This is a genomic window from Terrilactibacillus laevilacticus (assembly GCF_006517395.1).
Classification (GTDB): Bacteria; Bacillota; Bacilli; order Bacillales; family Sporolactobacillaceae; genus Terrilactibacillus; species Terrilactibacillus laevilacticus.
This window is the reverse complement of sequence record NZ_VDCY01000012.1, coordinates 1-57,671: the sequence shown is the minus strand read 5'-3', so window position 1 is coordinate 57,671 and position 57,671 is coordinate 1. Positions and strand designations below refer to the sequence as shown.

The 57,671-nt window shown below is 37.1% G+C and carries 56 protein-coding genes and 1 riboswitch (1 of these 57 running past the window's edge); of the genes, 35 read left to right on the top strand and 21 right to left on the bottom strand.

Annotated features, from left to right (window positions below; all coding sequences use genetic code 11):
• The 4 genes from FG390_RS12420 to FG390_RS12410 form a co-directional block, all read left to right on the top strand.
• On the top strand, window positions 1-274 hold the 3' portion of the coding sequence (locus tag FG390_RS12420; RefSeq protein ID WP_141191354.1) for a response regulator aspartate phosphatase. Its footprint begins 842 nt before the window's first position; only the last 274 of its 1,116 coding nucleotides appear in the window; the start codon falls outside the window, past its left edge; its stop codon occupies window positions 272-274.
• Window positions 264-404 (top strand): hypothetical protein, encoded by a 141-nt coding sequence (locus FG390_RS15835; protein WP_155220432.1) that lies wholly within the window; start codon window positions 264-266, stop codon window positions 402-404. Before FG390_RS12420 ends, FG390_RS15835 begins: the two co-directional genes overlap by 11 nt.
• 240 nt (window positions 405-644) lie before the next feature.
• Window positions 645-1,184, top strand: coding sequence for a DUF6241 domain-containing protein (locus FG390_RS12415; RefSeq protein ID WP_141191353.1), 540 nt, complete (start codon window positions 645-647; stop codon window positions 1,182-1,184).
• 156 nt (window positions 1,185-1,340) lie between these two features.
• Window positions 1,341-2,291 carry a phosphoglycerate dehydrogenase gene (locus FG390_RS12410; RefSeq protein ID WP_141191352.1) on the top strand — a complete coding sequence of 317 codons (951 nt, stop codon included), beginning with the start codon at window positions 1,341-1,343 and terminating at the stop codon, window positions 2,289-2,291.
• Between the two features lie 52 nt (window positions 2,292-2,343).
• On the opposite strand, the gene FG390_RS12405 is transcribed toward FG390_RS12410, so the two are convergent.
• From FG390_RS12405 to FG390_RS12395, 3 genes are all read right to left on the bottom strand, one after another.
• Window positions 2,344-2,589, bottom strand: a complete 246-nt coding sequence (locus FG390_RS12405; RefSeq protein WP_141191351.1) for a YkuS family protein — start codon at window positions 2,587-2,589, stop codon at window positions 2,344-2,346.
• 146 nt (window positions 2,590-2,735) lie between these two features.
• Window positions 2,736-3,962 carry a Zn-dependent hydrolase gene (locus tag FG390_RS12400; protein WP_141191350.1) on the bottom strand — a complete coding sequence of 409 codons (1,227 nt, stop codon included), beginning with the start codon at window positions 3,960-3,962 and terminating at the stop codon, window positions 2,736-2,738.
• Between the two features lie 143 nt (window positions 3,963-4,105).
• Window positions 4,106-4,387 (bottom strand): hypothetical protein, encoded by a 282-nt coding sequence (locus tag FG390_RS12395; RefSeq protein WP_141191349.1) that lies wholly within the window; start codon window positions 4,385-4,387, stop codon window positions 4,106-4,108.
• A gap of 236 nt (window positions 4,388-4,623) precedes the next feature.
• Here FG390_RS12395 and FG390_RS12390 point away from each other — a divergent pair, with 236 nt between their 5' ends.
• Entirely contained in the window at window positions 4,624-5,496 is an 873-nt protein-coding gene (locus FG390_RS12390) for a DUF1028 domain-containing protein (protein WP_141191348.1), read from the top strand.
• Between the two features lie 83 nt (window positions 5,497-5,579).
• On the opposite strand, the gene FG390_RS16265 is transcribed toward FG390_RS12390, so the two are convergent.
• Together FG390_RS16265 and FG390_RS12380 are read right to left on the bottom strand one after the other, a co-directional pair.
• Entirely contained in the window at window positions 5,580-5,789 is a 210-nt protein-coding gene (locus FG390_RS16265; protein ID WP_141191372.1) for a DUF2512 family protein, read from the bottom strand.
• Window positions 5,790-5,987: 198 nt separating this feature from the next.
• On the bottom strand, window positions 5,988-6,095 hold the full coding sequence (locus FG390_RS12380) for a DUF2512 family protein (protein WP_141191347.1): 108 nt from the start codon (window positions 6,093-6,095) through the stop codon (window positions 5,988-5,990).
• 335 nt (window positions 6,096-6,430) lie between these two features.
• Here FG390_RS12380 and FG390_RS16080 point away from each other — a divergent pair, with 335 nt between their 5' ends.
• Entirely contained in the window at window positions 6,431-6,616 is a 186-nt protein-coding gene (locus FG390_RS16080; protein WP_230459110.1) for an amidohydrolase family protein, read from the top strand.
• 72 nt (window positions 6,617-6,688) lie between these two features.
• Here FG390_RS16080 and FG390_RS12370 read toward each other — a convergent pair whose 3' ends face one another.
• Together FG390_RS12370 and FG390_RS12365 are read right to left on the bottom strand one after the other, a co-directional pair.
• Window positions 6,689-7,558, bottom strand: a complete 870-nt coding sequence (locus FG390_RS12370) for a carbon-nitrogen hydrolase (protein WP_141191346.1) — start codon at window positions 7,556-7,558, stop codon at window positions 6,689-6,691.
• 188 nt (window positions 7,559-7,746) lie between these two features.
• Window positions 7,747-9,255, bottom strand: coding sequence for a sugar porter family MFS transporter (locus tag FG390_RS12365; RefSeq protein ID WP_141191345.1), 1,509 nt, complete (start codon window positions 9,253-9,255; stop codon window positions 7,747-7,749).
• Window positions 9,256-9,453: 198 nt separating this feature from the next.
• Window positions 9,454-9,544: riboswitch (cyclic di-GMP riboswitch) on the top strand.
• Between the two features lie 89 nt (window positions 9,545-9,633).
• Here FG390_RS12365 and FG390_RS12360 point away from each other — a divergent pair.
• The 9 genes from FG390_RS12360 to FG390_RS12320 all read left to right on the top strand — a co-directional run bounded on the left by FG390_RS12360 (window position 9,634) and on the right by FG390_RS12320 (window position 20,350).
• Window positions 9,634-10,095, top strand: coding sequence for a hypothetical protein (locus FG390_RS12360; protein ID WP_141191344.1), 462 nt, complete (start codon window positions 9,634-9,636; stop codon window positions 10,093-10,095).
• A gap of 52 nt (window positions 10,096-10,147) precedes the next feature.
• Entirely contained in the window at window positions 10,148-10,897 is a 750-nt protein-coding gene (locus tag FG390_RS12355; RefSeq protein WP_141191343.1) for a zinc ribbon domain-containing protein, read from the top strand.
• A gap of 29 nt (window positions 10,898-10,926) precedes the next feature.
• Complete coding sequence (locus FG390_RS12350) at window positions 10,927-12,399, top strand: zinc ribbon domain-containing protein (protein ID WP_181406489.1); 1,473 nt, start codon at window positions 10,927-10,929, stop codon at window positions 12,397-12,399.
• A 188-nt stretch (window positions 12,400-12,587) separates the two neighbouring features.
• Entirely contained in the window at window positions 12,588-13,613 is a 1,026-nt protein-coding gene (locus FG390_RS12345) for a glycoside hydrolase family 5 protein (RefSeq protein WP_141191341.1), read from the top strand.
• A gap of 382 nt (window positions 13,614-13,995) precedes the next feature.
• Window positions 13,996-15,282 (top strand): ABC transporter substrate-binding protein, encoded by a 1,287-nt coding sequence (locus FG390_RS12340; RefSeq protein WP_141191340.1) that lies wholly within the window; start codon window positions 13,996-13,998, stop codon window positions 15,280-15,282.
• A 647-nt stretch (window positions 15,283-15,929) separates the two neighbouring features.
• A complete protein-coding gene (locus FG390_RS12335; RefSeq protein ID WP_141191339.1) occupies window positions 15,930-17,924 on the top strand; it encodes a BglG family transcription antiterminator in 1,995 nt (664 codons plus the stop codon).
• A gap of 17 nt (window positions 17,925-17,941) precedes the next feature.
• Window positions 17,942-18,220, top strand: a complete 279-nt coding sequence (locus tag FG390_RS12330; protein WP_141191338.1) for a PTS sugar transporter subunit IIB — start codon at window positions 17,942-17,944, stop codon at window positions 18,218-18,220.
• Between the two features lie 20 nt (window positions 18,221-18,240).
• Entirely contained in the window at window positions 18,241-19,626 is a 1,386-nt protein-coding gene (gene ulaA, locus FG390_RS12325; protein WP_141191337.1) for a PTS ascorbate transporter subunit IIC, read from the top strand.
• Between the two features lie 13 nt (window positions 19,627-19,639).
• Entirely contained in the window at window positions 19,640-20,350 is a 711-nt protein-coding gene (locus FG390_RS12320) for a transaldolase (RefSeq protein WP_141191336.1), read from the top strand.
• A gap of 196 nt (window positions 20,351-20,546) precedes the next feature.
• Here the strand turns inward: FG390_RS12320 and FG390_RS12315 are convergent, their stop codons facing one another.
• Window positions 20,547-22,004, bottom strand: coding sequence for a glycosyltransferase family 2 protein (locus tag FG390_RS12315; RefSeq protein ID WP_141191371.1), 1,458 nt, complete (start codon window positions 22,002-22,004; stop codon window positions 20,547-20,549).
• 966 nt (window positions 22,005-22,970) lie between these two features.
• On the opposite strand from FG390_RS12315, the gene FG390_RS12310 reads away from it, so the two are divergent.
• Window positions 22,971-23,432 carry an RDD family protein gene (locus FG390_RS12310; protein WP_141191335.1) on the top strand — a complete coding sequence of 154 codons (462 nt, stop codon included), beginning with the start codon at window positions 22,971-22,973 and terminating at the stop codon, window positions 23,430-23,432.
• A 201-nt stretch (window positions 23,433-23,633) separates the two neighbouring features.
• Here FG390_RS12310 and FG390_RS12305 read toward each other — a convergent pair whose 3' ends face one another.
• Entirely contained in the window at window positions 23,634-24,032 is a 399-nt protein-coding gene (locus FG390_RS12305) for a DoxX family protein (protein WP_141191334.1), read from the bottom strand.
• 346 nt (window positions 24,033-24,378) lie between these two features.
• Here FG390_RS12305 and FG390_RS12300 point away from each other — a divergent pair, with 346 nt between their 5' ends.
• The 3 genes from FG390_RS12300 (at window position 24,379) to FG390_RS12290 (ending at window position 26,628) form a co-directional block, all read left to right on the top strand.
• The gene (locus tag FG390_RS12300) at window positions 24,379-25,344 is read left to right on the top strand and encodes a bile acid:sodium symporter family protein (protein ID WP_141191333.1); all 966 of its coding nucleotides are present in this window, start codon (window positions 24,379-24,381) and stop codon (window positions 25,342-25,344) included.
• Between the two features lie 170 nt (window positions 25,345-25,514).
• On the top strand, window positions 25,515-25,763 hold the full coding sequence (locus FG390_RS12295; protein ID WP_141191332.1) for an alpha/beta-type small acid-soluble spore protein: 249 nt from the start codon (window positions 25,515-25,517) through the stop codon (window positions 25,761-25,763).
• A 184-nt stretch (window positions 25,764-25,947) separates the two neighbouring features.
• Window positions 25,948-26,628: a YetF domain-containing protein gene (locus tag FG390_RS12290; protein WP_141191331.1), complete on the top strand. Its 681-nt coding sequence runs from the start codon at window positions 25,948-25,950 to the stop codon at window positions 26,626-26,628.
• 58 nt (window positions 26,629-26,686) lie between these two features.
• Here FG390_RS12290 and FG390_RS12285 read toward each other — a convergent pair whose 3' ends face one another.
• The gene (locus FG390_RS12285; RefSeq protein ID WP_141191330.1) at window positions 26,687-28,240 is read right to left on the bottom strand and encodes an ABC-F family ATP-binding cassette domain-containing protein; all 1,554 of its coding nucleotides are present in this window, start codon (window positions 28,238-28,240) and stop codon (window positions 26,687-26,689) included.
• A gap of 468 nt (window positions 28,241-28,708) precedes the next feature.
• Between FG390_RS12285 and FG390_RS12280 the strand changes: the two genes are divergently transcribed.
• Window positions 28,709-29,839: a DEAD/DEAH box helicase gene (locus FG390_RS12280; protein ID WP_141191329.1), complete on the top strand. Its 1,131-nt coding sequence runs from the start codon at window positions 28,709-28,711 to the stop codon at window positions 29,837-29,839.
• A 266-nt stretch (window positions 29,840-30,105) separates the two neighbouring features.
• On the opposite strand, the gene FG390_RS12275 is transcribed toward FG390_RS12280, so the two are convergent.
• From FG390_RS12275 to FG390_RS12260, 4 genes are all read right to left on the bottom strand, one after another.
• Window positions 30,106-31,032 (bottom strand): LCP family glycopolymer transferase, encoded by a 927-nt coding sequence (locus FG390_RS12275; protein ID WP_141191370.1) that lies wholly within the window; start codon window positions 31,030-31,032, stop codon window positions 30,106-30,108.
• A gap of 521 nt (window positions 31,033-31,553) precedes the next feature.
• Window positions 31,554-32,549, bottom strand: coding sequence for a formamidase (locus FG390_RS12270; protein ID WP_141191328.1), 996 nt, complete (start codon window positions 32,547-32,549; stop codon window positions 31,554-31,556).
• Between the two features lie 193 nt (window positions 32,550-32,742).
• The gene (locus FG390_RS12265) at window positions 32,743-34,434 is read right to left on the bottom strand and encodes a purine-cytosine permease family protein (protein WP_141191327.1); all 1,692 of its coding nucleotides are present in this window, start codon (window positions 34,432-34,434) and stop codon (window positions 32,743-32,745) included.
• A 43-nt stretch (window positions 34,435-34,477) separates the two neighbouring features.
• The gene (locus FG390_RS12260; protein WP_141191326.1) at window positions 34,478-35,473 is read right to left on the bottom strand and encodes an aliphatic amidase; all 996 of its coding nucleotides are present in this window, start codon (window positions 35,471-35,473) and stop codon (window positions 34,478-34,480) included.
• A gap of 285 nt (window positions 35,474-35,758) precedes the next feature.
• Here FG390_RS12260 and FG390_RS12255 point away from each other — a divergent pair, with 285 nt between their 5' ends.
• Window positions 35,759-38,629: a transporter substrate-binding protein gene (locus FG390_RS12255; protein ID WP_141191325.1), complete on the top strand. Its 2,871-nt coding sequence runs from the start codon at window positions 35,759-35,761 to the stop codon at window positions 38,627-38,629.
• A gap of 75 nt (window positions 38,630-38,704) precedes the next feature.
• On the opposite strand, the gene FG390_RS12250 is transcribed toward FG390_RS12255, so the two are convergent.
• Window positions 38,705-39,340: a spore coat protein gene (locus tag FG390_RS12250; RefSeq protein ID WP_141191324.1), complete on the bottom strand. Its 636-nt coding sequence runs from the start codon at window positions 39,338-39,340 to the stop codon at window positions 38,705-38,707.
• 307 nt (window positions 39,341-39,647) lie between these two features.
• On the opposite strand from FG390_RS12250, the gene hmpA reads away from it, so the two are divergent.
• Complete coding sequence (hmpA, locus tag FG390_RS12245; RefSeq protein ID WP_141191323.1) at window positions 39,648-40,868, top strand: NO-inducible flavohemoprotein; 1,221 nt, start codon at window positions 39,648-39,650, stop codon at window positions 40,866-40,868.
• 137 nt (window positions 40,869-41,005) lie between these two features.
• Here hmpA and FG390_RS12240 read toward each other — a convergent pair whose 3' ends face one another.
• A complete protein-coding gene (locus FG390_RS12240; RefSeq protein ID WP_141191322.1) occupies window positions 41,006-41,755 on the bottom strand; it encodes an ABC transporter permease in 750 nt (249 codons plus the stop codon).
• Window positions 41,752-42,405 (bottom strand): ABC transporter ATP-binding protein, encoded by a 654-nt coding sequence (locus tag FG390_RS12235; protein ID WP_141191321.1) that lies wholly within the window; start codon window positions 42,403-42,405, stop codon window positions 41,752-41,754. The genes FG390_RS12240 and FG390_RS12235 overlap by 4 nt, the downstream gene beginning before the upstream one ends.
• Window positions 42,406-42,517: 112 nt before the next feature.
• On the opposite strand from FG390_RS12235, the gene FG390_RS12230 reads away from it, so the two are divergent.
• A complete protein-coding gene (locus FG390_RS12230) occupies window positions 42,518-43,069 on the top strand; it encodes a DUF6944 family repetitive protein (protein ID WP_141191320.1) in 552 nt (183 codons plus the stop codon).
• 277 nt (window positions 43,070-43,346) lie between these two features.
• On the opposite strand, the gene FG390_RS12225 is transcribed toward FG390_RS12230, so the two are convergent.
• The 4 genes from FG390_RS12225 to FG390_RS12210 all read right to left on the bottom strand — a co-directional run bounded on the left by FG390_RS12225 (window position 43,347) and on the right by FG390_RS12210 (window position 46,583).
• Window positions 43,347-44,258: an alpha/beta hydrolase gene (locus FG390_RS12225; RefSeq protein WP_141191319.1), complete on the bottom strand. Its 912-nt coding sequence runs from the start codon at window positions 44,256-44,258 to the stop codon at window positions 43,347-43,349.
• A gap of 87 nt (window positions 44,259-44,345) precedes the next feature.
• On the bottom strand, window positions 44,346-44,840 hold the full coding sequence (gene queF / locus FG390_RS12220; RefSeq protein ID WP_141191318.1) for a preQ(1) synthase: 495 nt from the start codon (window positions 44,838-44,840) through the stop codon (window positions 44,346-44,348).
• Window positions 44,807-45,490, bottom strand: coding sequence for a queuosine precursor transporter (locus FG390_RS12215; protein ID WP_141191317.1), 684 nt, complete (start codon window positions 45,488-45,490; stop codon window positions 44,807-44,809). The genes queF and FG390_RS12215 overlap by 34 nt, the downstream gene beginning before the upstream one ends.
• Before the next feature lie 166 nt (window positions 45,491-45,656).
• Window positions 45,657-46,583, bottom strand: a complete 927-nt coding sequence (locus tag FG390_RS12210; protein WP_141191369.1) for an LCP family glycopolymer transferase — start codon at window positions 46,581-46,583, stop codon at window positions 45,657-45,659.
• 670 nt (window positions 46,584-47,253) lie between these two features.
• On the opposite strand from FG390_RS12210, the gene FG390_RS12205 reads away from it, so the two are divergent.
• From FG390_RS12205 to FG390_RS16075, 12 genes are all read left to right on the top strand, one after another.
• On the top strand, window positions 47,254-47,556 hold the full coding sequence (locus tag FG390_RS12205) for an urease subunit gamma (protein WP_141191316.1): 303 nt from the start codon (window positions 47,254-47,256) through the stop codon (window positions 47,554-47,556).
• Between the two features lie 19 nt (window positions 47,557-47,575).
• Window positions 47,576-47,887, top strand: coding sequence for an urease subunit beta (locus tag FG390_RS12200; protein ID WP_141191315.1), 312 nt, complete (start codon window positions 47,576-47,578; stop codon window positions 47,885-47,887).
• Window positions 47,887-49,599, top strand: coding sequence for an urease subunit alpha (ureC, locus tag FG390_RS12195; protein ID WP_141191314.1), 1,713 nt, complete (start codon window positions 47,887-47,889; stop codon window positions 49,597-49,599). The genes FG390_RS12200 and ureC overlap by 1 nt, the downstream gene beginning before the upstream one ends.
• Window positions 49,600-49,844: 245 nt before the next feature.
• Entirely contained in the window at window positions 49,845-50,300 is a 456-nt protein-coding gene (gene ureE, locus FG390_RS12190; RefSeq protein WP_141191313.1) for an urease accessory protein UreE, read from the top strand.
• Window positions 50,293-50,982, top strand: a complete 690-nt coding sequence (locus FG390_RS12185; RefSeq protein ID WP_141191312.1) for an urease accessory protein UreF — start codon at window positions 50,293-50,295, stop codon at window positions 50,980-50,982. The genes ureE and FG390_RS12185 overlap by 8 nt, the downstream gene beginning before the upstream one ends.
• Window positions 50,983-51,022: 40 nt before the next feature.
• Window positions 51,023-51,643: an urease accessory protein UreG gene (gene ureG, locus FG390_RS12180; RefSeq protein ID WP_141191311.1), complete on the top strand. Its 621-nt coding sequence runs from the start codon at window positions 51,023-51,025 to the stop codon at window positions 51,641-51,643.
• A gap of 20 nt (window positions 51,644-51,663) precedes the next feature.
• Window positions 51,664-52,482 carry an urease accessory protein UreD gene (locus FG390_RS12175; RefSeq protein ID WP_141191310.1) on the top strand — a complete coding sequence of 273 codons (819 nt, stop codon included), beginning with the start codon at window positions 51,664-51,666 and terminating at the stop codon, window positions 52,480-52,482.
• Between the two features lie 108 nt (window positions 52,483-52,590).
• A complete protein-coding gene (locus tag FG390_RS12170; protein ID WP_141191309.1) occupies window positions 52,591-53,631 on the top strand; it encodes a HoxN/HupN/NixA family nickel/cobalt transporter in 1,041 nt (346 codons plus the stop codon).
• Window positions 53,632-54,036: 405 nt separating this feature from the next.
• Window positions 54,037-54,990 carry a nuclease-related domain-containing protein gene (locus tag FG390_RS12165; RefSeq protein WP_141191308.1) on the top strand — a complete coding sequence of 318 codons (954 nt, stop codon included), beginning with the start codon at window positions 54,037-54,039 and terminating at the stop codon, window positions 54,988-54,990.
• Between the two features lie 331 nt (window positions 54,991-55,321).
• A complete protein-coding gene (locus FG390_RS12160) occupies window positions 55,322-56,116 on the top strand; it encodes a histidinol-phosphatase HisJ family protein (RefSeq protein WP_309147204.1) in 795 nt (264 codons plus the stop codon).
• Between the two features lie 116 nt (window positions 56,117-56,232).
• On the top strand, window positions 56,233-57,330 hold the full coding sequence (locus FG390_RS12155) for a response regulator aspartate phosphatase (RefSeq protein WP_141191307.1): 1,098 nt from the start codon (window positions 56,233-56,235) through the stop codon (window positions 57,328-57,330).
• Entirely contained in the window at window positions 57,330-57,464 is a 135-nt protein-coding gene (locus tag FG390_RS16075; protein WP_258311668.1) for a hypothetical protein, read from the top strand. The genes FG390_RS12155 and FG390_RS16075 overlap by 1 nt, the downstream gene beginning before the upstream one ends.
• Window positions 57,465-57,671: the final 207 nt, after the last annotated feature.

Sequence of the window (57,671 nt, the reverse complement as noted above, 5' to 3'; positions counted from 1 at the left end):
GTTATATTCGAAGGAATTGGAAGATCAAGAGTATATGGTTAAATTAAACTTTTTAAAAGGTTTATATTTAGAACCCATAAATCAATTACTTATTAATGAGACATTTACATATTTAGAAAAAGTAAATAAGTTCTCTGATATGAGTGAGTTAGCGTTAGAAGTGGCCGATTTTTATAATGAGAATAAATGTTACGAAAAATCCGTTTTTTATTATGAAATAAGTAGGAAAGCAGAAAATAATATTAAAAAAGGGGAAAATTTCTATGAGAACTAAACTTTCATTATCTATTTTAACGATCATGGGCTTATTGTTATTAAGTGGGTTAATTAGCACAACTCAACCAGCAGCTCAAGCTGAAGATCTCATTGTTGGTCACAGTATTGGAAATAGCTTATTTAAATAATATTTGACTACCTAAATTAAAACAAAACCAAACATCACCTGCTCAGTTTAGCAGGTGATGTTGTTCGCGTTAACTGGTAATAACCCGTTGAGTGTTTGATGTATAAAACTATTTGTATTTTAGTCAAATACATATTTTGTGATATATGTACAAAATTAAGATAATTTTGTTAGAGTCATTGAATGATTACAAGGCATTTGTCATAATTAAAGTAGCGAATAGTTTTAGAGGGGGTATTCTATGAAGTGGTTTTTTTATAGTTTAATGACAGTATGTCTTGTCATTATTGTCGGAGGGTCCATTTATATCTATAACGTAATAAATGCAGATCCATCTCAAATGACTCAAAACCAAGAGGAAACGCAGAGTAAGGAAATAAAATCGAAGCAAGATATTAAATCTGAAGAAGCCCAAACAGAGAAAATTGGTGGGATTAAAACTGATTTAGAGCTTTCTCAAGATCCAACAGAAGATGAAGTCCTTGAGATAATGCATGAAATGACGCACCAAAAGGTGAAAGCAGATGAAAAATGGGGTGCTGTTCAAATGACGCCTGAGCATATTCAAACCCTTTTAGAGCTTGTTGCTAAAAACAACTTTGAAAACAAAGATGAATTATCATCTATTTTAAACAAATGGAAGAAAAAGAATTTTAGTACTGTAGATCAAGATCACAACGATTTATGGTCGCTCCAAGGTGGGAATGTAGGGAAAGCCTACGGAATTTTAAGTGAATCGGAAGAACAAGTTTTTATAAAAAATAATTTCGAAAGTGAATAATGGTTGAGAGGTAAACACATTTGGTCAACTATTTTGTCTGTTCACATGTTTTGAAAATGGAAAGCATATCATATTTTGATGTTAAGTATTTGAAGAGAAAGAGTTTTATTAGAAAACTTGAATAATATCCATAAGGAATAGAAATGAGGAGTAACCGTGAAGGTTCTGTTCTGTGTCGGAAAAGCTTACTACGCCATTCGTGAATCATTCACTCAAAGAATAAAAGAATTTGGATTGGATGTTACATGTTTATTGCACGACAAAGCCAAGCATAAAGAGAACATAATAAAAAATATTCAAGACGTAACGATATACATAACGGCAGTAGCTTTGGCAGATCGAGATGTGATTGATGCAGCGCCTAATTTGAAATACATTATAAAGACAGGCACCGGAGTCGATAATATCGACATTTCCTATGCTAAAGAAAAAGGGATTATCGTCAGTAATGCACCTGGCCAGAATGCCAACGCAGTCGCTGAACTTGTCATTGGCTTAATGATTTCTCTCTCTAGAAATATCCCTCAATTAGATCGTAAAACGAAAGAAGGATATTGGGTTAATAAAACAGGATTCGAATGCCGAGGTAAAACTTTAGGGATTATTGGATTTGGTGCTATTGGAAAGAACGTTGCTGCATATGCCAAAGGGTTTAATATGAACATTCTTGCTTTTAGTCATTATAAAGATGATGAAACAGCGAGGGAACTTGGCGTCAATTATGTAGAATTAAAGAGGCTACTCAAAGACTCTGACTACATCGTTGTCAGTACATCACTAAAAAAATCAAACTATCATTTGATTGATGAACAGGCGATTCATGAGATGAAAAATTCCGCTTATTTAATCAACATTTCTCGAGGGGCTATCTTGGATGAAAAAGTGGTTTTGAGTGCTTTAAGAAAAAGGGAGATTCGAGGAGCAGCACTGGATGTTTTTGAAATCGAGCCGCCAATTGAAAAATTGAATGAATTCGATAATTTGATTGCAACTCCGCATATTGGCGGTGAGTCATTAGAGAGTGCCGAACGTATTGCCGATGTGACTATCGATAATATCCGAAGATTTTTAGAAAATGAACCTATCCAATATATCATCCATGATTAACACAAAGAGCTGATTCTTAATCTAAGATAAGATATCAGCTCTTTGTCCTTGATCAATGTTTAATTCTACTTTCAACTTGCTGGCACACTTCATCTGCTGATAAACCGTTAGCTTCGATAACGGAACCCTGAATGGATGTATCCGCCATTCCCATGACGTTAGAATCTAGTCCGGTCACAACACAGCAATCGCAGCCTTTGGCGTCTGATTCTTGTTTCAATTGAACGACATCGTAACCTTTATTTTGTAACTCTTGCATAACATTGGTTAATGATTCTTCTACTCCAATTTTTGGCACAAAAAACACCTCCTCTGAATGTAAAGTGCCCAAAGAAGTCGCCGTTTATTCATTTTTTATAGCCGATCATCTAAAAAAAACACCCCACCTTCAATTGAAGAAGATACGATGTTCTTAAAGACGATACTTTTTAAATGATACTCTGTTTATTTTAAGTCTAAATTTAAGATGGTCTGGCAAAGGACGTTAGCTCCATTTTTACAATCTTCCATTGAACTCCATTCGGCGGGGTTGTGACTAATCCCATTTTTTGAACGTACAAAGATCATTCCTATCGGGCAAAGTTCAGTTAATTGCATGCCATCATGACCAGCGCCGCTACTTAACGTCATGGTTTCAATATTCAATTTGTCACAGGCTGCTTTTGTACATGTTTGAACGAGGTCTGAACAAGGAGCAGGAGCTACTCTTTGGAGAGGTTCGATGATAAGCTCAACACCGTATTGTTCACAAATTGATTTTGCTTGTGTGGCTATCTCAAGTTCCACATGATCTCTCACTTCTTCACTGATATCACGAAGGTCTAAAGAGAATTCAACGCGTTCAGGAATTACGTTAATACCACCAGGCACCAACTCTAATTGACCCACAGTTCCTACAGTCGTGCCTGTTTTCGATGCTTCTTTATTAATGACTTGAATAATGGCTGAAGCAGCTGTTAAAGGGTCACGGCGCATGGTCATGGGTGTTGTGCCTGCATGTCCAGCTTCCCCATTAATGATAAACTTTTGCCAGATCGGTCCTGCAATACCAGAAACGATCCCTACAGATAGGTTCTTGCTTTCAAGAATTTTTCCTTGTTCAATGTGGAGTTCAAGATAGGCTTTTATTGAATCCTTTTCTCGTCTGGCATGTTGGATTTCTTCAGGATCTAATCCTGATTTTGACATGGCTTCAGCGACTGAGATTCCATTCTTGTCCACTTGTTCAAGATGTTCCTTTGTTAAGGTTCCAGCCATTCCTCTACTTCCAATCATACCTAAACTAAATCTAGATCCTTCTTCATCTGTAAAAGCAACCACTTCAATTGGATGCTGAGTTTCCATTCCTTGCTCATTCATCGCTTGTAAAGCTTCTATACCGGATAAAACACCTAAAGGCCCGTCAAAATTACCGCCATGATAGACAGAATCAATATGTGAACCCACTAAAATAACCGGTAAATGAGGATCAAGTCCTTCTTTACGACCAATGAGATTTCCAACTTCATCTTCTCTAACGGTAAGACCAGCGTCTTTCATCCAAGACGAGACAAGATCTTTTGCTTGTCGTTCTTCTTCCGAAAAAGAAAGTCGGGTGATACCGCCTGTTTCTTGTTTCCCAATCGTACTTAAAGCCTCAAGATGCTCCCATAATCGTTCTTCATTTATCATCGCTATGACTCCTAAAGATTGGATTTTATTGTAAAAATTCTTGAACTTTCTTTTTTAATTTTAACATACGTATTCTTAAAGTAATAAAAGAATTTATCATAAAAAACACCTCCCAAATTAAAGGAGACGTTGACAAAGTACATCTATTCATTTTTTTCTATTTTTCTAGCTACAAAAACGAAATTTAATATACCAAACACAATTGAGATAATTCCCCATATATAGAGATCAGAATAGCTTCCTGCTAATAGTAAGCCAATCAAGCCACCAATAATTAAAAATACGCTTGACGTAATTTGAGCCCCTCTACTTCTTTTGGCTGCAAGGATAATAATTCCTGAGATAAGCATTAATAATGCTAATATAAATCCACCAGATCCACCAGATTCGCCATTTTGAGAAATGGCATTGCCTAAACCAGCCACCTTTAAACTTGGTTAAATGGCTAGAGATATAACAAAAAATGTAGACTTTTGCCAATTTTAAATTGTGAAAATTTCAAGAGTACGAATTTAAAAAAGCAAACGACGATAGGACCATTTCAAATAGAGGCCTTGATACCAATCGTCCTTGTTCTTTCATTATGATCAAGATAAGATAAAGACACAATTATTGTTTGTTGGTGGTTCAAACTAGATAAAATTTACGAGGTGAAATAAAGATGAAGAAGATTCCAAATGATGTGGTCGCCACATTTTCCATTGTAGGTTATGATCCAGAAGCCCAGGAATGGGGCGTAGCAGTACAATCAAAATTTCTTGGAGTCGGTGCCGTAGTCCCCTTTGCTAAGGCAGGTGTAGGAGCTGTTGCGACACAATCCTATGCTAATACGTCGTATGGACCAAAAGGACTAGAATTGATGGAAAAAGGTTACAGTGCCGAAGAAGTTCTTCAGGAGTTGATCAAGCATGATGATGATCGGGAATTGAGACAATTCGGATTGATCGATGCGAAGGGGCGTTCAGCTACCTATACGGGAGCAAAATGTTTCGATTGGGCAGGCGGCATAACGGGTGAACATTTCACGGCACAAGGAAATATTTTAATCAGTGAAAAAACAGTGGAAGCTATGGGAGAAACTTTTTTAAAAACAGAAGGATCTCTTGCTGATCGGTTAATCGAAGCTTTAGATGCTGGTCAGTCATCAGGTGGCGATAGCCGTGGTAAACAATCCGCAGCTCTTCTCGTTGTAAGAGAAAAAGGTGGATATGGAGGCTTTAACGATCGAGCGATTGATCTTCGTGTCGATGATCATCCTGAGCCTATCAAAGAGTTAAAACGAATTTACCAATTGCAGCAATTGTACTTCTCAAAATCAAAAGAGGAGGATATCGTCGAGCTAGATGATACTCTCAAGCAAAACATCATTCAACAGTTGTTTCGATTAAACTATTTATCAGGTGAAGAATCTGTCACAAACCAAATGTTTGAAGAAGCTCTTACATCTTTTATTCATACTGAAAATTTTGAAGAAAGAGAGCAGCCTAAGGGGAAAGTGGATCTAGCCGTGGTGAGATTTATGAGAGAGAAATAGGGATGTTGTGGTCATCTAAATGTCAAAGAACATATCCATTTTCTTGAAATGAAAAAAATTTTCAAATTCAATTGGGCATTTTTTTAATTTGTATGGTCAGGGTCATCAACAACATGTCTAGTTAAATACTTGTGAAACATAAACTCAAATAGACCAACAAAGATTGAAGAGAATAATGAAGCAATAAACGGTGAGTCAATATTTACTAGGCCACTTGTCATTAACCAAATAATAACTAAAGCAATAACAAAGTTTGAAATGGTTGCAACCGAATTGCTTGAATTTGGTAGTATTAGAGGTTGTTCAAAAAGTCACCAAATGATAAGCTACGAATCTCGGTGCCCGCTTGTTTATTCCGGTCCTCATGTAGCAAAAACCTACATTCCGGTCCTCAAAACAGCGCCGCCTTGATCTTCTTGCTTCTAATTTGTCACCTTTTTGAACACGCACTATTAACAAATCACCAACGATATAAGCCGCTATCTCTAAAACTAGATAGTTAGAAATACATCACTAAAGGATGCATTATAAATGAGGCCAAAAATAAGAATAACTAAATTTGCGATAAACTTGATTAATAAAGCTTTAACATGATCCAATTCGATTAGCCTCCTTTGTTTTACATATAAAAAGTAGACTCACAAGACATTTACTCAAACACATTCATGAAGTCTAGGGCAATTAGACTAGTGTCTAATTTTTCGAAAAAAATTATTGATGCTTTTCATTGTGTTTCGGATCAGTCGTATTCATCCATGAATAATTATGTTAAAAGGAATAGGAAATTTTAAAATAACCGAGAATTTGAGCCAACTTGGGCTAATGGAAGGAATCCATGCTCTAACGGGAGAAGACTTTGCGGGGGATCCATGGAAACCGGCTGAACGTGTCACTCTTTCGCAAGCTCTTAAGGCGTATACCTACACCCCGGCCTATGGCAGTTTTAGAAGGCGGATCTCTAGAGGTAGGAAAGTGGGCGGATATCGCTATTTTGGATCGAAATCTTTTTGAGTTTCCAGTTAAAGAAATAAAAGACGTTAAAGTCAAATTAACAATGATGGATGGTAAGATTGTGTTTGATGGTGCTCATGACCGCTCAGAATTTGTTGAATACAAGTAAAGAGATAACTAGTTGACTATTGATATTAAAGACCCGCCATTGAGATCAACTCCAATGACGGGTTTATTCATTTTATAAACTCATATTTAAAATTTCTTTGTAACTATCTGGTCGTCTGTCACGATGAAATTGCAAAAGGTGTCTCGCTTGATTAATTTCGTTCATATCTAAGGTTGCCATAATAATTTCATCATTCTCTGACTCGGCTTGTGAAATCATTTTTCCGAGTGGACCACTTATAAAACTATGTCCATAGAAGGTCATATCTCCTTCACTTGAAACCTCCTTACCAACCCGGTTAACGGCGGCAATAAATATGCCATTATGAATACCATGCGCTTTAATGGCATCAACCCAAGCGCTAGACGTATCTAATTCAGGATAATCTGGTTCTGAACCGATGGCTGATGGATAGAAGATGATCTCCGCTCCTTTTAATGAGAGGATACGAGAAGGCTCTGGAAACCACTCATCCCAACAAATTAACACACCGATTTTACCAAACGTCGTATCAAAAACAGGATAACCACCGTCACCTTGTGCAAAATAGTATTTTTCAATATATTGCGGACCTTCTGGTATATGGTGTTTACGATATTTTCCTAAGTAAGCTCCATCTGCATCTAGTACTGCAACTGTATTGAAATAGAGGCCTCTCATCGCTTCTTCATAGAGGGAGACAAGAATGACCACACCAAGTTCTTTAGCCAATTCTTGCATGACATCTGTCGTGGGACCTGGAACGGGTTCGGCCAGATGATAATAGTCTGCATTTATCGTTTGAGGGAAGTAAATGTTTGTAGATAACTCTTGTAAACAAATCATCTGAGCGCCTTTTTGAGTAGCTTCACGAATCATCCCCGTTACTTTTTGGATATTCTCTTCCTTATTGCTTGTACAGCTATGTTGAAGAAGAGCGATGGTTACTTGTTTGTTTGTCATAATCACATTCTCCTTTTAATCGTTTTTACAACTTTTTATATGCAATTTTCGTGCCAAAAAGAGTACTTGTTTTTATGTAAAAACAGAATCCCCAAGGAAGAAGGGGATTCTGTTTTAATTATATAACAATTTTTTTATCAGTTTTAATAGTTTCTAACGAACGAGACTTCTAGTTTGTTAGTGTTTACCTAAGAATTCATCTTCTGCATGCGTTTTTTTCTTTTAAGCTGTCTTTTTTTTCTTTCAAAATAACGTTCTTCATGTAAGTGAAAGGTATGTTCAATTTCTTCTAACGTTCGTCCTTTTGTCTCAGGTACATACCTTTTAACAAAGATCATGGCAAGGATGCCGAGTCCGACAAATATAAAAAAGGTTGCTGATAAACCAATAGCAGCAAAGAGAACCGGAAATAGCAGGCCAACAAGGAAGTTCATGGTAAATAAACAGAAAATAGACATCCCCATGGCTAATCCTCTTAAATGCATGGGGAATATTTCAGATTGCATTAACCATGTCACCGGAGAAACCGCTCCTTGTTGAAACCCAAGAAATAAGACAGTCAATCCTAATATAATAAACGGAAGTACGGCATTTTCTTTCAGAGTCATTGAAAATATGCCAATTAAAAGAAGGGAGGTACTTGTCCCTAATAATCCCGTGAATAGCATTTTTCTTCGTCCGATTCTATCAAGTAACGCTATCCCGACAAAAGTGGCGAGAACAGAGATGACACCATTGGCAATGTTACCAATTAAAGCGGCACCTGTTGAGAACCCTGAATCCTTTAATATTTCTGTTCCATAATACATGATCGAGTTGACACCCGTAATTTGTTGAATGACAGCAATACCTATTCCAATAAAAATGATTCGGCGTACAAAAGGGAATTTCAAATCTTTAAAAGTGGCCTTTTTGATTTTTGATTCTTCCTCAATGGCTTGTTTGATTTCGTTTAATTCAAGCTCTGCTCTTTCTTCTCTGCGTACTTTGCGTAACACATTTAGAGCTTGCCCCATACGCCCTTTTGCGGCCAACCAACGGGGACTTTCGGGGACGATTAACATTCCTAACCATAAAAAGACGGCAGGGAGTGTCGCAATAAAAAGCATGTATCTCCAAACATAACCTGATTCGCCAAAAGTATGAGCAAGAATGGCATTAAAAACATAAGCAAATAATTGTCCAGAAACAATCATTAATTCATTTTGTGTGACGTGCCGACCCCTTCGTTCAGCGGGGGCCATCTCGGCTAAGAAGGCTGGAACCGTAACAGAAGTAGCTCCTACGGCTAAACCTAGGACCATCCTAGACATGACCATTATTGGTACATTAGGTGCAAATGAACAACCAAGTGTTGCTATTAAAAACACGCATGCGACACTTATGATTGTTTTACGACGTCCTTTTCGGTCAGACAATCTGCCTCCTAAAATAGCGCCAAAAGCAGCTCCAAACAGTAATGAACTCGTGACAAGACCTTGTGTAAACGGTGTCAAATCTAATTGATCTTGTCTTGACATATAGGGGAGAGCCCCATTAACAACACCCGTATCATATCCATACAAGAGCCCGCCAAAAGTCGAAACAAGCGTGATCAAACGTAAAAAGGTTTTCTGAGAAAATGATTTTTTTGATGTAGAACTTTTTTTGTTAATGGTTACAATTTTCCCATCATCTGAATCTTCTTTGCTTTTCATGTTATCGTTTCCTTTCCGTCTAATTTCGTACTTGAATCTGCATGCTTATGAATTTATAGCCAACAGGATAATGGTGTGTATTCACCTCATACCCTTCTCTTTAGCTCATAAACCAAATATTTACAACCTGCTAACTAGGTAATTAATCCTAAATTTAAAATATGATTGATATTAAGTTGAAAGTAATAGTAAGATAGAATTATATCTTAGCAAACTTATCGAAAGGTAAGGACGCAAAGCTACGAGTCTAAAATCTATGTGAGTAGATCAAGATCGTCGGGTTGCACCAAAAATATCATATATATTTTTTGTGTAATCAGCGCTTTCGGTGCTGATTTTTTTAATGTCGTGTCGTGTAAATAATTTAGGGGGAAAAAGATGAAGAAGTTTAGTATGATTTGTTGTTTAGCTATTTTAGTTATTTTAACTGCATGTTCTAATCCAGGAGATAAAGAGGTGGATACGATACACCAATTATATGAAGCTGCCACAAATAGTGATGCCAAAACATTTGTACAAATCGCAGGGCATGCTGAAGGTTTCCCAAATACACAAGAAGAAATTCAAGAATCAATGGACTTTCTAAATGATACAGTTCAGGAAAATGGAGGGATAGAAAAACTTCAACTCAAATACCTTCCATTAAATACATTAAAAGCTTCCGTTAAATCAGAGATTATTGATGAATATGGTGAAAATACTCGTTTAGTGGCTGATAAACAAAATGATGATTATTATGTAATCTGGGTCTTATCAAAAGCTGAAAATCAATATCACGTGTTATATCAAGAAGATTTTAGTAAAGATACAATAAAGGCTATGCTTAAAAATGGTCAATAAATGACCGATATTAAATATTGGACAAATATAATAATTGAAATGAGGGGATTTTGTGTTTTGTCAAAAATGTGGAAGTGAAAATGATGAAGGAGCAAAGTTTTGCGCCACGTGCGGAAATCAATTAAGTAACTTAGAGAGAAGAACCGAACAAAGAACAGAAACGGCATCAACCGTAGAACGAAAAGAAATTACGATTAACTCCGAAGTGTTTTCAAATTATTGGTCATACATAAAAAGTACATTGAAAGCTCCAAGTCAAATTTCAAATGACTTTAATAATGGACTGATTACTTTAATTTTATTTGCTCTTTTCTTACCGATTTCGTTAGTTGTCTTTGTGAACCATACGGTTAAACGATTAAGTTTTGGCTTTTCACCGGTTTCAAACGTGCTTGGTTTTGGTGACGTTTTAAAAGGAGCCATTATTACGGCTGTTATTATCGCCTTATATGCTTTGATTATATTCTTAACTTTGAAAATTGGAAAACTATCAATCTCTTATAAAAATATTGTTGCAACGCTAGGTCATATGAATGTTCCCATCATGCTATTGTCTGCCGTGCTGATTATTGCTCCGTTCGTCGGAATACTTGCCTATGTTTTTATCCTTATCCTTTTATCTATAGGTATGCAGCTAGCCAACATCTTAACCATCTATCGATTTTCCAAGGGTGCGAAGGTGGATTCTCTGTACCTTGCGATTATCTGTCAAGTTATCTTTAATATTGTTGTATTCGTCATACTTAAAGAATTTGCATTAGAAACCATTGAAGAATACAGTAGCTACTTTGATGTTTTTTAATAAAACTTGGAAAGTGAGGACAAATGAAAATGGCCAGACATTGTACAGAGTGTGGGCACACTCTTCCAGATAACGCACAATTTTGTACAAATTGTGGGAAAAAAATAGGTGAAGAGACTCGCCAGGAATCCGCTTCACAAGAAGTCATTCCTCAACCTCCAGCCTCTCGCATATCATCTGAGAGACAAGGGTCCCGAAAGACATTTAGAATTAAAAAAAGAGTCTATATTCCTATTTTAGCTGCGGCTATTGTTCTAATTACATTATTTTATGTAGGTAAGTCGTTGACTAATCCAGAACGTACTGTAGACGCTTTTGAAAAAGCAGTAAGAGATGAAGATGTGGCTTCTTTAGCGAAGTTAATTCATACCAATGAACAATCAAAAGTAAATGAACCGCAAGTGAAAGCGATGCTTGCTTTGTTTAAAAAAGAACCAGAAATATATACAGATGTGATTCATTCTTTAGAGAGTGCTGCTAAAGAAAAAGATAGTCAAGCTGTCGGTTCAAGCCTATATTATCTTAAAGCAAAAGGTAAAAAATTTCTTATATATGATAAATATCAAATCACGACTCAAGCGGTACATCCAAGGGTGAGAACAAACTTAAAAGGGATGGAAGTCGGCATTGAAGGATTGAAGAAGTCTCAGAAAGCCAGTGAAGCTTCTAGTGAATCTCCACAGACTGTGGTATTAAATGCCGTTATTCCGGGATTGTATACAGTCTATGGAAAATCAGATCATTTGAACATGACAAAACAACTTAGTGTTCGTTCTTCTCAAGCTAGTGCTGATTTTTCTGGTGTTTATATTCCCATTCACAGTAACATTATGAATGCTGAGTTGTATGTGAACAATGAAGCGACAGGTAAAAAAATATCTGAAATCGGTGAATGGGGACCTTTTAAAAAGGATGATGAACCTTCTTTTTATGCCGTTTATACGGTAAATGGTAAGTCAATTCAAACCAATCGTGTTGATATTTCGAATGATGATTCAGATTATGATAGTGTTTCACTTGAATCAGCTGAATCTAATGGTATTGATCTTACCTTTTCAGAAAAAGAAGACAGTTCTGAGTTTTACGATCTAGACCCGAATGACAATCAAGCGAATACAGAATTACTTAAGACATACTTTGATGGTTACTTTAGTGATCTGGCATCAGCTGTAAATAGTGGTGAAGCGGATGATTTTGGGGATTACTTTGAGACGGGTTCAGCATTTTATAAAGAACAGACCGATGCAGTTAAGGAATTTTATGATAAAGGTATTGAAGAATCGATAAATAATTATGATATTAATCGTATTAGTGCGGGTGAAGATGGAACTTATACGGTGAATGTATCTGAAAACTGGAGTGAAACCATTCCTAAAGAAGATGATGAATTTTCATATGAAGATAAGGATTTTTCAATTGAAACGAATTACAAAATCAAAGAAGTGGCTCCAGGAGAGTTAAAGATCGTTGGAGGAGAATTAGTCAAACGGACAACAGATTAAATTTTTATGAAAACTGCCGATTCAGTCATACAAACTGATTTAGCAGTTTTTTTAGGTTAAGAAATAGAATTTAACAGAAGAAGAACTTACTGTAGAAGAATAAAGAGACAAAGGTTTAAAATAAGAGACATTAATAGGCTGATTTAGAGATACAGAATTAGATATTTCTTACGAAGGGAAACGATGTCATGACGATTACCTTTATCGTTCTTTTTATTGTTATATTTATAGTATTCTTGTTTTATAAATTCTTTAGAAAGCCACAAGAACAAGTTAAAGCAGCCCCTCTCCTGTTTAAGTCCATCAATATAGGTAATGCCTTAGACGCCCCTCGTGATTTTCCTTGGGATGTTGAAATGAAATTAGACTATTTTAATAAAATTAAAGAAGCTGGATTTGATACGGTCAGACTACCTGTTCGTTTTTCGGATTATGCCAAAAATAATCCAAACTATTGTTTAGATGAGCCATTTATGAAGTATGTAGACGAATGTGTGACTCATGCATTGAATTTGGATTTAACGGTCATTCTCGATTTGCACCATTTTGAAGAAATGATGCAAGAGCCAAAGGCCTATCACGAATGCTTTCTCCGAATTTGGGAGCAGCTTTCTGTTCGTTATCAACATTATTCTTCAAGACTCATTTTTGAAGTGTTAAATGAACCGAAAGATCAACTAGTGGGGGAGTTATGGAATACCTACCTTGCCGAAGCCATCGCGATTATCCGCCAAACAAATCCGATCCGACGTATTATCGTTGGTCCGGATAACTATTATACGCTGTACCGATTAGACGCCCTTCGTTTACCTAAAGACGATCACTTAATTGTTTCTATTCACTATTACGAGCCGATCGAGTTTACTTTTCAAAGCAATCCCTACCTTGGTTACCCCGAGGTACATGATTTAGTGTGGGAAGGTACTAGTAAAGAAATAGCTTATATAAAAGATAGATTTAAGAGTGTGGAAAGATGGGCGGATCAACATCGAGTCCAAATTTATTTAGGTGAGTTTGGCGCTAATAATAGGGCGCCTTATTCCTCACGTTTACGATGGACTAAGGCGATTCGTGAACAAGCTGAAGAATTAGGATTTAGCTGGGGATATTGGGAACTTGCTTCTCATTTTGGAATTTATAATGCTAAAACAGGAGAGTGGGACAAAGAGATGTTGAAAGTCTTGCTAGAAAAAAGGTTCGGTGATCGAAAGTAGGCCAAACTCCGAAAACGATCATTCTCCTGCTTTTTCACCACCTTATAACTCGAAATCTGTCTAACTATTTTGTGTCATGTTCAAAGAATAGTTTATTCTAGCTGTCATATAATTCAATGTGAGCAATCCCACCTTAACGCTAGTAAAGACCCCCACCTCAAGATTTTTGAGTTTTGAAGGAAGGGTGGCGGGGGATTAACTGCCCGTAAAGGTCCGATTGGTTCAGGCTGACCATCAGTGGGGATGACGCAGGCTAAAAACCAGGCGTCCTGTCGCAACGCCTGCACTAGCACATCCTGTGCGTCGAAAAGCCCCCACTGATGGAGTATATTTTTTATAAAAATATGAAAGCGATTCCAATTTCTGAGGGGGAGTAAGATTAATGAGAAGAAAAAAACGGAGTTTACTAGTTCTTTTACTCACTTTTGTCCTTATTCTGACAGGTTGTGGTGCTGGAGGCCAAGATAGTGATCAAAAATCTTCAGATAAAAAGGTCAAAATTGTTTTTTCACAAGGGAAGAATAATTCAAAATATGTGCCAGATTTGATTCGAGCCTTTGAGAAGAAACACCCAAACATTGATGTCGAGTTTCGAGTTTTACCTTCTTCTTCAACTTCGCAGCATGATGCTTATGTAACAGCTTTAAATGCCAAATCCTCTGAGTATGACGTGATCTCAATGGATGTTGTTTGGCCAGCAGAATTTGCTCAAGCGGGATATGTATTGCCTCTCGATCGGTTTATCCAAAAGGACCGTATTGATATGGGTGATTATAACAAAGGTGCGGTGTTGGCCTCTAATTTTAATGGAAAACAATGGGCCATGCCGCGTTTTGGCGACGCCGGTGTCCTGTTTTACAGAAAAGATATCATTCCTCAAAGTGAAGTTCCAAAAACATGGGATCAATTACAAAAAGTGGCTGAAAAATATAAAAATAAAAATGGTTTGCAATATGGTTATTTAATGCAAGCAAAGCAATATGAGGGACTTGTTTGTAATGCGGTTGAATTTATTGCGTCGTATGGAGGCGAATTTATTAACCGAAAAGGAGAAGTGGTGATTAATAGTCCTGAAGCCATCAAAGGGTTACAGAAAATGGTTGATATTGCTCATTCTAATATTGTCCCAGGGAATGTTAACACCTTTACAGAGGTTGAATCACATACGGCCTTTGTAGAAAATGAGTCACCATTTATTCGAGATTGGGCTTATTTATACGCTTTATCAAATGATAAAACACAATCAAAAATTGTAGGTAAAGTGGGCGTTGCTCCCCTTCCTGCAGGTGATAAAGGCTCTGTTTCTGCTTTAGGTGGGTGGCAATTGGGGATATCAAAATTTTCAAAGCATCCAAAAGAAGCCTGGGAATTTGTTAAATTTATGACAGGAAAAGAAGGTCAAAAAATGACAGCCATTAAGATGGGTAATGTCCCAACCTTGACATCCTTATTTCAAGATAAAGAAGTGTTAAAAGCAAACCCATTCTTTGCAGATAAAGGTTTTCAAGCGGGTTATGCTGCTGCTGTTCCAAGGCCAGTAGCCCCGAATTACCAGGAGATTTCAGATATCATTCAAATTGAAATCTCAAAAGCCATTAGTAAAGAAAGAACTCCTAAGCAAGCCGTTGAGGAAATGGAAAAACAAATTAAAGCCAAATTAGTGAAATAGTGATTCTCGAAAAGTATTTGAAAATACATGTTAATAGAGGTTAACATTTTTCTAGAACGTCTAAATGTGGATGATCCCCTATTAGGCGTTCTTTTTTTGTTGGCAAATATTTAAAAATCATGTGTTTCAAGGAAAGGTTTCTTTCTTACACTGTAAGAAAGGCCTCTGTCTGCGTCTTATCGGCAAGTTTTTTTTACCCTATTAAATGTTAATTGGGACAAGATTACCTCCAAAAGATACAGAATCGTTCATTGATAGGGAAATTACACTAAAGAGATGATCACTATTTCATATTAATTAATATTGGTATTTTTCTTTATCGATCCTTGCCAACTTCCCGTAAGTCATATTTTACCTACGCGGATCAGACAAAACCATGTTAGATAAATCCTTGTCTCCATGGATCCCACCTCTCCCGTTGGTATATTTCAGATAATTGTATTTGTTTCAGGAGCAAACTACGGCCTAATGAATGACTTTTGCACATCTCAATGTGCAAAAGTAAAACAGGATGATAGCGTTTACTTTGCTATTTGGTTCATATAATAAAAACATGACAGGGGGGAGCTCCACTGTTAGATCAACGTTCTATTCAGTTATTCGAAGACATTTTATCAGAAAGGCATATCACAATTAAACAGTTGGTATTGCAAACGGGCTATTCACGCAAACAAATTTATTATGATTTAAAGAAGATTAATCAGTGGTTAGATGAGAATCAGTTGCCACCAATTGTCACTCAACGGTCTCATGGTTTGTATATTGAACAGGCAGTAAAGGAAAGAGCTATAAAACTATTATCCTCTATGAAACATGTAGATTATACTTTGTCGCAAGAGGATAAAGTGTCCTTTATACTAGTTAGTTTGTTCATTAAACCAGACTATCTATCGATGCACCATTTTATCCATTCATTGATGCTAAGCAAAAGCACGGTCACTTCTGCTCTAAAAGAAGCGGGAGAGGCTGTGAGAACTAACAATGTAGAAATTGGCTACAACAGACAGGAAGGTTACCATTTTAAGGGACATGAATATGACATTCGAAATGTTGTGATGCAAGTAATAACTAAGATGGTGCAACACCAAAACGGTTATGACTTATTAAAGAAGATTTATGAAGGGAATAGTCCAAGACGATCCTTTGATTCATCTTATGCTCAGGTCCATCGAATCTTAAGGCAAGTTGAAGAGCAACTCGACATTACGTTTGTCGAAGAGAATATGAAAGAGCAAATGATCTTTTTAACTTTTTTATTTTTACGGATTGAAAAAGGGAATACCATACACATTTCATCGGATATTAAGCACGCTTTAGGTCAATCTCCTTTTTCATATACCGCCCAAAAACTTCTTAAGAATGCTGGATTAGAAACGGCAGCCGATGAATGTGTTTATTTAACATTGCTTCTTCAAGGAATAAATATTAAGGAAGATAGTCGGCAATACCAAGAACCTAATCAAACTTTGATTAATCAACTTATCAATGAGATTATCCATGAATTTGAAAGAATGACTTGTCTTCGTATTCCTTATTCAAGCTGGATAAGAGATGCGTTATATACCCATCTTAAGCCGGCCTTTTATCGAATCAAGTATCAGATTCCAATGACGAATCCTTTTGTTGACGAAATAAAAAAAGAGCATCCAGATCTTTTTCATATTGTAAAGAAATCATTAAGATCATTAGAAAAACAGGTCAATCAAAAGGCTTCAGATGATGAAATTGCTTATGTTGCTTTACATTTTGGCGCTTTTATAGAGACGCAAGGTTTTACCATTCATCGCAAAAAAGGCGTTATTATTTGTCCGAATGGCGTAGGTACTTCGAATATGCTTAAATATCAAATTGAAAATTTAGTGCCTCAATGTGATATTGTTCAAGTTTTATCCGTAAAAGAATTTCATCATACGAATCTCACATCGATAGATATTGTGTTTTCTACCCTATTAATTAATACAGACAAACCTTTGATCGTCGTTAATCCGATCTTAACGGTGACGGATAAACTACGAATTATTCAAGAGGTTGATTGGTATATGTACGCAGCATCACCGAGACAAATAGACAGCCGCAGGATCATCGAAGCCATTCGCCCGTTTGTTTCCATTCAAGATGAAGGTGGTTTGTCTCAAGCTTTATCAAAATTATGTTTAGAACCGCTTGTTCAGATGAAAGGGAGGTATCGACCTGTGTTAAATGAATTACTGACAAAAAACCGTATTCAGATTATGCAGAGGGTAGACTCATGGGAATCTGCCATTCGAGAAGCTGCCAATCCATTACTAGATTCAAGGATCATAGAAGATAGTTACATTGATGCGATGATTGATACGGTTAAAGAAATTGGACCCTATATTGTCATTGCCCCTCGAGTTGCTATTCCTCATGCCAGGCCAGAAAAAGGGGTCAACCAATTAGGAATGGCTATGCTAAAACTTGAGGAACCTATTTCTTTTTCAAGTGATCAAGACGACAAACTTGTTAACTTAGTTATTGTTCTTGCAGCGGTTGATAGCGAAACTCATTTAAAAGCCCTTAGTCAGCTTTCAGAACTGCTAGAAGATGAGGAAAACATAGAGAAAATGATAGCGAGTACAACGGTTGAAGAAATGTATCACCTAATTTCAGCATATAGTTAAAAAAAGGAGTGATGGACATGTTAAATATTGTAACTGTTTGCGGAAACGGCATTGGTAGCAGCTTAATGCTAAAAATGAAAATTGAAGAAATTTGCAATGAAAATGGGATCGATGCCAATGTAGAGTCTTGTGACTTTAACTCTGCTAAAGGAAGACCTTGTGACTTAATTGTCACCGTAGCAGAACTCGCCGAACAATTTGATAGTAACCAAAAAGTAGCTGTAACGAGAAGCTATATTAATAAAAAGAAAATTAAAGAAGATGTTCTTGAGACCATAAAATCATTAAATAGTTAGTAGATAAAGGGGGAATCTAGATGAGCATTTTAACTTCAATCCTTAGCTTTTTACGTGATGTTTTCTCTCAACCTGCCCTGCTTATTGGTTTGATGGCATGTATTGGACTTATTGCTTTAAAGAAACCTTTTCATAAAATACTAACGGGAACCTTAGGACCTATTCTCGGTTATATTATGCTCAGTGCGGGTGCGAATGTTATTTCAACGAATCTTACCCCGCTCGGTAAGATGATCGAAAAAGGGTTTCATATTCAAGGTGTCGTTCCAAATAATGAAGCGATTGTCGCCAGTGCCCAGAAAATTTTAGGTGTCGAAACGATGTCCATTCTCGTTTTAGGTCTTGTTTTAAATATTCTTTTTGCTCGATTAACAAAATATAAATATGTTTTTTTAACGGGACATCACAGTTTCTTTATGGCCTGTCTTTTGTCCGCCGTTCTAGGGGCCTCTGGATTCTCCGGTGTTCAATTAGTCATCATTGGTGGTATCTTCCTAGGTGCCTGGAGTGCCATCTCACCAGCCATTGGTCAAAGATACACATTAAAAGTGACTGATGGTGATGATGTCGCCATGGGCCATTTTGGAAGTCTAGGATACTACTTATCGGCTTGGGTTGGCGCTAGATTTGGCGATGCCAATCACAGTACAGAAAAAATCAATATCCCTGAAAAATGGGGATTTTTACGAAATACGACGATTTCTACAGCGATCACCATGGTCTTCTTCTATTTAGTTGCGGCTATTGCGGCTGGTCCCAAATATGTATCAACGCTTTCAAGCGGGATGTCCCCATTTTTATATGCGGCCATGCTCGGTTTAACCTTTGCCATTGGTGTCACGATTGTTTATTCGGGAGTTCGTATGATCTTAGCTGATTTAATTCCAGCCTTTCAAGGGATTGCCACGAAAATCATTCCTAATGCTGTTCCGGCAGTGGATTGTGCGGTCTTCTTTACGTATGCACAAACGGCGGTCATTATCGGTTTCGTGAGCAGTTTTATCGGTGGCATTATCGGTATGTTAGTGCTTGGCCTTGCGGGAGGAGTACTGATTATTCCAGGACTCGTACCACACTTTTTCTGCGGAGCAACAGCAGGTATTTATGGAAACGCAACTGGAGGTAGAAGAGGGGCTGCTTTAGGGGCTTTTGTAAACGGATTAGCGATCACCTTCTTGCCGGCGTTACTCATGCCTGTTCTAGGTGCACTTGGTTTTGCCAATACCACTTTTGGAGACATGGATTTTGCAGTCCTTGGTATATTAATCGGTCAAGTCGGCCATTCATTCACGACCATGGGTATCTATGCCCTTGTCTTGGCAACACTTATTGTTTTGTTCGTGCCAAACTTTATTAAGACGAAGAGTGCGACACTTAATCACATTGTTGAAGATGAAGAAAATTAAAGGAGGCAGTAAAATGAAAGGGTTATCAATTAAAGTGTTTGCAGATGGAGCAGTGATCGAGGACATGGTAAAAGCTTATGAAACAGGGGATATAAAGGGATTTACCACCAATCCCTCTTTAATGAAAAAAGCAGGTATTCAAGACTATGAAACTTTTGCGAAGGACGTCATTCAAAAAATTCCTGATTTACCTATTTCATTTGAAGTGTTTGAAGATGATTTTGATTTAATGGAAAAAGAAGCCCATAAGATAGCGAGTTGGGGAGAAAATGTCTATATAAAAATTCCTATAATCAATACAAAAGGGGAGTCTTCTGCTCCTTTGATTCATAAACTCTCTAAATGTGGCTATTCATTAAATGTTACGGCTATCTTAACTCTTGACCAAGTTAGAGAAACCGTGGATGCCTTTGAATTAGGAACTAAAAATATCGTTTCTGTTTTTGCCGGTCGAATGGCGGATGCTGGCGTTGATCCTATTCCTTACATGAAAGAAGCCGCAACAATTTGTCATGAAAAACCGGGAACCGAACTTCTATGGGCGAGTTCACGCGAATTATATAATATTTTTCAGGCAGAAGAGTGCGGGGCAGATATTATCACGTGCACCCCAGCTATATTAAGTAAACTTCCTAATATCGGGAAAGACCTTTATCAATTATCTTTGGAAACCGTTCAAGGTTTTAATAAAGATGTGAAAGCGTTGGGGTATTCTGTATTGTAGAACACTGTGTGGGTATAGAACTTTTCATTAACTAAAGTTTTTATCCGAAATACTTTTTATAAAACAAGAGACCAGAAGTTTTGATGTGAGCCCCAAAAGTTAGACCTAAAAATCTAACTTTTGGGGTTCAGTACATCTGATGTTTCTGGTCTTTTTAGTATTTAATTAATTTGATATAGGTCGGAGCAAAATTTGATTAAGCCTTATGTTGTCCTCTAAGGGTCCAGATTTGATACAACATGATGAGAGATTCTAAAATAGTGAGATAAGTTAAAACAATCCAACCAGACATGAGATAAGGCTTTATAGCGGCTTGAGTGGTAGGACTTGTTAATGTATCTCTGAAATGGATGCAAGCGAAAGTTGAAGCCGTGACAAACAAGATAAATAAAAGGACACCTTGAGTGAGTTTACTGCGTGTTTTCCCGGATTCTGCTGCATATTGACTGGCCCATCCATCTTTCTTATTTGCAGAGAGCTTCTCTAGCCAAACTTGTATAAAGGTAATCAAATTCACCCAAAGGTAAATTTCAGGACTTATTAATAGTGTCGCTAAAATCACATCTATTGGTCGATGCATCGGCGTTTTTAGGGCTAGTATCATGTTTAGTAAAGAGGCTAATACAACTGGAGTGAGCCAAATCCAATTCCATGTATATTGATCGGTTGCAAGAGAGAGAGCGAGTAAAGTGACAAATAAGACTCGAACGATAAGGTCAATGAACATTTTAGCTTGCGAACGCCAAAGTCGCCCTGTATGCCGAGTTTTGACTTTGAGATCTTTACTTGTTAATAGATTGACTGTTCCAGACTTCCATTTATTCCGTTGCTCTCTATATGAATGGTAGTTTCTCATTGCATCCACAAAACAACGAGCATGGGGGCTAATCAATGTCTTCCAACCTGATTTCTGAAGTTGCCAAGTCAGTAGCATATCTTCAACGTCGCTTTCATTCTGCCAGGGTCCATCAAGTTTATTTTCATCTACAATGTCTTGCAGGGCTTCTGGCCTGAATAAGGTGGCTTGCCCTCCAAGAACATAGGTGCTCCCGCCGTGGTATTGTAAATCGAGCAGCCAGCTTGCCATATCTTGTTTTTGTTGATGTGTCCACCATCGTGCTAAAGGTCCACCATACTCGCCGCTTGCAATTTTCTCTTCGTAGTGTGTATCGTCTTTTGAGAGCAGGCTTTTCTTTTTCGGCATTCTCATGGTATATTTCGCCATAACGCCGCCAATATTTCGTCCACTCATTAAACCATCCCAAAGATAGGCTAGTGCTCCAGGGGCAAGTCGACTATCGGCATCCATGCCTAATATAGCTTTAACCGATTGTTGATACATCATTTGGTATTCCGTGAGTTCTGTATGATATAAATCTAAAATATCCCCATAAATCCCTTTCCAGGCTGAATTTAAAGCGCCTACTTTTCGTTGTTTGTTATTTTTTGTTACGATCACTTCCACATTTAAACCAAATTCCATTCCCGCTAATTCCGCGACATCTTTGGTGCGGTCTGTACAGTTATCGGCAATAACAAATACATCTAGTTCAACGCCGGAAGGGAGACTCTGATCGCCTAAACCAGCTAAACAATCTCGAATCGATTTCTCTTCATTGTGAGCTGGAATAAAGGCCGCAATTCTAGGTTTCATATAGGTTTTTCTAACACTAGGAATTTCATCAAAATGTGGAATTTGAACCATATAAGGACGACTTGTGTAATTGATCATTTATGTTCCCCCAAGTTCTAAATTAGATCATTATTATTTCAATAGACTGAAAATAAGTGAAAGGCTTGCTTGGGATATGTTAACATGTAGTTAACAAAGGATCCCGTTCTCTTAATTAACACTTAAAGTACGTGTTCAAAAAGGTGACAAATTAGAAGCAAGAAGATCAAGGCGGCGCTGTTTTGAGGACCGGAATGTAGGTTTTTGCTACATGAGGACCGGAAAAACAAGCCAACGCCGAGATTCGTAGCTTATCATTTGGTGACTTTTTGAACAACCTCTTAAATACAACAATTCAATATGGTCGTACTAAACATTGCATGGGGATGCTGAGTTTAGTTGCGAACTTGAATCGTGTTGATTGGACGAATTCTTTGATGAAACTTAATTGTGGAGAGATCGGAAGTCTCTTCACAATTAAGTTTTTTAAATTGTTTTTTTTCCTACCTCCTCTTTTTTATTCCTTGTACCTCCTTCAAATTATCTAAGCAATGGAACGGGTTAAGTCATTGTTTAATGACCAGAACTTAAGATATTTGAAAAAAATACAAATGGCGTACTGATGCGTTTCTTATTTTATAATTTAAAGCATTACACGTTCATTACATTGTTCACAATATTGACAAATAATCCGTTATTTCGAATGGTTAGCATTACAGGAAAAACCTTGTTAAATAAAGGATCTTCCGCCTTTTTCTAAAATAGAGAAAAAAGTTTTCGACTAAATCCGTAAACACAAAAGATATATCGAAAACCCTTTCAAGAGTAACAGAGTATGGGGGACCACCTCCTCCATAAAGAGAAATTTTTGTTTTAATATGCTTATTGCGGGAATATGAAAACAAGTGAATTGTCAATTGTTATTAAAGTCTATTGGAGGTGAATGATATGAAGCCAACGCAAACAGCAGGCTTTTGGATTCGCTTAGCCGCTAATATTATTGATGGCATTATTGTCATGGTCATCGATTATTTGCTTGGTGCTTTTATATTTGGTAAAAGTTATTTGGAGAGAGACTCAGGTATTGGGACAGTACAAATATTTGGAGATGTTGTCTCTTTATTATATTTTGTTTTAATTCCTATCGTATGGAGCGGTTATTTACCTGGGAAGAGACTTTGCGGTATACGGATCGTCAAATTAGATGGCCAAAAACCAACGATCGGAACAATGCTGCTTCGGTATATAGTCGGTGGGCTTGTCTATACCGTGTCTTTTGGTATTTGTTTAATTATCAGTATTTTTATGGTCGCCTTTCGTGAGGACAAAAGGGCCATCCATGATTTCATCGCGGGAACCTATGTAACAAAAAACCCGCCAGCGGGTCATAAAAGATTTGAGAGAGGTTAAGAAACTTTAAATCTTATGCGTGTTCAAAAAGGTGACAAATTAGGAGCAAGAAGATCAAGGCGGCGCTGTTTTGAGGACCAGAATGTAGGTTTTTTCTACATGAGGATCGGAAAAACAAGCGGGCGCCGAGATACGCAAGTTATCATTTGGTGACTTTTTGAACAACCTATACAGAAAAAAACACTTGATGCCCTTGTTCTATTAAAAAACAAGGGCATCAAGTGCGTATTCTCCAGGGCCTATCAACGCAACCCCAATGGCAACAGAAGCGATTAACAGATTATATTCAAATCCATTTTTGGCATTCCAATAACCATGAGAAAGATGAGCTTTTACAATGGCAACGAGCATCGTAACAACGATCAAAATAGCTGATACAGGTGTTAGTAAACCTAAGACAAAAAGACCACCTCCGATTAACTCGCCAAGCGCAGCTAATACGGCCATCGGGATTCCAGGCTTAAGCCCCATTGATTCAAATGACTCACCTGTTTTATTGACTCCACTCCCGCCAAATAAGTAAGACACTTTTTGTGCTCCATGTCCCATGAAGGTTAAGCCCATGACGAGGCGAATCAGCAAAAGACCTAGATTCATCATGTTCACTTCCTCCTTAAATTAGAAGTTGTAGACTATAAATCTCTTACCCTTTTTAGATTTCACTTAATCTGTATCTGAACAGTCTAGAATTGTCCATAAGCGTTAAAAGTAGCGCTTTCTCATTAACCCAAGTTTGAATCTATGAAAGAATAATCAATCTGTAAGCTAAATAAGAATATTTAAAGAAATTTTTCAAGAACAATGATATGATTCGAAGTATTGTGATAATATGAAATAAAATACTCTGGTTCGAATAGAAAGATGAATGGTAGAAACTTTAATAGTCTTTATTGAACTCATAAATATTTTTCTATACCACGAAAATAATTTGTAATGGAGACATATCATGATAGAAAACAAAATACAGAAGGTCATATCATTACTGCCTTTTTTAACTCCAGCTTGTTTGCTTGTTGGCGTCATAATAGGAGATCCATTAACAAAACTCATCAGTTTTATCCCTTGGATTTTTGCCATTATGACGTTTACAGGAAGTACGAGTGCTAATTTTAAACAATTAAAAAATGTCTTTGAACATCCACTGCCGATCTTTGTCACATTGATGGTTCTACACGTTCTTGTACCAATGGTTGCTCTTTCTATCGGACATGCTGTATTCGGAGATGACCCGTTAACCATTATTGGTTTTATCTTAGTTGTTGTCATTCCTTGTGGTGTGACAAGCTTTGTTTGGGTTTCTATCTTTAGAGGAAACAATGTCCTTTGCCTAACAACGATTATTATTGACACCATTCTTTCACCCATTATTGTCCCATATAGTTTACTTCTATTTGTCGGACAAAAAGTGGATCTAAATCCATTTTCACTCACGCTCAATTTAGTTACTATGATTGTGATTCCATCTTTACTTGGGATGGTATTCAATCAATTTGCTAAAGAAGGTACCAAAAATATCGTTCGAAAATGGTCATCTCCATTTAAATTAGGTGTTCTTCCAATCGTTTTAATCAATGGGAGTGTTTTATCAACTTATTTGAAACATATTGATCTTAAAGTAATTAAGATTCTCGTTTGCATTTTTATAATTTCATCCTTTGGTTATTTAGTCAGTTGGACAATTGGCAAGTTATTAAAATGGAACCATGAGGAAACGGTGTCCCTTACGTTTAACGGGGGCATGCGAAACATAAGTGCTGGCTCTGTACTGGCTGTGACTTATTTTCCTGCAGCTGTCGTTTTACCAGTTGTACTTGGTCAATTGCTTCAGCAAGTATTAGCCGCATCGTTTGGAAAGATCCTGTTTGGAAAAGAGAAAATTCAAGAAAGAGTACAGGAATCCAAGACAGCCTAATGGCTATTTGGATTTAGAAAGAAGACCTTCTTATCCGTTTAAAAACCTCCATTAGAAGGAGGTTTTTTTGTACCTGTTGATCCCCGTTTATCTTCTTTGAATACTCAGAATCTTTAGGTGGGATAAAGTGATCATCTCGAGAGCATGATATGGGAGAAGGGGGGATTCAAATGCCGAACAGAAATAAGTTGTTAGTTCCTGAAGCAAGAGAAGGTGTAGATCGGTTAAAAGCTAAAATCGCTCATACAGATAAGCCCGAAAATGCAAAATATGAAGTAGCAAAAGAAGTTGGAGTTCCACTAAATGATAAATATAACGGGAACATGACGTCCAAAGAAGCTGGAAAAATCGGTGGACATTTAGGCGGCCAAATGGTTCGTGAAATGATTAAAATGGCCGAGAAAAATTTAAAGAAATGAGATATATCCTTCCTCAAAATGAGGGAGGCTTTTTCCATTATTAATATGGGGCAGTCAATCGGTAATACGTTCGGTATTTATTAGCAGAAACCTATAGTCATGTTTAGTATTTGTCTTAGTGCATACACTAAGATAAACTTCCATCATAGAAATAAATACGAATCTATATTGACAAAGGTGCTCCATGGACAGAATTTTAACGACATCTATTCGAACATTAATTGGCTTTGTTTTATTGCTCATCTTGACACGAATATTAGGTAAAAAACAACTCAGTCAAATGACGATTTTCACCTACATTACAGGTATTGCCTTAGGAAATATAGCGGGTGATATGGTTGTTCACAGAGATATAAAAATAATTGATGGTTTTACAGGTATGACACTTTGGGCATTATTAACACTTCTCATAGAGTATATTAGTTTAAAGTCTTCGAAAGCTAGAGTACTCTTAAATGATGAACCGACGATTATTATAAAAAAGGGAAAAATAATGAAAAAAGCAATGGTTGCAGAAAAATTAAATCTTGATGATTTAACGATGCTTTTAAGAAATAGTAATGTCTTTTCACTAGCGGATGTAGATTATGCGATTCTAGAACCTAATGGAGAGCTTAGTGTGTTAAAAAAAGAAGACAAAGAGCCTTTAACAAAAAAAGATGCTAATGTACAGATCCATTACCGCCGTTATATTCCAACAGAACTAATTGTTGATGGAAAAATAGTAGAGAAGAATTTAAAAGAAGCGCATATTCAAAAGGAATGGATCATTAATCAGTTGAAAATGAACGGGATTCACTCAATTCATGAGGTGAATTATGCAGAATTACAGATGGATGGCAGCTTATTTGTTGATAAAAATTGATGGGTACCATATGCACTAGAATAAGACTAGGAATTCCATAACTCCTAGCCTTGATCTATTACAATACTTTCGTTGTCCAAGATTCACAGTTCCATTTTTCGGTTACAATGTCTTCATAGAACTCCGGTTCGTGAGAGATAAGCAGGATACTGCCTTTGTATGCCTGTAAGGCTCGTTTCAATTCATCTTTTGCATCGACATCTAAATGGTTCGTTGGTTCGTCTAAAACAAGGATGTTTGTTTCATCATTAATTAGTTTACATAAACGTACTTTAGCTTTTTCGCCCCCACTCAAAACGGAGACACGTGATTCGATATGTTTAGTGGTTAAACCACATTTAGCGAGTGCTGCTCTCACTTCATATTGAGTAAAAGAAGGGAAGGCATCCCAAACTTCGTCAATACATGTTTTCGCAGATGGATCTTTTGTTTCCTGCTCAAAGTAGCCGATGTGCTGATGTTCCCCGCGTTCAACAGATCCAGAAATAGGCTCAATTTCACCCAATAAACTTTTTAGAAGGGTTGTTTTCCCGATTCCATTGGCTCCATATAAAGCAATTTTCTGCCCCCGTTCCATCCGTAAATTGAGGGGAGATGATAGCGGTGAATCATAGCCAATGACAAGATCTTTTGTTTCAAAGATCAGTTTTCCAGATGTACGTGCAGGTTTAAAATTAAACTCAGGCTTTGGTTTTTCCGCAGCTAACTCAATCATATCCATTTTATCAAGCTTTTTCTGCCTTGACATCGCCATGTTTCGCGTACTAACTCGAGCTTTATTACGGGCAACGAAGTCTTTTAGCTTCGCAACTTCTTGCTGTTGTCGTTTGTATGCCGCTTCTAACTGTTGTTTTTTGACTTCATAAACCTCTTGGAAGTGATGATAATCCCCAGTATAACGGCTGAGTTCTTGATTTTCCACATGATAAATCACATTAATCACACTGTTTAAAAAGGGGACATCATGCGAAATTAAGATAAAGGCATTCTCATATTCTTGAAGGTAGCGTTTTAACCATTCGATATGTTCTTCATCTAAATAGTTTGTTGGTTCATCAAGTAAAAGGATCTCTGGCTTTTCTAACAAAAGCTTAGCGAGTAAGACCTTTGTTCGTTGTCCACCGGATAGGTCAGTCACATCCCGATCAAGTCCAACATCCATTAGCCCTAGACCTCTGGCTGTCTCTTCAACTTTTGCATCTATCACATAAAAGTCGTTATTCGTTAACATATCTTGAAGAACGCCAACGTCTTCTAATAACTTCTCGAGTTCATCAGGATCTACTTCACCCATTCGGCTATACATCGCATTCATGTCTTCTTCGATTTTAAAAAGATATTCAAAAGCACTTTTTAAAACATCGCGAATTGTTTTTCCTTTTTCAAGAACAGAATGTTGGTCAAGGTAACCGACGCGAACGTTTTTGGCCCAATGGATCTTTCCAGCATCCGGTATTAGCTTTCCGGTAATAATATTCATAAAGGTTGATTTGCCTTCACCATTGGCGCCGACTAAACCAACGTGTTCTCCTTTTAAAAGACGGAAGGAAACATCGTCAAATATCGCACGATCACCAAAACCGTGACTTAATTTTTCTACAGATAATATCAATGTTACACCTCTATGCAGGACCAAATTTGGTCGGATGATTTATGTTACTTAAAAAAGTATAACGTGTGGAAGTAAAAGGGGGCAAGTTGTTTCTTATACAGGGTTAAGTAAAAATTGTAATATGGATCGGGATTTGAGATACTTTAAGTGCGTGTTCAAAAAGGTGACAAATGAAAAGGGTTACTGGCTAAGTACGCTGGCATCCTGCCAGAACGTCAGTACTAGCCCGTCCTGGGCGTCGGAGGCTAAGAGCGGCGCTGTGTTTTGAGGACCGGCATTCCACATGATGTAGTATCGTCAAGCGCCAGCCACAGGACGTGAGCGATTTTAGCCAGCGATCCTCTTGTGTATCCACTACATGAGGACCGGAAAAACGAGTGGGCGTCGAGGATTCGTAGCGTATCATTTGGTGACTTTTTGAACAACCTCTTTAATTTACATTCGATTGATATGAATTGAGGGAATAACATGACACAATGGGCATTTTTAGATAAAGTACAACCTTTTTTAAAAGAAAATTTTATAAAGGCTGATTTTAAAGTTCCAACAGAAGTTCAAGAACAAACGGCTGAGACGATTATGGAAGGAAAGGATCTTATCGCTGAGTCACCCACGGGTACAGGAAAGACTCTGGCGTATGTCTTACCCCTTTTAGAAAAAATAAACACAAGTATAAAGAATCCACAGGTTGTGATTCTGGCACCATCTCGTGAACTGGTGATGCAAATCTATCAAGTGATTTTAGATTGGAAAAAAGGTTCAGATATTCAAGCTCTATCACTGATTGGCGGAGCAAACATCAAAAAGCAATTGGAAAATATTAAGAAAAAAGGACCACATATTATTGTGGGCTCCCCTGGTCGCATTCACGAAATCATTAAGATGAAGAAATTGAAGATGCATGAAGTGAAAACGATTGTACTAGATGAAGTCGATCAACTTGTTGCTTCTGAACATTTAGGGACAGTAAAAGATATTATTAAATCGACACTTCGTGACAGACAAATTTTATGCTATTCAGCGACGCTTCGTGCAAATGTAGAAAAAACATTACTTGAAATCACAAAAGATGCCATCGTCATAAAGTTTAAATTAAAGAAAAAAGATTCTGGTAATGTTAAGCATCAATACATCGTTTCCTCTCAGCGTGATAAAGTGAAAGTTCTACAAAAGCTCTCTCATATAGAAGGAATGCAGGCGCTTGTTTTTGTGCGAGATATCGCTCATTTAGCCACTTATGCAGAAAAATTAGAATACCATCATGTCCATGTTGGTGTTCTTCATCGTGAAGTTGGCAAAGTCGAACGTAGTCAAATTCTAAAAGCATTTAGGGAAGGTAAATACACACTTTTGCTGGCAACTGACGTGGCGGCTAGAGGGCTCGATATTAAAGATTTACCTTATGTCATTCAAACAGATACGACTAATGAAGAAACGTATATTCACAGGTCAGGTCGAACTGGACGAGCGGGTAAAAAAGGCATTGTCATTAGTCTTGTCACACCAAGTGAAGTATCTCATCTTAAGAAATTATCGAAACAAATAAAGATTGATCTACAAGAAATCGTATTATCAAAAGGGAAATTAGAAGTGAGATAATTTTAGACAAGCTATAAATGTGACAGGCAAGTCTAAAAATTAATTTCGTTCCTCTTTACTAACAAGCCCACGTCCCGATAAAAGGGACGTGGGCTTGTTTAGTCTTTATTTTTTATCCCGCATTAACGGCTAGTCTAGACCCCACCTCAAGGTAATGAATGTAAACGAGCATTCCTAGGTGGGGGATAACTGCCCGTAAGAGCCCGATTGGTTCAGGCTTACTATCCGCGGGGAATGAAGAAACACTCATGGATTGAAGTTTCACTTTATTCGCTTAGTTGATCTTGAATCATTTGATGCACGCGTTCTTTTTCATCATCAGAAATCTGAAGGAAGTAAATTTTTGAACCGCTCGATGTTTTTTCCCAATCATCCGAGCCTTTTACTTCATAGTTCTGAACATTTTGTTTGCAGTCGCGGTATTTAGAGGCTAAATTTTTCATATCATCAAATGTTAGATTGGTTTTAACATTTTTTTGAACGGCATTTAAGATGTCTTGATATTTGGAGAATGATCCAAAACTTGCGGCTTTGTTAATAACAGCCATAATGACATCACGTTGTCGTTGGTTTCGTCCAAAGTCACCACGTGGATCTAAGTGACGCATTCTTACATACCCTAGAGCTTTTGCTCCATTATCGAGCGTGATATCCCCTTTTTGATAATGGTAGCCTTTTTTATAATAGCCTTCGTCATGCCAATCAATATCGTTGTGGACAGTGACCCCACCAACAGCATCGACTAAATCTGCGAGACCCTCCATGTTAATCCGAAGATAATGTTTAAAGTTCACATTGAACAGGTTGTTAAACGTGTTTAATGCCATTTTAGGTCCGCCATAAGCATAAGCACTATTAATCTTACTTACTGTTCCGTGACCAACGATTTCTGCCTTTGTATCACGAGGGACAGAGATCATTTGCATGGTTTTTTTCGTTGGATTAAGCGTTAGAGCGATCATCGTATCAGACCGCCCAACATCGCCTTTACGTTCATCAACCCCAAGAAGTAAAATAGGAAAGGCTTCAAGGTTCTTGATGGCACTTGAATCTTTCTCGGATCCACCTGCCGGATCATAAATCTTATTAGCGGTCGTTTTAACAGAATGATAGAGATACCAAACAAAACCCCCTCCGCCAACGAGAGCAATTCCAACAACAATAGCTAGAGTGATAAATATTTTCTTAAGCATCATATTCTTCCTTTGCATGTGAAATATTTAAATAAGCAATCTAGCTATATATTAGCACTAAACGGTTAGATGGGGGAGAAATTTTGATAGAATTTACATATTAGATGAAGGATCTTCCTAAATTTTTTTCGACATGGGAGAAGAATTTATTTTGGAATTAAGAGGAGGGTTATAAATTTTTTGATATATTTATTTTATAATGGAACCTCTTCTAGTGCGTGTTCAAAAAGGCGATAAATTAGAAGCAAGAAGATCAAGGCGGCGCTGTTTTGAGGACCGGCATTCCACATGATGTGGTAGCTTCAACGTTGCTCACAGGACGTGAGCGATTTTAGTTGAAGGTCCTCTTGTATTTACTACATGAGGACCGGAAAAACGAGCCAACGCCGAGATTCGTAGCTTATCATTTGGTGACTTTTTGAACAACCTCTTCTAAGCATTATTCATTAAATTGTCTCTAAAGTGACAAAATTAGGGCCGCAAGAAAAGAAACATAATTCTTGTGACCCTATGGTATTAATTTACGCTTTTACAGTTGGAGATGGATAACCATATATTGAACCATCTTTAATCTTGATTTCATCTTCCCAAGGGAGTCTGTAATGGTTTGCTGCTAAATCCTTAATAAATGTATATGGGTTTTCTTTCACCCCTCCTGGTGTTGCAACATAACCACGTGTTCCTAAGTTATAAATATTATTTTCAAGTCCCCAATCTCTTCTTGCTTGGTCGGCTAATGCTGGGTAGATTTCAGCCGTTACAATTTCGTAAGGATTTCGATGACCTTGAACGAGTGTGGTGCCATCAAAATTACAAACTTGTCCTTCACCAAAATAATAAAATACGCCGTCGTAACCTGCTAGATTAACCGACATAGTATACATGAGATTCTGCCAAGCATTTGAACGATTTGTTAGAATCCATTGGTCGTTGACTTGTGTACTGTAACCCGAGATTCGAATGAGGACATTTGCCCCTTTATATGCAGCTTCTCGTGCAATTTCAGGAAACATACCGTCATGACATATGCAAACAGCTAATTTACTACCTCCAGGGCCATCACATACCGGTAAGCCCATGTTTCCTGCTTGCCAAGGTTCAACTGGAACCCAAGGATTAAGTTTTCTATATTTGAGAATGATGTCTCCACTTGGATCTATAATGATCGCTGTATTAAATGGGGCACCGCCATCAGGGTCTTTTTCCATAAGCGAAAAGACACCGTAAACCCCAGCGTCTTGACAGGCTTTAGCAAATAGATCTGTTTCCGGGCCAGGTACTGAGCATAGAAACTCATCGGTTGTCCATTTTTTAGTATTAAGACCTTGGGTACTATATTCCGGAAAGACAATTAATTCAACACCAGGGTATCCTGCTTTCGTCGAATGAAGTGTTTTAATTATTTGTTTGATTTGTTTATCAATATCTGCTCTAGATTCTACGATGGGTACAGGGTACTGAATTAATGCGGTAAGAAATCCTTCACTTGGTTTAGTCATACTTCCGATACTTCCCATATCCTAACCTCCTAGATTTTAATAAATTCGGAGCCATTATTAATTACTCTGTCAAACTTTACTTCTTATAGCCCCACTTCTACGAATGAAGAATAGAGGTGATTTCATTCATAGAAGTGGAGACACCTTCCAGACATGCTGGAAGGAGTATGAAATAAATTTACAAAAGATGATTTAAAAAGAATCCATAACATTATGCTTTTTGTTTTTTACACATATCATGGCAATTTTTCTCTAAGCTACAACAAAGTGAACAAATAGTTCCTCCATGAAATGGACAATAAGTCGTGTCCTCTTGTTCGTAATCATAAGAACATACGGCGCATGTTGATTCACCATTCTCATGAACATGATTGTGGCTGTGTGCATGCATGTGGGTATGCTCAAGTGCTGCTGCATGAAGTTGTTGCTGAGCAGGGTTTTCTCGTGCAATGTAATACTTTCCTTTTGTTGCAATCGCAATGATTGGAGCCAAAATGAAAGCTAAGGCAAGTGATAGAAAAGGCGAGAAAGCTTGTAAAAAGTCACCAAGATAACCGAAATACGCAATGATTGAAATAACTGAAGCAATGATCATCGATCCGAAACCGACGGGATTGAAATTAAAAAGATGGGCTCGCTTAAATTCAATATACGGTGGACTAATTTTAAGTAAATTTTTATTTATGACTAAATCAGCTACAATAGCGCCAATCCAAGCCACTGCAACATTAGAATAAAATCCGAGAACAGCATTTAAAAAGTTAAAAATTCCAGCTTCCATCATGGCAAGGGCAATGGCCACTTGAAGAAATAGCCAAGCAACGCGTCCAGGATGGAAATGAATGATTCGAGAAAAGAAGTTAGACCAAGATAAGGATCCAGAGTAAGCATTAGTGACTTGGATTTTAAGTTGAGACATTAAGACAAAAAATGTAGCGATGGTGAGAACAAGGAATGCTCCAGGAATAAAGGTGCCGAAAGCTTTGATAAACATTTGAATCGGTTCGCCAGCTTTCTCAAATCCAACACTTGGGGCAATATATGAGACAAAAAAGGAACCACATAATTGTTTGAATGCACCGATAATGATCCAACCAGGACCTGCAAGAATGACTGCCCAAATCCATTTCTTATGGTTCTTCGCAGTTCGATCAGGCATAAATCTTAGATAATCGGCTTGTTCACCAATTTGCGTGATTAGAGAAAGTACAACCCCTGCTGACATGGCAAAGAATAAAGGATTGAAAGAAGGACCGGATGATGAATTTCCACCAAACTGGGTCCAAGTTGCAAGGGATTGTGGGTCTTTTACTAGAATTGCGATAACTGGAACAACCATAAGAACAATCCAAAGTGGTTGAGTCCAAATTTGGAATTTAGCTAGAGCTGTCATACCAAATGTAACGATTGGGATAATGACTAATGCACCAATCAAGTAACCTATGCCCAGTGGAATATGAAAATAAATTTCTAATGCTTGAGCCATAATGGCCCCTTCAGTTGCAAAATAAATTAAAGTAAAAGTGGCATAAACAAGAGAGGTAAGAGTTGAACCAAGATAGCCAAAACCAGCTCCACGGGTCAAGAGGTCCATATCTACATTGTACTTAGATGAATAGTGTGCAATCGGAATGCCTGTAAGGAAAATAATGAGACCGGCAATTAAAATTCCCCAAAAGGCATTGGTGAACCCATAAGCAATCGTTATGGACCCCCCAATAGCGAAATCAGCAAGGAAGGCGATACCGCCAATTGCAGAACTTGCAACAGCAAATTCAGACCATTTTCGGAATGATTTTGGAGCGTATCTTAGAGCATAGTCTTCTATCATAGGATTATTGACCCATGAATTAAAGCTTCTCTTTGTTTTATTTGGGATGGTAACTTGTTGTTGTTCTTGCATATCCAAAACACCACACTTTCAATTTTTTTATTGAAGAGACTAATTATTTCAATGTTGTTTCTTCTTCGTAAATTTTTTCTATTGGTTGCTCTGGAGTTGATCGTGTCATAGCCTCACAAATGGCCTTTGCTTTCTCTGGATCATCAGCCCAGGTTTTATAAAAAGAATAAGGGCTGGATGCAACTCCATTTTCAACCGCTGAATAGCCACGATGGGTCAAATTATAAAGGTGATTTTCGGCCGTCCAGTTTTTTCTAGCATTTCGAATAGCTGAAATGGATAGCTCGGCATAAGTGACTTCGTCTGGTGTTGTCCCACACTCTGCAAGCGTTGTTCCATCAAAATCGATAATGTTAGAATGACCGAAGTAAGAATAGACTTTATCTCGTCCAGCCATATTGGCAACAGCAAAATAAGTTAGGTTCTCCCAAGCTCGAATACTAGCTAGTTTGATTTGTTGTTCTTTTGATGGATACATGTAACCTTGAATCCGGACGACAAGTTCAGCACCTTTCATGACCGTATCACGAACGATTTCAGGCATGTTGGAATCATAACAAACGTTAGCTCCAATCATGAGACCTTTAGGTCCTTCAACAACCATCGTTTCGTTCCCAGGATACCAGGGCTCCTTTGGCACCCATGGATTAATTTTGTGGTAGTTAAGTTTTATCTCTCCTTTATCATCAATTAAAATGAAACAATTATATGGGTTTCCAATCGGGTTGATTTCACCAGTAATTGAAAATACACCCCATACTTTGTTTTTTCGACAAGCTTCAGCAAAGATATCAGTTTCAGGTCCTGGAACCGTGGTACATAGATCCCTCCACTTCGTTGGATGAAATCCTTGTGTCGAATACTCAGGAAAAACAATAAGATCTAATCCTGGATATCCCATCTTGGTGCCTTCGACAAAATCAGCGATACGGTGGCAATTTTCTAAAACCTCTTCACGTGTCTCTAGTACTGGAACTTTGTAATTGACAACGGCTACTCCTACGGTATCTTTTGTACTTGATATGGTTCCTACTGGCATTTGATACTTCCTCCTTTGATGTTTGAAATGTGAATTTTGTCACCCTACTTGGATACACGCAAAAACGATGCCAATTAAAAAATGTAAAATTATGAATGTTTAGTAGACAATTTTTAATATATTTTGACAATTAATGTTCAAAAGTGTTCAAAAGTGTTCTTATGTTCTTTAACAAAAATGAACATTAATATAATTTAAAATAGTCAGATAGTATGAATGAAAGTATCTCATTTACTGCGTATAATAACTAATAGAGTGATAATATGTAAGGGAAGGTGAGGCTCATTGTCCAATGATTGTTTTAGAATTGGAATCTTATTTTCATTAACTGGGTGTACAGCCATTACCGAGATCGGTCAGTATCAATCGGCCCTTCTTGCGATTCAATCTGTTAACCAATCTGGTGGAATACATGGAAAACCTCTTGAACCTTTCGTGGAAGACATAGCTTCAGATCCTTTACTTACCTATAAAAAAGCTGAACATCTTATCATTAATAAAAAAGTTCAAGTTTTAATAGGCCCATATACGTCTGCATGTAGAAAAGCGATATTACCATTATTAAAAAAATATAATATTCTTCTTTTATATCCAACGCTCTATGAAGGAAATGAGCAATATGATTGGGTATTTTACTGTGGAGCCTTACCTAATCAACAACTGCAAAGTTTTGTTCCATGGATTATTTCACAGTTAGGTGTATCTTTTCATTTAGTAGGATCAGATTATATTTATCCTCGAGAAACCAATTATCATATGCGGCAACTTCTTAATATTAATGGTGGACAAGTTGTTGGTGAATCCTATGCGCCATTCGGGTGTCAACATTTTGATTATATCTTAAAACAAATAGAATACACGGCGCCTGATATTGTCTTTTCTACATTGATTGGTGATAGTGCTGTTAGTTTCTATCAACAATACCATCAGTATGGATTTCAAATGCCGTTATGTAGTCCTATTACAGCAGAAACCGAATTAAAGGCTATGAACGCTATTCATGGTAAGGAAATCTATACATCCTTTCCTTATTTTAAAACTATACAAAATGAAGCAAATCAACAATTTGTGCGTACCTATCATGATCGATTTGGATCAAATGTAATCAGTTCTGTGATGGAAAATACTTATAATAGTGTTTTCTTGTTATGCGATGCATTAAGAAAAATGAAAAAGTTTGATACATCAATTTTAAGAGAGATGTTATGCCAATCTACCTTTGGTGCACCACAAGGGTTTGTTAAATTTGATGATAATAATCATCATTTATGGCAGTATTCTCGAATAGGGCATGCTACAGCTGAGGGGAATTTTGATGTTATCTGGGAATCGCCAACCTTAATAGCGCCAACACCATTTCGTTCCTATTCCGCTTCAACGCTGCCTCTTCGAATTTATACATCAAACCCGAGGAATACAAAGCACTTGGAAAATTATACGATTTCAGAAGAACAATTAACGAACCGACAAGAGCGGTGGAAGGATAATCTCTTTTTCCTTAATCAATTGCCTATGTTTTATCCGTATCAATTTTTTCTAATTGGGGCTGATGGCATATTAATTGAGTGTATAGGTCAACAGTCAGCGTTTGAGTGGCATACAGAGTTAAAACCTGGAACAAAGTGGTCTGTAGAATCAAAGGGGAGAAATGGATATGGTTTAGCCTTAATTAACCATTACACATGTATTGTACAAGGCATTCAACATGATGATCCCTCCTTGAAAAAGTGTATTACGGCAGGAATTCCTATTATAGAAGGCGATGAATGTCTTGGTGTCTTAGGCGTTTTATCGAAAACGGATCATTTTACTAATCTACTAAATTGTTTAAGTGCACTGGAATTGTTTGTCTTTTCATTTGTCAAGTTTATTAAAGAAAGAAAAAATCATTTATTATATAAGAATATTTTACAAGAAATAGTAAATCAAAGTAATTCAGGTTTTTTTCTCATCCAAAATGAAAATATTGTGTTTATGAACGACTATGCAGAAAGTTTATTGATTAAAAAACCAAGTATAAAAGATATGATCAAGAGAAATCTTGACTATATCATCGATAAATCGATGGGGAAACCCGTTCGTCGAAGAATAGAAAATGAAGTTTTCGATATAAGTTATCAATGCTGGCATGATTATCATTTAATTAAATTTACTCTATTTAATCAAAGGAGGTTAAAAAATCATCATAAAATATTGTTTCAAGATATAATTGGTAAAGATTCGTCTTTTATTGAGACATTAAATGTAGCAAAAACAGCGGCTCAAACCGATGCAAATGTTCTTATTATTGGAGAAAGCGGGACGGGTAAGGAGCTATTTGCGAATGCTATCCATAATGAAAGCTTGCGAAGTGATAAACCATTTGTTGCTGTCAATTGTGGAGCTATAGCAAAGGAACTTATTCAATCTGAATTCTTCGGCTATGTTGGCGGGGCGTTTACAGGTGCAAATAAAAATGGAAAGCAGGGCTTATTTGAAATAGCGAACGGTGGTACACTATTTTTAGATGAAGTAGGTGAATTACCACTTGATTTACAAGTGACATTACTTCGAGTTCTGCAAGAAAATGAAATAACACGAGTTGGTGACCATAAACGAATACCCATCGACGTCCGAATCATAGCTGCAACCAATAAGAATCTATTGAACGAAATTGCTTATAAAGGAACATTCAGAAGTGATCTGTACTATCGATTAAGTGTTTTCCAAATCAATCTTGTTCCTTTAAGAGAGCGAAGTATAGATCTTCCTGAGCTTGCAAATTATTTCCTAAATAAATTAAACGGTAAAAATCATACAGAAAAAATATTTTCTCATAAAGCATTGGAAGCTATTAAAGCATATTCTTGGCCAGGAAATATTAGGGAATTAAGTAATGTTGTTGAACGAAGTTATTATTTATCACATTTTCAATCTGAGATAGATATATATGAGTTAGAAAAACCAAAGAAGAATGAATCTTATTTATCGGAACGCTCTCAAAAAGGGAATGAAGATATTACGGTCATTGATAATGCCCAATCTGAGAAAACGTTAATTTTAAATTATTTAAAGGAAATGGATTCGAATATAAGTAAGGTTGCCAAGAAAATGGGCATGTCTAGAACCACATTGTATAAAAAATTAAACGTTTACCAAATTAAAATAAAAAGATAAACATGGTCAAATAACTCCAGATAAACTTCATCTGGAGTTATTTGACTTATTTAAGGAGAGTATCTTAAACCTTTTTTAGTGAGTCATATTATTATTTTGCATAGGAGAAGTTTGCGCAGGGGCATATGAGTTCAGAATTTGTTGCATGTCTTCTTGAGCGAGTTGTGGTACTTGATAATATTTGTGCTTATTTTGATAGAGAGAAATTTCATAAGCCATTTCAATACAGTTTTGAATTGAAGCAGCTAATACACGACGAACAACTGGGTTTGTTGATTCAGTAGCTGCCATGGTTCTCGCTGAAGCCCCTGATTTACAACAAGAAAGCATCGTACCTGAGATAAATTCATCAGAAATCTCAGAGGTACTTTGCATCGGTTTTTTTGGAGAAGTTGGTGTCATTCCATAGATGAAATCATTATTTTGTTTCATCATATATGGCTGTGTTCTCTTAGAAGGATGCTGCCCTGTTTTAAAACATTCACATGTTAAGTTATATTCATCTTGAATAAATTGGTATTGACGGTCAAGAATATCACGTAATTCAGGATCTTTGACAAATTCACGCATTAACATATATGTGTTTAACGTATTAATGGATCCTGATAAAACTTCATGTACGTCAAACAATTCATGACCACCATGATTTAAATTAGGCGGTACTTGATAAGTTTGCATATTTTGAGACGTTTGATTTTGTTGATTTTGCACGATGATTCCTCCTAAAGTTAAAATGATGAATCAAAATTAGTATGTATTGTGGCAATGAATTTATTCATGACGTTGACCAATATAAAATTGTTAAAAAACTTGCACTTCTAAAGGGAAGTTAATTAAAAAATCTAATGAGGGTGTATTACTCTCATTTTTTTACTGTTCAGACCTAAAGAAGCTAAAAAACGACTTAATAAGAGTAAAACAAACTGAATGTGGAATAATAAAAAAACTGAATTTTTATGCCCGATAAGTGGTATTAATGTTCATTTTCATATCTATTAGAAGAAAGGGTGTATTTGATATGCTTGACGAAAAAACGATAGAAATAGTTCAGACAACGGCTCCTGTCTTAAAAGAACACAGTAAAGAAATTGGGAAAAGATTTTACAAGCTATTGTTTGAAAAAGTTCCTGATTTATACAACGTCTTTAATCAAACGAATCAAAAAAGAGGTCTCCAGCAAGAAGCATTGGGATATGCCGTTTACGCGGCTGGAGAGCATATCACCAATCTTGATGCGATAAAACCCGTAATTGAAAGAATTGCTCAAAAACACCGTGCTATCGGCATTAAAGCAGAACAATATCCTATAGTAGGAGAAACTTTACTTCAAGCGGTAAAGGATGTTCTTGGTGATACAGCAACAGACGAAATTATTGATGCATGGGGTAAAGCATATGGCTATATTGCGGATGCTTTTATCGAACTTGAAAAGAAGCTGTACGAAGAAACAGAAAGTCAACCAGGAGGATGGGAAGGTTACCGAAACTTTATTGTGGATAAAAAAGTCAAAGAAAGTGATGAAGTAACATCCTTTTATCTAAAGCCTGAAGATGGGAAAGCCATCGCCACTTATAAAGCTGGACAGTACCTTACCATAAAAATTAAAGTTCCTGGAGAGAAATATACCCATATCCGCCATTACAGTCTTTCGGAAGCACCAGGTAAAGATTATTATCGAATCAGTGTAAAACGGGAAGATGAGCACGATACTTCACCAAAAGGAATTGTATCAAATTATTTACATAAAACGATTCAAACTGGTGATCCACTTCCATTTTCTGCTCCTGCGGGAGATTTTGTACTTCAACATGATGACTTGCCTGTGGTTTTAATTAGTGGTGGTATCGGGATAACTCCTATATTCAGTATGTTACAAGCTCTTGTAAAGGATCAAGTCAAACAGAGTATAACGTTTATTCACTCAACTCGAAATAGTAAAACCCATGCTTTTCAGGAGGATGTAAAACAATTAGCTGTTGATCATGATAATGTAACGTCATTAGTTTGTTATAACTCACCGACTGAAGAGGACAAAGACTCTAAAAACTTTGATAAAGAAGGGTATATTGATTTAAATTTCTTAAAATTGAACGTTGCAACCCAAAATGCTAACTTCTATTTATGTGGTTCCCTTCCTTTTATGGATGCTATTATTAAAGCCTTACAAGAATGGGGAGTTCCTAAGGAGCACATTCATTATGAGTCATTTAGCCCAGTGGCAATTTTAGGCGATGAATAGGCGAAAAGAGCAATAAGTTTTAAAGCTTTATCAGGATATGGAATAAGTGAAATAGGCAGTATTATAATCGTAGAAAACCCTCACTCGTTATGAACCTAGAGTGAGGGTTAATTATTTTTATGGGAGACTGACCGTATTCAAATATTCAATTGGTGTCTTTTATTATAAAACTGTTTGTAACTGATAAAGATGGCGATCATGGTTGCGATCATGGTTGCAGATAACAACATAAATGTGACCATAATTTGAAAACGGATGGCTTCCAGAGGCGGCGTTCCTGCTATGATTAACCCGCTCATCATTCCCGGCAAGGCCACAATTCCAAGCGTTTTTGCTGAATCGATGGTTGGGATCACGGCCATTTTCATTGTATCTTGTATTTGGGTTTTCGAAGCTAAGTGAGGTAAGGCTCCAAGAGATAATTTGGCTTCTATTTCCATTCGTTGTTGAGTAAAAGCTTTTTCTAAGTTGGTGTAACCAATATTTATCGCAATCATGGCATTGCTAATCACCATTCCTGAGACAGGTATGATTTCATTAACTTTAAAATGAAGAGCTCCCGTTAGAATTAGAATCGTCATCGTTATGCTTGTACTAATGACAAGGGCGAATAGAGATATCCAAAAGCCATGTTTAACAGCATTTGGCACTCTTTTTCTCGTGTTCAAGGCAGCGTTTATCAATATAATAAAAACTAACGTTATGACAATTATTGGCTGTCTGGCTTCAAAAACAAACGTTAATATGTAACCAACAATAATAAGTTGAATGATCGCTCGAAGGACAGATATGATCATATCCTTTGATAAATCGAGTTGCTGTTTATATGAAACAATGATTGGAATGATAAGTAAACTCGATGCGAAGATCAGGGAGGTCATACTCATTTAATCACTTCCTCATTTGAGATCTTTCCCTTTTCAATTGTTAACCTACGGGAAAATAAGCGGGTACTTTGTTTAATATCGTGGGTTATCCAAATTATACCTAACCCTTTTTCTTTATGACATTTAAATATTTCTTGTTCGACTAACTGTTGATTGTGATGATCTAATGCAGAGGTAGCTTCGTCTAATAAAAGAAATTTAGGGACGTACATAAGTTGGCGGATGATGGCTAGACGTTGTTTTTCACCCCCGGAAAAACGACTAACATTTGTATTTAAGTCATATTGACTTAAATTAAATGCAGTGAGTAGATAGTTAGCACGCTTTATATCACATTTTTCTTTTCGGACTTTTGCTGGGAAACTGACATTATCAAGTATTGTTTCGCCAAAGATAATCGGTGTTTGAGGACAATAACTAATGGTTTGACGTAGTTGTTCAGGTTTATAATTTATGTAACTTTCACCATTTAGATAGCATTGTCCATCTGTAGGCGAAATCAAATCAGCCATCAATCGTAGTAGAGTACTTTTACCACTTCCAGAAGGACCAATAATTGAGACTGTTTCCCCTTCATTAATGGTCAAATTAATATGGGATAAAATAGGAGAGCTATTTGGCTGGAAGGTAATGTTTTTTAATTCTAACATGGAAGTCCACCTTATAAGAGAATTTTTGAGTCAGTTAAACTATTGCATATAGTATAACCTAAGATCCCTCTTTGAATATAATGTAAAGACACTATATGAATGGCGGATTAAAATGGATATTGAACTGAAAGACTTAGCCGGATCATGGACTTCAGCTCTTGGAACCATCGTATCTGCTATTGGCAGTACACCTACACTTGCCTTCACAGATCAAATGAGAATAAATTTAGATTTATGGGGGAATGTGCTTCAAGCGACGGGAGCAGGTCTCAGTGCGGATGCAGAGATTCATTGGACGTTAAATAAACTAGGACAAGAAATTCAAGCGATTGGGAACTTAACCGTCGTCTACGGACTAGTCCTTCCAGTGGATGATATTGATCAGCTTAAAAAAAATATTACCGGCAACTGGATACAATCTCTTGGAAGTCTTGTTTGTTTTTCAGATTCCGTAGATGATGAATCGGCACCATGGGATAGAGTTGGAAATTTATTGCAAGCCATTGGGAATGCTTTGCAATCGATTGGAGGAATTCAAGAACTTCATGATCCAGAAGATGAAGAAAGTGGAGAAATGACCAACTTTGCGGGGAGTTGGATACAAGCGATTGGTGCAGTTATGTCGGCACTTGAGCAAACGAAAGAAATAGAAATGAGTAGATAAACTTGAATTAGCAGATTCCTAGTCTTGATATATTCCAGTGACCCATGGGTATTTCATTAAGAACATCATACAGATGTATTTGGTTTGACCTTTAGGACCTACCCCACCAAATCTCCAAGGCCAAGGATGGCTGGCTAGATCAGGGAGGCCTGGTCAAGGCGGACCGGGCGGCAGTCCCAGACCACCTAGTTGTGCACAATTTTCATAGCATCCATGGTGTAGATAATATGAAAAAGCAAGCACGATTCGAGATGTGATCGTGCTTGTATATTTAGTACTAATTAAAATGATAAGAGGCAAGAAAATTATCAATAGCCGCTTCATATTCTTTTTTGTTGTCAGAATATGAGCAAGCATGAGCGCCCAGCTCAGCTAAGAATAGTTGCTTGTTGTCCGGTTTGGCCGCATATAGAGCCACTGTCATTTCATTTAAAATATAATCATCTTGTTTACTATGGATAAATAAAACGGGATGGTGCACATTTTTGATATAACGCATGGGTGAGACGTCTTGTATCCGATAGTGGTCACGAATCCGAATAAATAATGTAGCCATTGGTAATAAAGGCCATTTTGGCAGGTGGTAATCCTTGTTTAAAACGTGGTGTAATTGTTGATAGAAATCTGAAAAAGGACAATCGGCAATATAAAAGTCAGCTCCATCTTCAATCATTCCTGCATATTGAAGCATGGTTGATGCACCCATAGATTCTCCATGAATGCCCAGAATAATGTCGTTGCCAAACCGTTCTTTAACCCAATTGACCAAAGTTTCTAGATCATATTTTTCGTAATAACCATAGCTTGTCGTTTTACCTCCAGATTGTCCATGCCTTCGATGATCATAAATAATGACACTGTAACCTCTTTTTAAAAAGAGATTGGCATATTTTACGGAATTGAATTGATTAACCGTCACGCCATGGCAAAATATCATGATTTTTTGAGTGGATTTTCCAGGAATAAAGCGGCCATTTATAAGGTAACCATAAGGAGATCTAAGCGAAAAGGGTTCCTTCGGCATTGATTGATATTCTTTTAAATCAAAATGCTGAAAAGTATGCACTTCTCGATCAATAAGAAACTGATCTGTTTTCTTCCTTATATACATGATCTTATTCGTAACGAAATAGCCTGCTGCAATTGTTGCACCAGCTGTAACTAAAGCAGCCTTCATAAATCGATTCATAATTATACCTCGTGGTTTTTATATAAAGTCTATCATACATATAGCTAAACATTAAAAGCAGGAGCTGCAACGAGAGCTCCTGCTTTGTTAACGGTTATCAATTTTTTCGGGATAAAGATCATGTTTGGCTAGTCTATCAAACGCCACTTTTTCCCATTTTGTACCTGGTTTTCCGTAGTTTACATAGGGATCAATACTGATGCCACCTCTTGGCGTAAATTTACCCCAGACTTCAAGATACTTTGGATCCATGAGTTTAATCAGATCATCGGCAATTTTATTCATGCAATCTTCATGAAAATCGCCATGGTTTCGAAAGCTAAATAAATAAAGTTTCAAACTTTTGCTTTCAACCATTTTTTGGTCAGGAACATAACTAATGTAAAGTGTTGCAAAATCAGGTTGACTCGTGATGGGGCATAAACTCGTAAACTCCGGAAAATTAAATTTTACAAAGTAGTCACGGTGTGTATTCATGTTTTGAAAGGATTCCAAAACGCTCGGATCATAATCAAAGCTATATACGGTTTTTTTATTGCCAAGTAAAGTTAATTCATCATTTTGCCCGCTTCGTTCTGACATACTTTATTTCCTCCTTGTGTACGTTTTGCATAAAAAACAACTAAATAAATGAGTGGTGCCCCAATAATAGAATAACTAAATTTAAGAATATATTCAGAGCTCATCGCTGTAAGTATATTAGATAAAGGCATGACACCGATAAAAGCAATAAACATGAACATGATCGAATCAATGAGCTGGCTTGAGGCTGTACTTGCGATACTTCTTAACCAGAGCATTCGTCCTTGAGTACGTTGTTTAAGTTTTGAAAATATGGTGACATCAAGTGTTTGGGAGCATAAATAAGCGACTAATGAAGCGAAAACCGTCCTCGGCAGAGAACCAAGTACCGTTTCCATCGCTTGTTGGCCGTGCCAAAACGGTGCAGCCGGTAAATGAAGAACGATTTGAATGAATCCTATAAAGACGACATTGGCCAAAAAACCAATCCAAATAATGCGTTTCGCCACATGCTTTCCCCAAATTTCTGTCATACTATCGAGAATGATAAATGTTAATGGGTAAAAAATTATAGGGGAGGTCATAGAAATGGACCCTACTGAAAAAAGTTTGACTGCACATAAATTGGCCGTGATCAGGCATGTAACAAATAGCATGGCTAAAGTTATAAGACGATAAGGTACATCGATGATATTTTCTTGTTGATTCATAACATCTCTCCCATAGTTTTTTTAGTAAAGCAGAGGAGGGTTTCGAACTCTGCTAATACATACCTAACTGATTATAGCTATCCTAAAGATAGGTTGCAAGTTTATCAGTAGTCTTCACAGTAAAAAACCGATCTCCTAAATTCGGAAGATCGGTGTTATCAAATGACTATTGTTGTTGTTCTGATATTAAGTCACGAGCACGTTGTTTCTCATCTTCCGGTACACTAAGATAATAAACTTTCTGGCCGCTTGAAGTTTTTTCCCAATCATCGTTCCCTTTGACTTCATAATTTGTGACATTTTGTCTGCAATCACGGTAATTTTGGGCGATGTTTTTCATATCTTCAAAGGTTAAGTTCGTTTTGACATTGCTTTGTATGGCTTTTAGAATATCCTGATATTTAGAAAATGATGAAAAGCTAGCGGCTTTATTAATCACAGCCATAATCACATCTCGCTGACGTTGGTTTCTCCCAAAGTCGCCCCGATTGTCTAAGTGTCGCATTCTTACATATCCAAGTGCTTTAGCACCTGTATCTAGGGTAATATCACCTTTTTGATAGTAATAGCCTTTTTTATAATACCCTTCATCGTGCCAGCTAATATCGTTATGAACGTTAACGCCGCCCACTGCGTCAACAAGGTCAGCTAAACCTTCCATATTTATACGAATATAGTGGTTAAAGTTAACACCTAAAAATTTATTAAAGGTATCAAGAGCCATTTTAGATCCTCCGTAAGCATAGGCGCTATTAATTTTACTAATAGAGCCATGACCTACAATTTCAGCTTTCGAATCACGTGGGATGGAGACCATTAACATGGATTTCTTAGTCGGATTCAAAGTTAAAGCAATCATGGTATCTGAGCGTCCAGGATCACCTTTACGTTGATCTACACCGAGTAAAAGGATAGAGAAAGGTTTTTGGTTTTGTAGTTCTTTTGAATCACTTTGGGTTTTCGGTTCTGTAGGATCGTATATTTTATTTGCCGTGGTTTTGACAGAGTGATACATGTACCAAACACCTGCCCCACCAGCCACAATGACTAGTCCTACAATAATACCTAATATCACAAATATTTTTTTTAACATCATATAATTCCCTTTCCGGTAAAGTTCAAACAAAAAAAGACAAAATTTTTGCCATAACGATATAGTAACATGAAACTAGAACGAAGGTGACTTTTTTTTATATTTTAAGAAAGTACAAAAATTTAAGGTATAAGTGCAACTAGCATCATCTTCTTCGATTAAGCATCGAGTTGACAAGAAGGCGAAGCCGTAGTGACACATTCTAGGCCACTGTCTGCGCCTTTTAGGTCCCGCAATCGGTAAGTTTTTTATCATTTTACTTATAGAGGTTGTTCAAAAAGTCACCAAATGATAAGCTACGAATCTCGGCGCCCGCTTGTTTAAACCGGTCCTCATGTAGTAAAAACCTACATTCCGGTCCTCAAAACAGCGCCGCCTTGATCTTCTTGCTTCTAATTTGTCACCTTTTTGAACACGTTCTTTTATTGATTTTATTCTATTTATAGTAACCATAACCATTAGAGTTTATTGGGTTAAATCATCCAACTATTTTATTTTTTAATAATTCTTTTTATGTTAGAATATTCTATAACTAATGAATGTTTATTTTTATAGAAAAAATGATTGCGAGTATTGTAATTTTAGAGATTCGTTTCTTTATAAGTTTAAGATTCAAAGTGTTTATTTGTAAGAGAATTTGTTTCAGCAGTCCCTGAAAGGAGAACGAAATATGCGATTATTGGCTAGAGAACAAGAGAAGCTTTTAATTGTCGTTGCAGCTGATTTAGCAAGACGTAGACAAGCTAGAGGTTTGAAATTAAATTATCCAGAAGCTATTGCCATCATTACATATGAAATCATTGAAGGAGCCAGAGATGGAAAAAGTGTCGTTGAGTTGATGGCTTATGGGACACAAATTTTGACAAAAGAGGATGTTATGGAAGGCGTCAGTGAAATGATCCACGATGTCCAAGTCGAAGCTACTTTTCCAGATGGCACTAAATTAGTCACTGTCCATAACCCTATAAAATAAGATAAAGGATGGGGAAAAGATGATACCAGGAGAGTACATTTTGTGTGATCAAGAGATCATTTGCAATAAAGACAGAGAAACAAAGACAATAAAAGTCGTTAATCGCGGAGACCGCCCTGTTCAAGTTGGTTCACATTATCATTTTTATGAAGTAAATACAGCTTTAGAATTTAATAGAGAAGAAACTCTCGGTTTCCGGTTAGATATTCCAGCTGGGCTTGCGGTTCGTTTTGAACCAGGTGATGAAAAAGAAGTACCGCTGGTTGCTCTTAGTGGAGAAAGAAAAGTCTATGGATTGAACAATAAGACGAACGGTGAGGTGAAACCCTAATGTCTTTTAAAATGACGAGAAAACAATATGCAGATTTGTACGGTCCAACTACGGGCGATGCGATCCGCTTAGCCGATACAGACCTTTTTATTGAGATTGAAAAGGATTATACCCGCTATGGTGATGAAGTCGTTTTTGGTGGAGGTAAGGTTATTCGAGACGGGATGGGACAACATCCACTGGCTGTCAGAGACGACAACGTTCCAGACGTAGTGATAACCAATGCGATTATTGTTGACTACACAGGGATTTATAAAGCGGATGTTGCGATTCGTGACGGTAAAATTAGTCAAATCGGAAAAGCAGGGAATCCTCTTGTGATGGAAGGCGTTGATATCGTTATTGGAGCTTCTACAGAAGTCATTGCGGGAGAGAAGAAAATATTAACGGCTGGCGGTATTGATACGCATGTTCATTTTATTAATCCTCATCAAGTAGAAACAGCCATTATGTCTGGGATTACCACGATGATAGGCGGGGGGACAGGCCCTGCTGAAGGAACAAAAGCCACAACGATTACTCCTGGTGAATGGAATATTCACCGTATGTTAGAAGCAGCAGAAGGCCTGCCGATTAATTTAGGTTTTCTAGGAAAGGGACATGCCTCAAGCGATGAACCGCTTGCTGAACAAGTTAAAGCAGGTGCCATAGGACTTAAAGTCCATGAAGACTGGGGAGCGACCTATGCTGCTATTGATCATTCATTAAATGTCGCCGATAGGTACGATGTGCAGGTCGCAATCCACACCGATACGCTTAATGAAGGCGGTTTTGTTGAACATACGATCGAAGCCTTCAAAGATCGTGTGATCCATACGTACCATACGGAAGGTGCAGGGGGCGGTCACTCACCGGACATTATAAAAATATCAAGTTTTCCAAATGTCTTACCTTCTTCAACGAACCCGACGCTGCCGTATACAGTGAATACGATTGAGGAGCATCTTGATATGTTGATGGTGTGCCATCATCTTAATCCGAGTGTTCCTGAAGATCTTGCATTTGCGGATTCTCGCATTCGTCCTGAGACAATAGCAGCTGAAGATGTTCTTCAAGACATGGGTGTCTTTAGTATGACAAGCTCAGACTCTCAGGCAATGGGTCGTATTGGTGAAATTATTCTTCGTACTTGGCAAACGGCAGATAAAATGAAGAAACAACGTGGTAAACTCCCAGAAGATACAGGGGTGGGGGATAACTATCGAGTTAAACGTTACATATCAAAATATACGATTAATCCCGCCATTGCGCATGGTATTTCTGACTATGTTGGTTCTGTAGAAGTGGGTAAAGTGGCAGATCTTGTTTTATGGGATCCGATGTTTTTCGGTGCAAAACCAGATATGATCATCAAAGGTGGCATGGTTTCTTATAGTGTGATGGGAGATGCCAATGCATCGATTCCGACACCACAACCCGTTTTATATCGATCGATGTTTGGTGCTTTCGGAAAAGCCCTCACGCAAACTTGCCTTACATTTGTATCCACCTATGCTTACGAACATCATATAAAAGAAACGCTAGGCCTACAAAAACAAGTCAAACCGGTTAAAGGCATACGTAACTTAACAAAGAAGGATATGAAATTCAATGATAAGACGCCAAATATTGAGGTGGATCCACAAACCTATAAGGTGACAGTGGATGGTGAGCATATAACATGTGACCCAGTGGATGAGCTTCCGATGGCGCAAAAGTATTTCTTGTTCTAAGAGGATGTTCAAAAAGTCACCAAATGATAAGCTACGAATCTCGGCGTTGGCTTGTTTTTCTGGTCCTCATGTAGCAAAAACCTACATTCCGGTCCTCAAAACAGCGCCGCCTTGATCTTCTTGCTTCTAATTTGTCACCTTTTTGAACACTCACTTTAAGAAACAATTTTAAGCCAAAGTGCCAAAAACGATATTGTAAAAAATAAAATTTCACAATCGGTAAACAGGGAGGAAGAAACAACAGCATGATTATTGAAAAAGTGATTGGGAATATCGAAGACTGGTCAATAGATGATAAAAAAGGAAAGCATGTTGAAAAGGTATATCTTGAGAGTAGTGATCTGTTGAAACGCGTGCAACGGGTCAAGACGGACCACGGAAGAGAAATAGGCATTCGTTTACCGCAGTATTCGGAACTTCATGTAGGCGATATTCTGTTTCAAGATGACCACAACATGATTGTAGTGGATGTTTTACCTGATGAAATCATGGCCATTTTACCTCGGGATATCGAAGAGATGGGCACGATTGCCCATCAGTTAGGAAATAGACATTTGCCTGCCCAATTTGAAGGGGCCGAGATGTACGTTCAGTACGATTATTTAGTGGAAGAGCTACTTGAGAAATTAGGCATTCCTTTTGAAAAAAGACAAAAAAAATTAAAACAAGCCTTTAAGCATATTGGACATACCCATGGATAATTTACAATTACTTTCTCTTCTCCAACTTTGTGATTCAAATTTACCTGTGGGTCAATTTAGTCATTCTTACGGACTTGAAACGTATATTCAAGATGGGAAAGTACATGACAAACAAACCATGAAAGAATGGCTCATGGTTTATGCCGAGGATCAGATGTGCTTTTCGGATGGGCTCGGCTGTTACCTAGGGTTTCAAGCTTTAAGCGAAGGACACTTAACGGACTTTTGGGAAATTGCTGTTAGATTAGATGCACAATCTTTATCAAGGGAATCAAGGGAAGCGAATCGAAAAGTCGGCATGCGATTGCTTAAGCTTTGTCAGGACCTTTACCCCAACTCCATACTTGATATGTACAAACAAAAAATCAAAACAGATCACATCAAGGCGCACCCAGCGCTTGTCTTTGCGATGATCTCTTATGAGCTTCATCTATCAGAGACAGAGACGATTGTTGCTTATTTATACAGCACCATATCTGGTCTTATTCAGAATGCGGTTAGAGGCATTCCAATCGGTCAAACAGCTGGCCAAACACTATTACATGACATGAAAAGTCGAATTGAAATACTGACAGACCGAATCAAGAAACTGTCCATCGATGATCTAGGGGCAACACCCCCAGGGCTCGAAATCGCCCAAATGCGGCATGAACATTTGGCAGTCCGAATTTTTATGAGTTAAACTTTTGAAATCCAGAAGGATAGAAGGATAGGTGAAGAGGATGGAACCCATCAAAATAGGTGTAGGCGGTCCAGTAGGGGCTGGGAAAACCATGCTCGTTGAGAAATTGACTCGACATTTGCAAGATAAATTAAGCATGGCTGTCGTAACGAATGATATTTATACAAAAGAAGATGCGGAATTTTTAATAAAAAATGGCGTTTTACCATCGAGTCGTATCATTGGTGTTGAAACGGGTGGATGCCCACATACGGCCATACGTGAAGATACTTCTATGAATGTGGAAGCGATTGATGAATTGAAAGAACGTCATCCAGACATTGAACTGATTTTTGTGGAAAGTGGCGGAGATAACTTAGCCGCTACTTTTAGTCCAGAACTTGTTGACTTCTCGATATATATTATCGACGTTGCCCAAGGGGAAAAAATTCCTCGAAAAGGTGGTCAAGGGATGATTAAGTCAGATTTATTTATCATTAATAAAACGGATCTCGCGCCCTTTGTTCATGCCAATTTAGATGTTATGAAACGAGATACCGAAACGTTTCGAGGCAAAAAACCATTTGTTTTTACAAATTTACAAGACGAATCTGGTCTGGATGACGTGATTCAGTGGATTGAAGAAAATGCTTTACTACAAGGAATGAACGAAGACATCTAGATGAGGAAGGACGACAAATCATGAACCGATGGACAGGCGAACTCCAATTACACATGAAAAAAAAGACCAATCGAACGGTAGCCGAATCGGTTTTTTTTCAAGGGGCTTTTAAAGTCATGCGTCCACTTTATCTCGATGATAGTGGACAGGCATGCTATTACATATTAAATCCTGGCGGGGGCTATGTTGACGGGGATCGTTACATAATTTCCGTTCATCTACAAGAAGATGCTGAACTACTGTTAACAACGCAATCAGCGACAAAAGTGTATAAGACCATGCGGGATCCTATCTACCAAGAAAATCGATTCCATCTTGAGAGCGGGAGTGTATTAGAATATTGGCCAGATCCATTAATTGCTTATCAAGATGCAAGATATGAACAAAAAACCATCATTGATATGTCTCAAGACGCGTCATTATTCTATGCTGAAACCATGACTCCGGGATGGTCTGAAGATGGTGAATTATTTCCATATACTAAGATCCATTTGAAATCAGACATCTATATTGATGGTAAACTTGTTGTCTTGGATCATTTGCGATTTATGCCGCAAACCCAAAAAATCAAAGGTATTGGTTTTCTTGAAGGATATACCCATTTTGGTTCGCTTACCATCATCGATCAATCGATTGATTTATATTTAGAGGAATTATCTCAGCATCTATTAAGAGATTATGATGAATGTCAGATTGGATTTTCAAGATTAGAAGTCTCAGGTATCCTAATACGAATATTAGCCACGAATACAAAACAGTTGGAAGATGTATTTAAAGGGTGTTCGAAGTTTTTTAAGAGACGGTTTGGACGAGCTGTTCCAGAACTACGAAAATATTAACCTAGCAGCATAAACCACTAATCAAATTTAAACATGAGCAAAATAAGATGGTGACCTATTCAAATTGGTTATGCAGTTCAAACTCATGATGAGTAGTTATAAAAAGAGATGTTTGGAGGAGATGAAGTGAAGAAAGAACAACATAGATTTCAATGGTTAGGTTTTGGTGTGGCATCTATTGTCGTACATATTGTTGGTATTTCTCTTTTGATTATGTCCATATCAGAATACCCAGCCATTTTAGGTTTAGGTATCGTTGCTTATACATTAGGGCTTAGACATGCTTTTGATGCAGATCATATCGCAACCATTGATAATACGGTGAGAAAGTTGGTTCAACAAAAACAGGATGCGTCAGGTGTTGGTTTTTTCTTTTCACTCGGCCATTCATCGGTTGTTTTTCTCATGACATTAGCGCTTGGTTTATCTGTTCGATGGGCACAAAAACATATGCCGATGTTTGAACACATTGGTGGAACAATTGGTGCAACTGTCTCCGGAATCTTTCTTGTTATCATCGGGATGATAAATCTCATGATATTGGTAGATTTAAGAAAACTTTTTATTCGTATGAAGCACGATCCATATGATCACTTAGCACTTGAAAAATTATTAGACCAACGAGGGTTCATGTCGCGTCTATTTAGACCTTTGTTTTCCTTTGTCTCTCGTAGTTGGCATGTTTATCCATTAGGGTTTCTATTTGGACTTGGATTTGATACAGCGAGTGAAGTTGCCTTGCTCGCACTATCTGCAGGAGCTGCTAAGAGTGCAATGCCGTTTATTGGTATTCTTTCGCTACCTCTTTTATTTGCCGCAGGGATGAATATCATGGATACGGCTGATGGCATTTTTATGACACATGCCTATAAATGGGCATTCCATACGCCTATTCGAAAAGTGTATTACAATATCACCGTCACAGCCGTTTCTGTTGCAGCTGCTTTCTTAATTGGTTTTGTGGAATTAGCTCAAGTATCTAAAGCGACCTTTCATTTAGAGGGAGCGTTTTGGAATTGGCTTGGTGGATTAGATTTAGGTTATCTTGGTTATGGATTGGTGATTATTCTCCTTGGATCTTGGTTCGTATCCGTCGTCATTTGGAAAGTATTCAGAATAGAAGAGAAATGGATGAACCATCGTACTTGACCGTTCCTTAAAAACCTCGCCCCATGACTCCTATCAGGAGTTTTCTAGATTTAAGTAAAAGGAAGTACTATTTTCTAGCTAATTTGGGAATAATGCTCTTACTAAGAATAGTAGGAGCTGTTCATATGTTCGACGAAAATAAACCATCCTTTTTCAAAGGTTTCCTATTTGCTTGTTTGTTTAGTATTCCATTGTGGATCTTGATCATTATTTGTGTTTATTTCTTCATTAAGTTTGTCATATGATCCGATCGGATTGACCGCTATATCCAACTGGCATTCTAAGAGTCCATCATCAATAAAATCTATGAAATATTAGAAATCTATCAAAAATCTTCGTCAATTCAAATGTATAGAGCAAATTTTGGTATGATAGAGATGTTCATAGTGAAAGGATGGATATCTTTTGGTTTTTATATTAATCATCATGTTGATAAGTCTTGTCGTTATTTGTTTTTATTTGCTCAGAAAACAAAAGAAAATTCAAAATGAGGCTTATCATTTAATCGAGCAAAGTAAGAAAGAAGTCGCTTTATCCCTTCAAAAAGAGAGAAACCGACTTGAACAAGAATCAGAGAAGACCATGCAAGGATTACTTGAGGATCATAGTATGACAGTTGTTGGCATTCAAGAAAACTATGAAAAGAAATTAAGTAAACAAAAGGATTACATTAACTTTCTACAACGAAGTTTGAAATGTCCAAAGGATGCAGCTACGTATCGAGTCTTAAAGGATATTAAGAAACTGTGCCTCAATGAACAACTTATTCAAGAAGAAGATATGTTGATCATCGGAAATATCTTTTTGCCATATTATACTATTAACGGAGAAAATAAAATAAAGCAATTAAGTCATGTTTTATTACTGCCTACTGGTATTTATTTAATTGAATCAAAATACTGGGAAGGAAGAGTCTATCATGGGCTAACAAGGGAACTATCCCATCCTCTTGACTTTTTATTTGATATTTTTCATGAAGAGGAGTTAAAGGATGGTGAACATACTTTCATCCTAACTAGAAAAAAAGGCAGTGACGTTTCAGGTGAGTTTAAAAATACATTAAATATTGAACTCCAAATGAATATCGGAAGGGAACTTTGTGATTTAGCAAAAGAATTAGAACGATCCCTTTTCGATTTGGATTCGAGCCAAGTTGTTCCTATTTTATATTTTGATTCACCAAAGGATGACCATCGGATTCGTAATTATTCGGAAAGAGATTTGCCTCAAGTATGTATTGGACCAAAAGACTTAAATCTCTTTATAAGGAAAGAATTACAATCTCAAGAATGGCTTCTTTCAGCGGCGGAGTTAAAGGAAGTTAAGCAACGGCTTGAGAATTTATATTATTTTGCATAAGAACTCATAAATAACATTAAGAGATCACGTCTAGCCAAATTAAAGAACTAGACGTTTTTCCTTTTTATCAAGTCAACAGAGCTACAGTTCGGAATTTCTAAACACCCTTCATTATAAAAGTAGTTTATGAATATACAAATGGTTCATTTTCTATATTGCCAATACGTACGTCGATTTTACACGAGTCAATAAGTCAAGCTAATGGGAAGATATAACAGAAAAGTATTTATTAAGAGGTAAAAAATGCTATAATGGTTTTTATATAATATTGAATCGGAATTAAATCAGACGGCATCCTCTTGACTCGGGAGAAGCCGGATTGGAGGTTAAAATGATGCTTGTTTATGATTATCATCACCATACCAATAATTCTTTTGACTCAAAGGCCACGATGAAAGAAGTTTGTGAACAAGCCATAGAAAAAGGAATCCATGAGGTCTGTTTTACGGAACATTTCTCAGTGAACCCAAGGGCTTCAACATATGGCCATATGAACTTTGACCGTTATTTTAATGACATAGCCACTTGTCAAAAACAATATGGTGACAAGCTTTCTATAAAAAAAGGAATTGAGCTTTGTGAACCCCACTTACTCAGGGATCAATATAAAAAAGAATTAGATGGCAAATATTTTGATTTTATCTTAGGCTCGGTCCACAATATTGATAACCATAAACTTCGTGAAGTGATTAAGAGAGAACCAGAAACGGCTTATTCCCATTATTTTAGCGAAGTTTTTGAACTGGTCAGTTACGCAGATATTGACGTTATTGCCCATTTCGACTTAATGAAACGCTATGCCCATCCTATTTTAGGTTATTACCGCTATGAAGATCATGCTAGCATGATCGAAAAAATATTAATTAAAGCGGTTGAAAGACATATCGGTATAGAAATCAATACCTCTGGGCTCCGTGGAGGTGTGGGAGAAACACTTCCGTCATTAGACGTTGTTCGACGTTATAGAGAACTCGGTGGTGAGATCCTTACAATAGGTTCAGACTCTCATAGAGTGCAGGATGTTGGAGCTGGTTTCAATGAAGCGGTCCAAATAGCCAAAGATTGTGGCTTTGATCATATTACAGCTTTTTCGAATCGTGTTCCTCGACAAATAAAAATTGACTAACATGTTACAAAAACAAATTTTAGTTAAGAAAATAGGCAAGAATTGAAAGAAAATTGTATATATTGGATAATTAAAGTTGTATAATTGAACATATAAAGGGAGGAGGTCATTTGAAGATGAATCAAAATATCATTCGTTCAACTGACGTTGCTCATTTACTGAATACTTGGTACTGTCACATACGAAAGGATCAGTTACATGAAGCGAAGAGAGTTAAATTGAAAGTTGAACAAGTGATGAAGGATATGGAGGAAGATCCCTCTCTATCAATCTATTATTCACTTCTAGAATTCAGACATCAACTCCTCCTAGGTCAATATGAACACGCAAAAACATTAATGACCGAAGTTCAGCCATTTAAAGAAGATATGAATGATTTATTAACGTATTACTTTAACTTTTTTTCAGGAATATATGCACATAGTGTCAAAGACTATGAAACAGCACTTACTTACTATAAAAAAGCCGAAGAATTGCTCTCCCTTATTGCAGACGAAGTGGAGTTAGCGGAGTTTCATTATAAAATTGGATCGATGTATTATCAAATGAAACAAAATCTTATTTCCATTAGCCACGCAAAAACAGCTTTAATGATCTACAAAGACAAAGGTGATTATTTTAAAAATGGGTCGTACTGTAAACTTCTATTAGCTCTAAATTATATTGACATGCAAAACTTTCCTGAAGCGAGAAATTACTTTGACCAGGCGGAGCATGATTCTCTTCAAATAGAAGACATAAGATTTCAATATGCCCTTCATTATAATTTAGGATTGTTTTTTTCAGAACAAAGTGAGATTGAAAAAGCCATTCATCATTTTTTAATCGCCTTAAAGTATTGTCATTTTAGTAAGAACTTTCAGGTAAAAACACTGTTCACGATTGTTAGAGAAAAATATAAATTAGCAGCCAATGACACAGAAGAATGGTTTGTAAAAGGAAGAAAGCTAGCAAAAGAGATTAATGATAAAGAGTATCAAGTAAAATTAGATCTCATCCATCACTTATTTGGACAAGTGAACAGTGGAGACTTTGAGGTCGCGTTTAAAGAAGGATTAGCCTATTTTGAAGAACAAAAATTATGGGTCGACTTAGAAGAGTATTTGGAATGGGTAGGGGATTATTACTTTAATCTTCAACAATATGAGAAGTCAACACACTATTATCGTAAAGCCATTGAGATTAATCGGAAAATCATAGGGGAGGCCATTTAATGAAAAATGGTAAATTGCTCACCTTTATTTTTATATTGTTAACAGCAATTGGTTTATTTGGAAGTATCATTCACTCACCTCTATCTCAAACAGAACGCGGTGTTGTATTCAATAACACTGAAATAGTAAATTAAATGCAATCACTTTTTTGGGCAGTTCTTATATGAACTGTCTTTTTTATTTTGATTCCAAGAAGCGATCGTTTCATGCTATTTTTGTCTTTAATTGCGGAAAAAAATAAAAAAATAGTAAGCCCCCATTCAAACAACGCATACTAAACACGTAGCACCTCTTGTTATGATACATATATCAATCAAAGGAGGTGCTTTTTCTATGCCGCA

Excerpts from the sequence above, each read along its gene's own strand:
- FG390_RS12230 (WP_141191320.1), top strand. The coding sequence starts at position 42,518 with ATGGATATTGAACTGAAAGACTTAGCCGGATCATGGACTTCAGCTCTT.
- FG390_RS12215 (WP_141191317.1), bottom strand. The coding sequence starts at position 45,490 with ATGAATCAACAAGAAAATATCATCGATGTACCTTATCGTCTTATAACT.
- FG390_RS12365 (WP_141191345.1), bottom strand. The coding sequence starts at position 9,255 with ATGAAAAGCAAAGAAGATTCAGATGATGGGAAAATTGTAACCATTAAC.
- FG390_RS12390 (WP_141191348.1), top strand. The coding sequence starts at position 4,624 with ATGAAGAAGATTCCAAATGATGTGGTCGCCACATTTTCCATTGTAGGT.
- FG390_RS12415 (WP_141191353.1), top strand. The coding sequence starts at position 645 with ATGAAGTGGTTTTTTTATAGTTTAATGACAGTATGTCTTGTCATTATT.
- ureC (WP_141191314.1), top strand. The coding sequence starts at position 47,887 with ATGTCTTTTAAAATGACGAGAAAACAATATGCAGATTTGTACGGTCCA.
- FG390_RS12350 (WP_181406489.1), top strand. The coding sequence starts at position 10,927 with ATGGCCAGACATTGTACAGAGTGTGGGCACACTCTTCCAGATAACGCA.
- FG390_RS12310 (WP_141191335.1), top strand. The coding sequence starts at position 22,971 with ATGAAGCCAACGCAAACAGCAGGCTTTTGGATTCGCTTAGCCGCTAAT.
- FG390_RS12280 (WP_141191329.1), top strand. The coding sequence starts at position 28,709 with ATGACACAATGGGCATTTTTAGATAAAGTACAACCTTTTTTAAAAGAA.
- FG390_RS12320 (WP_141191336.1), top strand. The coding sequence starts at position 19,640 with ATGAAAGGGTTATCAATTAAAGTGTTTGCAGATGGAGCAGTGATCGAG.
- FG390_RS16080 (WP_230459110.1), top strand. The coding sequence starts at position 6,431 with ATGGCAGTTTTAGAAGGCGGATCTCTAGAGGTAGGAAAGTGGGCGGAT.
- FG390_RS12360 (WP_141191344.1), top strand. The coding sequence starts at position 9,634 with ATGAAGAAGTTTAGTATGATTTGTTGTTTAGCTATTTTAGTTATTTTA.
- FG390_RS12295 (WP_141191332.1), top strand. The coding sequence starts at position 25,515 with ATGCCGAACAGAAATAAGTTGTTAGTTCCTGAAGCAAGAGAAGGTGTA.
- ureG (WP_141191311.1), top strand. The coding sequence starts at position 51,023 with ATGGAACCCATCAAAATAGGTGTAGGCGGTCCAGTAGGGGCTGGGAAA.
- FG390_RS12300 (WP_141191333.1), top strand. The coding sequence starts at position 24,379 with ATGATAGAAAACAAAATACAGAAGGTCATATCATTACTGCCTTTTTTA.
- FG390_RS12235 (WP_141191321.1), bottom strand. The coding sequence starts at position 42,405 with ATGTTAGAATTAAAAAACATTACCTTCCAGCCAAATAGCTCTCCTATT.
- FG390_RS12370 (WP_141191346.1), bottom strand. The coding sequence starts at position 7,558 with ATGACAAACAAACAAGTAACCATCGCTCTTCTTCAACATAGCTGTACA.
- FG390_RS12210 (WP_141191369.1), bottom strand. The coding sequence starts at position 46,583 with ATGTTAAAAAAAATATTTGTGATATTAGGTATTATTGTAGGACTAGTC.
- FG390_RS12315 (WP_141191371.1), bottom strand. The coding sequence starts at position 22,004 with ATGAAACCTAGAATTGCGGCCTTTATTCCAGCTCACAATGAAGAGAAA.
- FG390_RS12330 (WP_141191338.1), top strand. The coding sequence starts at position 17,942 with ATGTTAAATATTGTAACTGTTTGCGGAAACGGCATTGGTAGCAGCTTA.
- FG390_RS15835 (WP_155220432.1), top strand. The coding sequence starts at position 264 with ATGAGAACTAAACTTTCATTATCTATTTTAACGATCATGGGCTTATTG.
- FG390_RS12270 (WP_141191328.1), bottom strand. The coding sequence starts at position 32,549 with ATGGGAAGTATCGGAAGTATGACTAAACCAAGTGAAGGATTTCTTACC.
- FG390_RS12185 (WP_141191312.1), top strand. The coding sequence starts at position 50,293 with ATGGATAATTTACAATTACTTTCTCTTCTCCAACTTTGTGATTCAAAT.
- FG390_RS12155 (WP_141191307.1), top strand. The coding sequence starts at position 56,233 with ATGAATCAAAATATCATTCGTTCAACTGACGTTGCTCATTTACTGAAT.
- FG390_RS12345 (WP_141191341.1), top strand. The coding sequence starts at position 12,588 with ATGACGATTACCTTTATCGTTCTTTTTATTGTTATATTTATAGTATTC.
- FG390_RS12265 (WP_141191327.1), bottom strand. The coding sequence starts at position 34,434 with ATGCAAGAACAACAACAAGTTACCATCCCAAATAAAACAAAGAGAAGC.
- FG390_RS12205 (WP_141191316.1), top strand. The coding sequence starts at position 47,254 with ATGCGATTATTGGCTAGAGAACAAGAGAAGCTTTTAATTGTCGTTGCA.
- FG390_RS12305 (WP_141191334.1), bottom strand. The coding sequence starts at position 24,032 with ATGATGAATCTAGGTCTTTTGCTGATTCGCCTCGTCATGGGCTTAACC.
- FG390_RS12340 (WP_141191340.1), top strand. The coding sequence starts at position 13,996 with ATGAGAAGAAAAAAACGGAGTTTACTAGTTCTTTTACTCACTTTTGTC.
- FG390_RS12160 (WP_309147204.1), top strand. The coding sequence starts at position 55,322 with ATGATGCTTGTTTATGATTATCATCACCATACCAATAATTCTTTTGAC.
- ureE (WP_141191313.1), top strand. The coding sequence starts at position 49,845 with ATGATTATTGAAAAAGTGATTGGGAATATCGAAGACTGGTCAATAGAT.
- FG390_RS16075 (WP_258311668.1), top strand. The coding sequence starts at position 57,330 with ATGAAAAATGGTAAATTGCTCACCTTTATTTTTATATTGTTAACAGCA.
- FG390_RS12225 (WP_141191319.1), bottom strand. The coding sequence starts at position 44,258 with ATGAATCGATTTATGAAGGCTGCTTTAGTTACAGCTGGTGCAACAATT.
- FG390_RS12175 (WP_141191310.1), top strand. The coding sequence starts at position 51,664 with ATGAACCGATGGACAGGCGAACTCCAATTACACATGAAAAAAAAGACC.
- FG390_RS12240 (WP_141191322.1), bottom strand. The coding sequence starts at position 41,755 with ATGAGTATGACCTCCCTGATCTTCGCATCGAGTTTACTTATCATTCCA.
- FG390_RS12400 (WP_141191350.1), bottom strand. The coding sequence starts at position 3,962 with ATGATAAATGAAGAACGATTATGGGAGCATCTTGAGGCTTTAAGTACG.
- ulaA (WP_141191337.1), top strand. The coding sequence starts at position 18,241 with ATGAGCATTTTAACTTCAATCCTTAGCTTTTTACGTGATGTTTTCTCT.
- FG390_RS12290 (WP_141191331.1), top strand. The coding sequence starts at position 25,948 with ATGGACAGAATTTTAACGACATCTATTCGAACATTAATTGGCTTTGTT.
- FG390_RS12260 (WP_141191326.1), bottom strand. The coding sequence starts at position 35,473 with ATGCCAGTAGGAACCATATCAAGTACAAAAGATACCGTAGGAGTAGCC.
- queF (WP_141191318.1), bottom strand. The coding sequence starts at position 44,840 with ATGTCAGAACGAAGCGGGCAAAATGATGAATTAACTTTACTTGGCAAT.
- FG390_RS12170 (WP_141191309.1), top strand. The coding sequence starts at position 52,591 with ATGTTTGGAGGAGATGAAGTGAAGAAAGAACAACATAGATTTCAATGG.
- FG390_RS12275 (WP_141191370.1), bottom strand. The coding sequence starts at position 31,032 with ATGCTTAAGAAAATATTTATCACTCTAGCTATTGTTGTTGGAATTGCT.
- hmpA (WP_141191323.1), top strand. The coding sequence starts at position 39,648 with ATGCTTGACGAAAAAACGATAGAAATAGTTCAGACAACGGCTCCTGTC.
- FG390_RS12200 (WP_141191315.1), top strand. The coding sequence starts at position 47,576 with ATGATACCAGGAGAGTACATTTTGTGTGATCAAGAGATCATTTGCAAT.